49 protein-coding genes, 6 tRNA genes and 1 other RNA gene (2 of these 56 running past the window's edge) are annotated in these 57671 nt (G+C 57.7%); 31 read left to right on the forward strand and 25 right to left on the reverse strand.

Annotated features, from left to right (window positions below; genetic code table 11):
* From NYE85_RS10965 to NYE85_RS10995, 7 genes are all read left to right on the forward strand, one after another.
* A protein-coding gene (locus NYE85_RS10965) for a sulfate ABC transporter substrate-binding protein (RefSeq protein ID WP_259004769.1) crosses the window boundary here: on the forward strand, positions 1–56 show its 3' portion. The gene continues 967 nt to the left of window position 1, outside the view; the window shows 56 of its 1023 coding nt (coding positions 968–1023); its start codon lies off the left edge, out of view; the stop codon is at positions 54–56.
* 2 nt (positions 57–58) lie between these two features.
* Entirely contained in the window at positions 59–892 is an 834-nt protein-coding gene (cysT, locus tag NYE85_RS10970; RefSeq protein WP_259006304.1) for a sulfate/thiosulfate ABC transporter permease CysT, read from the forward strand.
* Complete coding sequence (cysW, locus tag NYE85_RS10975; protein ID WP_259004770.1) at positions 892–1767, forward strand: sulfate/thiosulfate ABC transporter permease CysW; 876 nt, start codon at positions 892–894, stop codon at positions 1765–1767. Before cysT ends, cysW begins: the two co-directional genes overlap by 1 nt.
* Entirely contained in the window at positions 1757–2845 is a 1089-nt protein-coding gene (gene cysA, locus NYE85_RS10980) for a sulfate/thiosulfate ABC transporter ATP-binding protein CysA (RefSeq protein WP_259004771.1), read from the forward strand. Before cysW ends, cysA begins: the two co-directional genes overlap by 11 nt.
* Before the next feature lie 92 nt (positions 2846–2937).
* Positions 2938–3819, forward strand: coding sequence for a cysteine synthase CysM (gene cysM, locus NYE85_RS10985; protein WP_259004772.1), 882 nt, complete (start codon positions 2938–2940; stop codon positions 3817–3819).
* A gap of 254 nt (positions 3820–4073) precedes the next feature.
* Positions 4074–4754, forward strand: a complete 681-nt coding sequence (locus NYE85_RS10990; RefSeq protein WP_259004773.1) for a response regulator transcription factor — start codon at positions 4074–4076, stop codon at positions 4752–4754.
* Positions 4755–4759: 5 nt separating this feature from the next.
* Positions 4760–6076 (forward strand): ATP-binding protein, encoded by a 1317-nt coding sequence (locus NYE85_RS10995; protein ID WP_259006305.1) that lies wholly within the window; start codon positions 4760–4762, stop codon positions 6074–6076.
* Positions 6077–6388: 312 nt separating this feature from the next.
* Here the strand turns inward: NYE85_RS10995 and crr are convergent, their stop codons facing one another.
* From crr to cysZ, 5 genes are all read right to left on the reverse strand, one after another.
* Positions 6389–6898, reverse strand: coding sequence for a PTS glucose transporter subunit IIA (crr, locus tag NYE85_RS11000; protein WP_259004774.1), 510 nt, complete (start codon positions 6896–6898; stop codon positions 6389–6391).
* Positions 6899–6947: 49 nt separating this feature from the next.
* On the reverse strand, positions 6948–8675 hold the full coding sequence (ptsI, locus tag NYE85_RS11005) for a phosphoenolpyruvate-protein phosphotransferase PtsI (protein ID WP_259004775.1): 1728 nt from the start codon (positions 8673–8675) through the stop codon (positions 6948–6950).
* 46 nt (positions 8676–8721) lie between these two features.
* The gene (gene ptsH / locus NYE85_RS11010) at positions 8722–8979 is read right to left on the reverse strand and encodes a phosphocarrier protein Hpr (protein ID WP_004960145.1); all 258 of its coding nucleotides are present in this window, start codon (positions 8977–8979) and stop codon (positions 8722–8724) included.
* A gap of 399 nt (positions 8980–9378) precedes the next feature.
* Positions 9379–10347: a cysteine synthase A gene (gene cysK / locus NYE85_RS11015; protein WP_259004776.1), complete on the reverse strand. Its 969-nt coding sequence runs from the start codon at positions 10345–10347 to the stop codon at positions 9379–9381.
* A 173-nt stretch (positions 10348–10520) separates the two neighbouring features.
* Positions 10521–11282 carry a sulfate transporter CysZ gene (gene cysZ / locus NYE85_RS11020; protein ID WP_259004777.1) on the reverse strand — a complete coding sequence of 254 codons (762 nt, stop codon included), beginning with the start codon at positions 11280–11282 and terminating at the stop codon, positions 10521–10523.
* Between the two features lie 221 nt (positions 11283–11503).
* Here cysZ and zipA point away from each other — a divergent pair, with 221 nt between their 5' ends.
* From zipA to NYE85_RS11035, 3 genes are all read left to right on the forward strand, one after another.
* Positions 11504–12511: a cell division protein ZipA gene (gene zipA, locus NYE85_RS11025; protein WP_259004778.1), complete on the forward strand. Its 1008-nt coding sequence runs from the start codon at positions 11504–11506 to the stop codon at positions 12509–12511.
* A 76-nt stretch (positions 12512–12587) separates the two neighbouring features.
* On the forward strand, positions 12588–14609 hold the full coding sequence (gene ligA, locus NYE85_RS11030) for an NAD-dependent DNA ligase LigA (protein ID WP_259004779.1): 2022 nt from the start codon (positions 12588–12590) through the stop codon (positions 14607–14609).
* Entirely contained in the window at positions 14609–14824 is a 216-nt protein-coding gene (locus NYE85_RS11035; RefSeq protein WP_039992624.1) for a DUF3820 family protein, read from the forward strand. Before ligA ends, NYE85_RS11035 begins: the two co-directional genes overlap by 1 nt.
* A 29-nt stretch (positions 14825–14853) precedes the next feature.
* Here NYE85_RS11035 and NYE85_RS11040 read toward each other — a convergent pair whose 3' ends face one another.
* Complete coding sequence (locus tag NYE85_RS11040) at positions 14854–15831, reverse strand: bile acid:sodium symporter family protein (RefSeq protein ID WP_259004781.1); 978 nt, start codon at positions 15829–15831, stop codon at positions 14854–14856.
* 95 nt (positions 15832–15926) lie between these two features.
* Here NYE85_RS11040 and NYE85_RS11045 point away from each other — a divergent pair, with 95 nt between their 5' ends.
* Positions 15927–16844 (forward strand): LysR family transcriptional regulator, encoded by a 918-nt coding sequence (locus NYE85_RS11045; protein ID WP_259004783.1) that lies wholly within the window; start codon positions 15927–15929, stop codon positions 16842–16844.
* A gap of 34 nt (positions 16845–16878) precedes the next feature.
* Here NYE85_RS11045 and NYE85_RS11050 read toward each other — a convergent pair whose 3' ends face one another.
* Both NYE85_RS11050 and NYE85_RS11055 read right to left on the reverse strand, forming a co-directional pair.
* On the reverse strand, positions 16879–17424 hold the full coding sequence (locus NYE85_RS11050) for a nucleotidyltransferase family protein (protein ID WP_259004784.1): 546 nt from the start codon (positions 17422–17424) through the stop codon (positions 16879–16881).
* A gap of 46 nt (positions 17425–17470) precedes the next feature.
* Complete coding sequence (locus NYE85_RS11055) at positions 17471–18358, reverse strand: LysR family transcriptional regulator (protein ID WP_259004786.1); 888 nt, start codon at positions 18356–18358, stop codon at positions 17471–17473.
* A gap of 392 nt (positions 18359–18750) precedes the next feature.
* On the opposite strand from NYE85_RS11055, the gene budA reads away from it, so the two are divergent.
* The 3 genes from budA to NYE85_RS11070 all read left to right on the forward strand — a co-directional run bounded on the left by budA (position 18751) and on the right by NYE85_RS11070 (position 23015).
* The gene (gene budA, locus NYE85_RS11060; protein WP_259004787.1) at positions 18751–19530 is read left to right on the forward strand and encodes an acetolactate decarboxylase; all 780 of its coding nucleotides are present in this window, start codon (positions 18751–18753) and stop codon (positions 19528–19530) included.
* Between the two features lie 66 nt (positions 19531–19596).
* Positions 19597–21282 carry an acetolactate synthase AlsS gene (gene alsS / locus NYE85_RS11065; protein ID WP_259004788.1) on the forward strand — a complete coding sequence of 562 codons (1686 nt, stop codon included), beginning with the start codon at positions 19597–19599 and terminating at the stop codon, positions 21280–21282.
* A 137-nt stretch (positions 21283–21419) separates the two neighbouring features.
* Positions 21420–23015: an ABC transporter substrate-binding protein gene (locus NYE85_RS11070; RefSeq protein ID WP_259004789.1), complete on the forward strand. Its 1596-nt coding sequence runs from the start codon at positions 21420–21422 to the stop codon at positions 23013–23015.
* A 157-nt stretch (positions 23016–23172) separates the two neighbouring features.
* Here the strand turns inward: NYE85_RS11070 and NYE85_RS11075 are convergent, their stop codons facing one another.
* Positions 23173–25464: a TonB-dependent siderophore receptor gene (locus tag NYE85_RS11075; RefSeq protein WP_259004790.1), complete on the reverse strand. Its 2292-nt coding sequence runs from the start codon at positions 25462–25464 to the stop codon at positions 23173–23175.
* A gap of 319 nt (positions 25465–25783) precedes the next feature.
* Between NYE85_RS11075 and fes the strand changes: the two genes are divergently transcribed.
* The 3 genes from fes to NYE85_RS11090 all read left to right on the forward strand — a co-directional run bounded on the left by fes (position 25784) and on the right by NYE85_RS11090 (position 31437).
* Entirely contained in the window at positions 25784–27169 is a 1386-nt protein-coding gene (gene fes, locus NYE85_RS11080) for an enterochelin esterase (protein ID WP_259004791.1), read from the forward strand.
* The gene (locus NYE85_RS11085) at positions 27144–27350 is read left to right on the forward strand and encodes an MbtH family protein (RefSeq protein WP_259004793.1); all 207 of its coding nucleotides are present in this window, start codon (positions 27144–27146) and stop codon (positions 27348–27350) included. The genes fes and NYE85_RS11085 overlap by 26 nt, the downstream gene beginning before the upstream one ends.
* Before the next feature lie 190 nt (positions 27351–27540).
* Positions 27541–31437 carry an enterobactin synthase subunit F gene (locus NYE85_RS11090; protein ID WP_259006306.1) on the forward strand — a complete coding sequence of 1299 codons (3897 nt, stop codon included), beginning with the start codon at positions 27541–27543 and terminating at the stop codon, positions 31435–31437.
* Between the two features lie 87 nt (positions 31438–31524).
* Here the strand turns inward: NYE85_RS11090 and NYE85_RS11095 are convergent, their stop codons facing one another.
* Genes NYE85_RS11095 through fepD form a run of 3 tightly spaced genes read right to left on the reverse strand, consistent with a single transcriptional unit; the run spans position 31525 to position 34420 of the window.
* Positions 31525–32325: an ATP-binding cassette domain-containing protein gene (locus tag NYE85_RS11095; RefSeq protein WP_259004795.1), complete on the reverse strand. Its 801-nt coding sequence runs from the start codon at positions 32323–32325 to the stop codon at positions 31525–31527.
* Positions 32322–33347, reverse strand: a complete 1026-nt coding sequence (fepG, locus tag NYE85_RS11100; protein WP_259004796.1) for an iron-enterobactin ABC transporter permease — start codon at positions 33345–33347, stop codon at positions 32322–32324. Before fepG ends, NYE85_RS11095 begins: the two co-directional genes overlap by 4 nt.
* On the reverse strand, positions 33347–34420 hold the full coding sequence (fepD, locus tag NYE85_RS11105) for a Fe(3+)-siderophore ABC transporter permease (protein ID WP_259004798.1): 1074 nt from the start codon (positions 34418–34420) through the stop codon (positions 33347–33349). The genes fepG and fepD overlap by 1 nt, the downstream gene beginning before the upstream one ends.
* A 135-nt stretch (positions 34421–34555) precedes the next feature.
* Here fepD and entS point away from each other — a divergent pair, with 135 nt between their 5' ends.
* Positions 34556–35800 carry an enterobactin transporter EntS gene (entS, locus tag NYE85_RS11110; RefSeq protein ID WP_259004800.1) on the forward strand — a complete coding sequence of 415 codons (1245 nt, stop codon included), beginning with the start codon at positions 34556–34558 and terminating at the stop codon, positions 35798–35800.
* An 82-nt stretch (positions 35801–35882) separates the two neighbouring features.
* On the opposite strand, the gene fepB is transcribed toward entS, so the two are convergent.
* Positions 35883–36830: a Fe2+-enterobactin ABC transporter substrate-binding protein gene (gene fepB / locus NYE85_RS11115; protein ID WP_259004802.1), complete on the reverse strand. Its 948-nt coding sequence runs from the start codon at positions 36828–36830 to the stop codon at positions 35883–35885.
* Between the two features lie 202 nt (positions 36831–37032).
* Here fepB and NYE85_RS11120 point away from each other — a divergent pair, with 202 nt between their 5' ends.
* Genes NYE85_RS11120 through dhbA form a run of 4 tightly spaced genes read left to right on the forward strand, consistent with a single transcriptional unit; the run spans position 37033 to position 41482 of the window.
* Positions 37033–38244 carry an isochorismate synthase gene (locus NYE85_RS11120; protein ID WP_405050661.1) on the forward strand — a complete coding sequence of 404 codons (1212 nt, stop codon included), beginning with the start codon at positions 37033–37035 and terminating at the stop codon, positions 38242–38244.
* Complete coding sequence (locus NYE85_RS11125) at positions 38241–39869, forward strand: (2,3-dihydroxybenzoyl)adenylate synthase (RefSeq protein ID WP_259004804.1); 1629 nt, start codon at positions 38241–38243, stop codon at positions 39867–39869. Before NYE85_RS11120 ends, NYE85_RS11125 begins: the two co-directional genes overlap by 4 nt.
* 3 nt (positions 39870–39872) lie before the next feature.
* Entirely contained in the window at positions 39873–40727 is an 855-nt protein-coding gene (locus tag NYE85_RS11130) for an isochorismatase (RefSeq protein WP_259004805.1), read from the forward strand.
* A complete protein-coding gene (gene dhbA / locus NYE85_RS11135) occupies positions 40727–41482 on the forward strand; it encodes a 2,3-dihydro-2,3-dihydroxybenzoate dehydrogenase (RefSeq protein WP_259004806.1) in 756 nt (251 codons plus the stop codon). Before NYE85_RS11130 ends, dhbA begins: the two co-directional genes overlap by 1 nt.
* A gap of 102 nt (positions 41483–41584) precedes the next feature.
* On the opposite strand, the gene NYE85_RS11140 is transcribed toward dhbA, so the two are convergent.
* The 5 genes from NYE85_RS11140 to NYE85_RS11160 all read right to left on the reverse strand — a co-directional run bounded on the left by NYE85_RS11140 (position 41585) and on the right by NYE85_RS11160 (position 42162).
* Positions 41585–41715, reverse strand: a non-coding RNA gene (locus NYE85_RS11140) — RtT sRNA.
* 72 nt (positions 41716–41787) lie between these two features.
* Positions 41788–41863: transfer RNA gene (locus tag NYE85_RS11145), tRNA-Lys, on the reverse strand.
* A gap of 7 nt (positions 41864–41870) precedes the next feature.
* Positions 41871–41946, reverse strand: a tRNA-Val gene (locus NYE85_RS11150).
* 39 nt (positions 41947–41985) lie between these two features.
* Positions 41986–42061 (reverse strand) — tRNA-Val (locus NYE85_RS11155).
* Positions 42062–42086: 25 nt separating this feature from the next.
* Positions 42087–42162: transfer RNA gene (locus tag NYE85_RS11160), tRNA-Val, on the reverse strand.
* A 292-nt stretch (positions 42163–42454) separates the two neighbouring features.
* Between NYE85_RS11160 and gltX the strand changes: the two genes are divergently transcribed.
* The 3 genes from gltX to NYE85_RS11175 all read left to right on the forward strand — a co-directional run bounded on the left by gltX (position 42455) and on the right by NYE85_RS11175 (position 44403).
* A complete protein-coding gene (gltX, locus tag NYE85_RS11165) occupies positions 42455–43870 on the forward strand; it encodes a glutamate--tRNA ligase (RefSeq protein ID WP_259004807.1) in 1416 nt (471 codons plus the stop codon).
* A 320-nt stretch (positions 43871–44190) separates the two neighbouring features.
* A tRNA-Ala gene (locus NYE85_RS11170) sits at positions 44191–44266 on the forward strand.
* A gap of 61 nt (positions 44267–44327) precedes the next feature.
* Positions 44328–44403 (forward strand) — tRNA-Ala (locus tag NYE85_RS11175).
* A 205-nt stretch (positions 44404–44608) separates the two neighbouring features.
* Here the strand turns inward: NYE85_RS11175 and NYE85_RS11180 are convergent.
* Positions 44609–45796, reverse strand: a complete 1188-nt coding sequence (locus NYE85_RS11180; protein ID WP_259004809.1) for a NupC/NupG family nucleoside CNT transporter — start codon at positions 45794–45796, stop codon at positions 44609–44611.
* 380 nt (positions 45797–46176) lie between these two features.
* Here NYE85_RS11180 and NYE85_RS11185 point away from each other — a divergent pair, with 380 nt between their 5' ends.
* Complete coding sequence (locus NYE85_RS11185; protein ID WP_259004810.1) at positions 46177–47415, forward strand: Nramp family divalent metal transporter; 1239 nt, start codon at positions 46177–46179, stop codon at positions 47413–47415.
* 45 nt (positions 47416–47460) lie between these two features.
* On the opposite strand, the gene NYE85_RS11190 is transcribed toward NYE85_RS11185, so the two are convergent.
* Together NYE85_RS11190 and mgrA are read right to left on the reverse strand one after the other, a co-directional pair.
* Positions 47461–47835 carry a DUF2502 domain-containing protein gene (locus NYE85_RS11190; RefSeq protein WP_259004811.1) on the reverse strand — a complete coding sequence of 125 codons (375 nt, stop codon included), beginning with the start codon at positions 47833–47835 and terminating at the stop codon, positions 47461–47463.
* Between the two features lie 242 nt (positions 47836–48077).
* The gene (mgrA, locus tag NYE85_RS11195; RefSeq protein WP_259004812.1) at positions 48078–49067 is read right to left on the reverse strand and encodes an L-glyceraldehyde 3-phosphate reductase; all 990 of its coding nucleotides are present in this window, start codon (positions 49065–49067) and stop codon (positions 48078–48080) included.
* Between the two features lie 246 nt (positions 49068–49313).
* Between mgrA and NYE85_RS11200 the strand changes: the two genes are divergently transcribed.
* On the forward strand, positions 49314–50975 hold the full coding sequence (locus NYE85_RS11200; protein WP_259004813.1) for an alpha-keto acid decarboxylase family protein: 1662 nt from the start codon (positions 49314–49316) through the stop codon (positions 50973–50975).
* Here NYE85_RS11200 and NYE85_RS11205 read toward each other — a convergent pair.
* Positions 50951–51838 (reverse strand): LysR family transcriptional regulator, encoded by an 888-nt coding sequence (locus NYE85_RS11205; RefSeq protein WP_259004814.1) that lies wholly within the window; start codon positions 51836–51838, stop codon positions 50951–50953. The genes NYE85_RS11200 and NYE85_RS11205 overlap by 25 nt on opposite strands.
* A 98-nt stretch (positions 51839–51936) precedes the next feature.
* Here NYE85_RS11205 and NYE85_RS11210 point away from each other — a divergent pair, with 98 nt between their 5' ends.
* Together NYE85_RS11210 and NYE85_RS11215 are read left to right on the forward strand one after the other, a co-directional pair.
* Positions 51937–52377, forward strand: a complete 441-nt coding sequence (locus NYE85_RS11210; RefSeq protein ID WP_259004816.1) for a multidrug/biocide efflux PACE transporter — start codon at positions 51937–51939, stop codon at positions 52375–52377.
* A gap of 68 nt (positions 52378–52445) precedes the next feature.
* Positions 52446–53138, forward strand: a complete 693-nt coding sequence (locus NYE85_RS11215) for an aspartate/glutamate racemase family protein (protein WP_259004817.1) — start codon at positions 52446–52448, stop codon at positions 53136–53138.
* Positions 53139–53144: 6 nt separating this feature from the next.
* Here NYE85_RS11215 and NYE85_RS11220 read toward each other — a convergent pair whose 3' ends face one another.
* Positions 53145–54398 (reverse strand): ion channel protein, encoded by a 1254-nt coding sequence (locus tag NYE85_RS11220; RefSeq protein WP_259004818.1) that lies wholly within the window; start codon positions 54396–54398, stop codon positions 53145–53147.
* Between NYE85_RS11220 and NYE85_RS11225 the strand changes: the two genes are divergently transcribed.
* Positions 54397–54669 (forward strand): hypothetical protein, encoded by a 273-nt coding sequence (locus NYE85_RS11225; protein ID WP_259004819.1) that lies wholly within the window; start codon positions 54397–54399, stop codon positions 54667–54669. The two genes, NYE85_RS11220 and NYE85_RS11225, sit on opposite strands and share 2 nt — an antisense overlap.
* Positions 54670–54749: 80 nt before the next feature.
* Positions 54750–55715, forward strand: a complete 966-nt coding sequence (gene glk, locus NYE85_RS11230) for a glucokinase (RefSeq protein ID WP_259006308.1) — start codon at positions 54750–54752, stop codon at positions 55713–55715.
* A 91-nt stretch (positions 55716–55806) separates the two neighbouring features.
* On the opposite strand, the gene NYE85_RS11235 is transcribed toward glk, so the two are convergent.
* The gene (locus NYE85_RS11235; protein WP_259004820.1) at positions 55807–57036 is read right to left on the reverse strand and encodes an OFA family MFS transporter; all 1230 of its coding nucleotides are present in this window, start codon (positions 57034–57036) and stop codon (positions 55807–55809) included.
* A gap of 320 nt (positions 57037–57356) precedes the next feature.
* Positions 57357–57671 carry the end of a LytTR family DNA-binding domain-containing protein gene (locus tag NYE85_RS11240; protein ID WP_259004821.1) on the reverse strand. It continues 426 nt past the right edge of the window, so 315 of the gene's 741 nt are visible here — the last part of the coding sequence; the start codon falls outside the window, past its right edge — the gene reads right to left on this strand; its stop codon occupies positions 57357–57359.

Consider the following 57671-nt stretch of genomic DNA (forward strand, 5'->3'; position numbering starts at 1 on the left):
CGCATTTCGCCACCGGTGGTGAGCTGGATCGGCTATTAGCAGCAGGGCATAAGTAATGTTGTCGTCGTTGTCCAGTAAACGGGTTCTGCCCGGATTTGGTTTGAGCCTGGGAAGCAGCCTGTTTTATACCTGTCTGATCCTGCTGCTGCCACTGAGCGCGCTGGTGATGCAACTGGCGCAAATGAGTCTGGCGCAATATTGGGAGGTGATCTCCAACCCGCAGGTAGTGGCGGCGTATAAGGTCACACTGCTGGCGGCAGGCGTCGCCAGCGTATTTAACGCGGTGTTCGGCATGCTGATGGCCTGGATCCTGACCCGCTACCGTTTCCCTGGCCGCACGCTGCTGGACGGTCTGATTGACCTGCCATTCGCCTTGCCGACGGCGGTGGCCGGCCTGACGTTGGCCGGGCTGTTTTCAACCACCGGCTGGTACGGTCAGTGGCTGGCACATTTTGATATCAAGGTGACGTTTACCTGGCTTGGTATTGCCGTTGCCATGGCCTTCACCAGCTTGCCGTTCGTGGTGCGCACCGTGCAGCCGGTGCTTGAGGAATTGGGGCCAGAATATGAAGAGGCGGCCGAAACCCTTGGCGCAACCCGTTGGCAGAGTTTTCGCCGTGTGGTGTTGCCGGAAGTGGCGCCGGCGCTGTTGGCCGGTACCGCGATTTCCTTTACCCGCAGTCTGGGGGAGTTCGGTGCGGTGATCTTCATTGCCGGCAATATCGCGTGGAAAACCGAAGTGACCTCGCTGATGATTTTCGTCCGGCTGCAAGAGTTCGATTACCCGGCGGCGAGCGCGATTGCCTCGGTTATTCTGGCGGCGTCGCTGTTGTTGCTGTTTAGCATCAATACCTTGCAAAGCCGCTTTGGCAAACGCATTGGAGGGCACTAATGGCTGACATCCCTGCCTTCAACGGCGTTGAGCGTCCGCGGGTGAACTGGGGCAAGTGGACACTGATCGCCATCGGCGCGCTGTTCTCGCTGCTGCTGTTGGTGATCCCGATGATTTCCATTTTTGCCAATGCCTTTTCCGAGGGCTTTGGCGAAATGTGGCGCAATCTGGTTGAGCCGGACATGCTGCACGCCATTTGGCTGACGGTATTGATTGCGCTGATTACCGTGCCGGTGAATCTGATTTTTGGCACCTTGCTGGCCTGGCTGGTAACGCGCTTTACCTTCCCGGGTCGCCAGCTGTTATTGACGCTGATCGATATTCCGTTTGCCGTGTCGCCGGTGGTGGCGGGGCTGATTTATCTGCTGTTTTACGGCAGTAATGGCCTGCTGGGTGGCTGGCTGGATGCGCACAATATTCAACTGATGTTTTCCTGGCCCGGCATGGTGCTGGTGACGGTGTTCGTGACCTGTCCGTTTGTGGTGCGCGAGCTGGTGCCAATGATGCTTAGCCAGGGCAGCCAGGAGGACGAAGCGGCGATCCTGCTTGGCGCTTCCGGCTGGCAGATGTTCCGCCGGGTGACGCTGCCGAATATTCGCTGGGCGCTGCTGTACGGCGTAGTTTTGACCAACGCTCGCGCCATCGGCGAATTTGGCGCGGTGTCGGTGGTATCCGGTTCGATTCGCGGCGAAACCTACAGCCTGCCGTTACAGGTGGAATTGCTGCAACAGGATTACAACACCGTCGGCTCCTTCACCGCCGCCGCGCTGTTGACCATCATGGCGATAGTGACCCTATTTTTGAAAAGCGCTCTGCAATGGCGTCTGGAACGACAGAACGCACGTCTCGAGCGGGAGGAAAATCATGAGCATTGAGATTAACAATATCAATAAATATTTCGGGCGTACCAAGGTACTGAACGACATCTCGCTCGATATCCCTTCCGGTGAGATGGTGGCGCTGCTGGGGCCGTCCGGCTCCGGAAAAACCACGCTACTGCGCATTATCGCCGGGCTGGAAAGTCAGAGCGGCGGTACGCTGGGCTTCCACGGCACAGACGTCAGCCGGGTACATGCCCGCGATCGTCGCGTAGGTTTTGTCTTCCAGCATTATGCGCTGTTCCGTCATATGACGGTATTCGACAACATCGCCTTTGGTCTGACGGTGCTGCCGCGCCGCGAGCGGCCAAATGCAGCGGCAATCAGGCAAAAAGTGGAACAACTGCTGGAAATGGTGCAGTTGGCACATCTGGCCAATCGCTATCCGTCGCAGCTGTCCGGTGGCCAGAAGCAACGCGTGGCGTTGGCGCGGGCGTTGGCTGTAGAGCCGCAGATTTTATTGTTGGACGAACCGTTCGGCGCGCTGGACGCGCAGGTACGCAAAGAACTGCGCCGCTGGCTACGTCAGTTGCATGAAGAGTTGAAGTTCACCAGCGTGTTCGTGACGCACGATCAGGAAGAGGCGATGGAAGTCGCCGACCGCATCGTGGTAATGAGCCAGGGTAATATCGAACAGGTTGGTTCGCCGGAACAGATCATGCGCGAACCGGCCAGCCGCTTTGTGCTGGAATTTATGGGCGAGGTCAACCGCCTGAATGGCGAGATCCGTGGTTCGCAGCTGTTTGTTGGCGCACACCAGTGGCCGTTGGCGTTCCAGCCGATGCATCAGGGCAGTGTCGATCTGTTCTTGCGTCCGTGGGAAATGGAAGTCGGCAGCGAAAGCAGCACCCGTTGCCCGCTGCCGGTGCAGGTGTTGGAGGTCAGCCCGCGTGGCCACTACTGGCAATTGACGGTACAGCCGATTGGCTGGCATCAGGATCCGATTACCGTGGTGCTGGCAGAAGGCAACGAACCCCCGGTGCGCGGCGGTCGTTACTATGTCGGTAGCCTGAATGCGCGTCTGTATGCTGGCGATCATCTGCTTCAGCCTGTTGCATTAGCCAAAAGCGCCTGATAATTTTTAGCAGCCAATAAATATTATCTTGAGGCAACCCACGGGTTGCCTTTTTACATTACGCAACGCACACCAACACACAGGCAACGATCGTGACAACGCTGGAACATTACATCGGCAATACCCCACTGGTAAAACTGCAACGCCTGGCTGCCGGGCTAGACTGCGAAATCTGGCTGAAGCTGGAAGGCAACAATCCGGCCGGCTCGGTCAAGGATCGCGCTGCGCTGGCGATGATCGAACAGGCAGAGTTACGCGGCGAGATAGCACCGGGTGACACGCTGATTGAAGCGACCAGCGGCAACACCGGCATTGCGCTGGCGATGATCGCCGCCATGAAAGGCTATACGCTGAAGCTGCTGATGCCGGAAAACATGAGCCAGGAGCGTCAGGCGGCGATGCGCGCCTACGGTGCCGAGCTGATCCTGGTCAGCCGCGAGCAGGGTATGGAGGGGGCGCGCGATCTGGCGCTGGCCATGCAACAACAGGGGCAGGGCAAGGTGCTGGATCAGTTCAATAACCTGGATAATCCGTATGCGCACTTTACCACTACCGGGCCGGAAATCTGGCGGCAGAGTGAACAGCGCGTTACGCATTTCGTCTCCAGTATGGGGACTACCGGCACCATCACCGGCGTCGGTGGCTACCTGAAGAGCCAGGATCCGCAGATACAAATCATTGGCCTGCAACCGGCGGAAGGCAGCAGTATTCCTGGTATTCGGCGCTGGTCGCCGGCCTATCTGCCGGGGATCTACCGCCCGGAGCTGGTCGATCAGGTGCTGGATATCAGCCAGAACGAGGCTGAGGACACCATGCGCCAGTTGGCGCAGCGTGAAGGCATTTTCTGCGGCGTCAGTTCCGGTGGTGCGGTTTCCGGGGCGTTGCGCATTGCCGCCGCCAACCCTGGGAGCGTGATCGTGGCAATCATCTGCGATCGCGGCGATCGCTATCTGTCGACTGGCGTATTCAACTAAGCCGTCTCACGGCACCTTATTTGCCATTTCCCCCTCCTGGCGCTGCATTGCGCCGGGAAATCCGTCTATTATCTCCAGTAACCCGTCTCGATTAATCATCAGCCGCTGCGCTAACGCGTGTTGGTGCTGAATCTGTCCGTTGCGCTACCCCGCCCGAGTCCGACGGCGCAACTGTAAGGATTGAGTAAAACCGGCTGCGAAATGGCCAAATAGGCGGGAAAATGGGGCAAATACCTGAAGGGGCGATAAGATAAATGAAGATTTTATTGGTCGATGACGATCTTGAGCTTGGCACTATGCTAAGTGAATACCTGACCGCGGAAGGGTTCAATGCCTCGCTGGTGCTGACCGGCAAAGCCGGGGTAGCAGGCGCGCTGTCTGGCGAATATACCGCGATGATCCTGGATATCATGCTGCCGGATATGAGCGGCATCGACGTGTTGCGCGATGTGCGTAAAAAAAGCCGCCTGCCGATCATCATGCTGACCGCCAAGGGCGACAACATTGACCGGGTGATTGGCCTGGAAATGGGCGCCGACGATTATGTGCCAAAACCGTGCTATCCGCGTGAGCTGGTGGCGCGTTTGCGCGCGGTGCTGCGCCGTTTTGAAGAGCGGCCGGCAGAGGTTGATAACGGTGCCGCGCTGGTGCTCGGTGACCTGACCCTCAACCCGTCGACCCGCAGCAGCGAATGGCAGGGTCAGGGGTTCGATCTTACCGCCTCTGAATTCAATCTGCTGGAGCTGCTGCTGCGCGCGCCGGAACGGGTGGTGTCGAAGGACGAACTGTCGGAAAAAGGCCTGGGTCGTCCACGTGAGGCCTACGATCGCAGCGTAGACGTGCATATCAGCAATATCCGCCAAAAGCTGGCTGCGCTGCCGGGTAATACGCTCAGTATCGAAACGGTGCGCAGCATCGGCTATCGGATCCGCTGATGGTAATGCGTGGCAGGCTATTCTGGAAGATTCTGCTCGGCTATTGGCTGATTTTCATCTTCATGATGCAGGCGCTGTGGGTGTCATTTGCCCTCTACGGCAATCGCGAGCCGCCGGAAAATACCCTGGCGCGGCGGCTGGTTAACATGCAAATCACTTCGGCAGCCAGCCTGCTGCGCAATGGTGGCATTGAGGCATTGGACGCGATGAGCGAAAACTGGCCGGACGAAGACCGACGCTTTATGACGGTCACGCCTGCCGCCACGCCGCCGAGCGGCCAATCGCACGCTGCACCTGGCCCGGGCCGCATGCCGAATAAAATTGTCGAATGGGTGCAGGGCGCCGGTGGGCAGGGGTATGTGCTGACCTATGACGTCGAGGGGTTACGTGCGCAGTACCGCATGGACCGGCGTTGGCATATTTTCCACATTCCGGCACCGATGCTGTGGATTGGCGGGTTGGGGGGATTGCTGTTCAGCGCGCTGCTGGCGTGGAACCTGACGCGGCCGATGCGTCAGCTACGCGCTGGCTTCGACCGCGTGGCACAGGGCGATCTGTCCATTCGCCTGTTTCCGACCATGCGCCGCCGGCATGATGAGCTGTCGGAGGTTGCGCGTGACTTCGATACCATGGCTGAACGGCTCGACCTGCTGGTCAGTGCACGCGAGCAGCTGCTACACGATGTTTCCCACGAACTGCGTTCACCGCTGGCGCGTTTGCAACTGGCGATAGGCCTGGCTCGGCAGAATTCGAATAACGTTGAAAATTCGCTGCAGCGCATCGAGCACGAGGCGGGGCGGCTGGATAAAATGATTGGCGAGCTGCTGGCGCTGTCGCGGGCGGAAAATAACGCCTTGCCGGACGAAGAGTACTTCGATCTGTACGGACTGGTGGAGGCGGTAGTGAATGATGCACGTTATGAAGCGCAGGTGCCCGGCGTCGAGATTGCGTTGCAGGCCAATAGCGAGCTGGAATATACGGTAAAGGGTAATGCCGAGCTGATGCGTCGCGCGGTGGACAATATCGTGCGCAACGCGCTGCGTTTTTCCAGCGCCGGTCAGCGCGTGACGGTCAGTTTGACGCCTATCGACCATCAGTTCCAGATTGTGGTCAGCGATCGGGGGCCGGGGGTGGAAGCGTCAAAACTGTCCAGCATTTTCGATCCGTTCGTGCGGGTGAAATCCCCGCTGTCCGGCAAGGGCTACGGGCTGGGGCTGGCGATCACGCGAAAAGTGGTGCTGGCACACGGTGGCCAGGTTGAGGCGCGTAACGGTGAGCAGGGGGGATTGGTGATTACCCTGCGTATCCCGCGTTGGCAATAATCCCCTTCGCCTTTCGAACCGCAGCGTTGTTGGCTGCTCGTGCTCACCCCAGCCACTTACCTGAGTAAGCTTCTGGGGATCCCGCCGCTTGCCCCCTAGCTGCAATGCGAAATGCGTTGGGTATTCCCAGTAGGGCAATAGGCGGTATCGGCCTTGGCAGTTTTAACATGGACAACGCGCAATCCTCGGCGCGTACAGGCAGCACGTGGCGTGGAGGGGGCGCACGGCTAACAGCGTGCAGTGTGGCAGACGAAAAGGATAAAGAAACGGCGCCGATTGGCGCCGTTTTTGCTCGTTAGCGTGACTTCCGCATTACTTCTTGATGCGAATGATCGGTGTTTCACCGACGGTAACGCTGCCGGACAGTTTGATCAGCTCTTTGATCTCGTCCATGTTGGAGATAACGACCGGCGTCAGGGTAGACTTGGCCTTTTCTTCCAGTAGTGGCAGATTGAATTCGATGACCACATCGCCTTTCTTGACGCGCTGGCCTTCTTCGGCGATACGCTTGAAGCCTTCGCCTTTCAGTTCAACCGTATCGATACCGAAGTGGACGAACAGCTCGATGCCGCTGTCGGATTCGATCGAGAAAGCATGGTTGGTTTCGAAAATTTTACCGATAGTACCGTCAACCGGGGCAACCATTTTGTTGCCGGCAGGTTTGATGGCAATACCGTCGCCAACGATTTTTTCAGCGAACACTACGTCAGGTACATCTTCGATATTGACGATTTCGCCAGAAATCGGGGCAACGATTTCGATGGTGCCCGTGTCTTTCTTGTCATCAGAAACCAGAGATTTCAGTTTATCGAACAAACCCATGATCTTCTCCTAAGCATTAAATTGGGCGGCGTTCCAGTGTCGTGGAAGTTTAGCAGAGCGTTTTCTCTTCGATGAACTTATTAACGCAGTTCATCAGATCTTGTGCCGTTGGCTGAGCCAAGGCCTGCGCTGCCAACGCCTTCACATCTTCGAAATTGGTGTTGCGAATAATTTTCTTGATGCGTGGGATTGAAATCGCACTCATGCTGAACTCATCCAGCCCCATGCCCAATAACAACAGTGTAGCACGTTCATCGCCAGCCAGTTCACCGCACATGCCGGTCCACTTGCCTTCTGCGTGAGATGCATCAATAACCTGTTTAATCAGGCCAAGTACTGATGGGGACATCGGGTTATAGAGATGAGAAATCAGCTCGTTGCCGCGATCTACCGCCAGAGTATACTGGGTTAGATCGTTTGTCCCAATACTAAAGAAGTCGACTTCTTTTGCCAGGTGGTGAGCAATGACTGCCGCAGCCGGTGTTTCCACCATCACGCCCACTTCGATTGTTTCGTCAAACGCCTTGCCTTCTTCACGCAGCTGGGCCTTCAGGGTTTCCAGTTCGCCTTTCAGATCGCGCACTTCTTCTACCGAAATGATCATCGGGAACATGATACGCAGTTTGCCGAAGGCTGAGGCACGCAGGATGGCGCGCAGCTGAGCATGGAGAATTTCACGGCGATCCATCGCGATGCGGATGGCACGCCAGCCGAGGAACGGGTTTTCTTCCTTCGGCAGATTCATGTACGGCAGATCCTTGTCGCCGCCAATGTCCATGGTACGAACGATAACCGCCTGAGAGCCCATGGCCTCGGCCACCGCCTTGTAAGCCTGGAACTGCTCATCTTCGGTTGGCAGCGACTCGCGGTCCATGAACAGGAATTCGGTACGGTACAGACCAACGCCTTCTGCGCCGTTGCGTTCGGCGCCTGCGACGTCGCGCACGGTGCCGATGTTGGCGCAGACTTCAACCTGATGCCCGTCGAGGGTGATCGCCGGCAGGTCTTTCAGTTTGGCCAGATCGTTTTTCTCGGTGATGTACTGGTTCTGGGCGGCTTTCAGTTGATCGATAACGTCAGCGGTCGGGTTAACGTAAATCTTGTTGTTAACCGCGTCCAGAATCAGGTAGTCGTCGTTTTTCACCTGTTTGGTCACGTCGCTAGTGCCAACGATGGCCGGCAGTTCAAGCGAACGCGCCATGATCGAGGTGTGGGAAGTCCGGCCGCCGAGGTCGGTGATAAAGCCCAGCACCTTGTCGAGGTTCAGCTGTGCGGTCTCGGAAGGTGTCAGATCGGAGGCGACCAGGATCACTTCGTCCTGGATCGAGCTCAAATCGACGATGGCCAGGCCCAGAATGTTTTGCAGCAGGCGCTTGCCGATGTCGCGTACGTCGGCCGCACGCTCTTTCAGGTATTCGTCGTCCAGCTCTTCCAGCGCCTTGGCCTGACCTTCAATCACGGTGTAGGCTGCGGCGTCTGCGGATGCCAGATCGTCTTTGATGAGGGCTATGATTTCCTGCTCAAGCTCTTCGTCTTCCAGCAGCATGATGTGGCCTTCGAAGATCGCTTCTTTCTCTTCGCCGAAGGTTTCGCCTGCTTTGGTTTTGATCGCTTCCAGTTGCTCGGACGCTTTGGCGCGACCTTCCAGAAAACGCGAGACTTCCTGCTCTACAAGGTCTGCAGAGATTTTCTTCCGGTTGATGACAATCTCATCTTCTTTCAGTAGGAGAGCCTTACCAAAAGCGATACCCGGTGATACTAAAATGCCTGAAATCATAACCCTACCTTACTCTTGACTGGTGTTAACTAAAAAGACGGGCCGATTACTCAAGCTCTGCCATCAGTTTAACCAAGTGCTCAACGGCTTTCTGCTCGTCTTCACCTTCAGCAGAAATGGTTACTACGGTCCCTTGGGTCAGCCCCAGAGTTTGCAGCTTAAACAGGCTTTTGGCGCTGGCGCTTTTGCCGTTAGAGGTCACGGTGATTTCAGACGCGAAGCCTTTGGCTTCTTTAACGAACTGCGCGGCAGGGCGAGTGTGCAGACCATTCGGAGCGGTAATAGTAACTTCTTGCTGGAACATTGATGTTTCCCCAACTTATTGGATTGTTGTGGAGCTAAAGTTTAGCCTACCGGCGGCACTTTAGCTTGTCTGGTTAGCGCCTGACTATGGTACAGGGGCGAGCATTGATGCAACAGAAAACGACGTTTTAGCCATTTCAGATCAAAAAAACGTAGCCAAATGGCGTCGTTTCAATCAGCTCTCCATTATGCCGTGTTTTATGTCTGAGCGACAAATCAGTAAATCGATTCAGCTCAAACAAGGGGTGGAGGGCGATTAATTTTGCGCATCGAAATAATTGTCCGGTTAAATACTAAAGCCAGCCGCTAAAATCAATCTTTCACTGCTATAAACTTTGATCCAGACCACAAAAAAGCACCTCGCAAGGTGCTTTTTTAGCTTTTTGTGCACTGCCTGAGATTACTGTTGCAGTTCCTGTTCTGTGAACAGATCTGCAAACAGGGCTGTACTTAAATAGCGTTCACCGGAAGAAGGCAGGATAACCACGATCGTTTTGTCGGTAAAGTCGGGTTCCTGCGACAGCTTGACCGCCGCTTCGACCGCGGCACCGGAGGAGATACCGGCCAGAATGCCTTCTTCTTCCATCAGGCGGCGCGCCATGCTGATGGCTTCGTCGTTAGTGATTTGCACCACGCGGTCGACCAGTTCCAGATCCAGGTTGCCGGGTATAAAGCCTGCGCCGATGCCTTGAATCTTGTGCGGACCCGGCTTTAGTTCTTCACCGGCCAATGCCTGGGTGATAACCGGCGAATCGGTAGGCTCAACCGCCACGCTGACGATCGCCTTGCCCTTGGTTTTCTTGATGTAACGGCTGACGCCGGTCAGCGTACCGCCGGTACCGACGCCGGAGACAAACACGTCAACGTCACCATCGGTGTCTTCCCAGATTTCCGGGCCGGTGGTTTTTTCGTGGATTTCCGGGTTGGACGGGTTGCTGAACTGCTGCAGGATAATATAGCGATTCGGATCGGTAGCGACGATTTCTTCCGCCTTGGCGATGGCGCCCTTCATGCCTTTGGCACCTTCGGTCAGTACCAGGTTGGCGCCCAGCGCTTTCAGCAGCTTGCGCCGCTCGATGCTCATGGTTTCCGGCATGGTCAGCGTCAGCTTGTAACCGCGAGCTGCCGCCACGTAGGCTAACGCGATGCCGGTGTTACCGCTGGTCGGTTCAACCAGTTCCTTACCTGCGGTGAGGATGCCGCGTTTTTCTGCGTCCCAAATCATATTGGCACCGATACGGCATTTGACGCTGAAGCTTGGGTTGCGTGATTCAACCTTGGCGAGAATACGTCCGTTGCCGATTCGATTCAGACGAACCAGCGGCGTATGGCCGATTGTTAATGAGTTGTCTTCATATATCTTGCTCATAGCCCGTCCTTTAACTCTATGAAAATGTAGGGAACATCGAAAGCATACGCTAACGGCCCCGGCAGGGAAGTAAGGAATTGGTATATCTATATGTTATTAGGAAATAAGTTTTAAGCACAACGACAAGGGCGCAAAATGCGCGCCCTGTCGAACCATGCGGGGAAGCCAGCGCATCAATGCGCGACAAACTGGCTGCGATAACGATCGACCCACATGGCGGTCGCACCGCACACCGCCACTGGCAAAATCACCAGGTTGAGGATCGGTATCATGGTAAACAGGCTGACCAGCGCCCCGAATTGCAGATTATGGGTTTTGTGCTGACGCAGCGCGCGTCGCATCTCGGCAAAGCTGACCTTGTGGTTGTCGAAAGGGTAGTCGCAATATTGAATCGCCAACATCCAGGCGCTGAACAGGAACCACAGCACTGGCGCGATGGTCTGGCCGAAGCCGGGCACAAAATACAGCAGAAACAGCACCAAAGCCCGTGGCAGGTAATAGGCCAGTTTGCGCCATTCGCGTGCCATGATGCGCGGTACGTCTTTGACCACGCCGAAAATGCCGGTGTCCGGCAGCGGTTTGCCGGTCAGGCTGCCCTCCAGTTGCTCGGCCAGCAGGCCGCAAAACGGCGCCGCGATCAGGTTGGTGAGGGTGCTGAACAGGTAACCGGCCACCAGCACCACGGAAATAACGGTGATTGGCCACAGGATGTAGCTGAGCCACTGCAGCCAGTCCGGTACGTACCCCATCATCAGCGGGATCCAGTCGCCGAGCTTGCTGAACAGCCACCAAAAGGCCGACCCCATCAATAACACGTTTACCAACAACGGCAATACCACGTAACGCTTGATCCCCGGGCGCGAAATCAGTCGCCACCCTTCGGCAAAATAATGCACGCCGCTGGTGGGTCGAGAAGTTTGCTGCGAATAGGACATATCTTAAGTTATCTCTTTGTCAGAACAGGCATCGTTATCATATCGGGATGATTTTCTGCTGGCTAGCGTGCTGTTGGCTGAAAAAACAACAAAAAAAGGCAGTATAATCATCTTTATTGCCATAAAGTTCAGCACGGACTTGCACTTGTCTGCCTGGGCAAATAGAGTTAAAGAGTGAATGTTTGCCGCGGTGGCAATGTATTGGAACAACAGAGATAGCAATGATGCAGGATTTGCGTCTGATATTAATCGTTGTTGGCGCGATCGCCATAATAGCGTTGTTATTACATGGTCTTTGGACCAGCCGTAAAGAACGCTCTTCGCTTTTCCGCGATCGCCCAGCCAAACGTTCTAAAAAAGAACGTGAACCAACCCCGATCGACGATCTCGATGAAGGCGTGGGAGAAGTGCGTGTGCGCTCCGCTCACCCGCAGGACGAACCGTCGTTTGGTCATCTTGATGCCGCTCGCGAAGAACCCGTGGTTGCGCCAAAGCCTGCTCCGGCAGTCGAACCCGCGCCACGAGTCGTTCAACCGGCTGCTCATCAGCCGCCGCCGCTGTCCCAGCGTCCGGACTATGATGACATCCTGTTGGACAACTACGCGCAGGATCGGGAAGAGGAGCAGCCACAGCCACAGACTGCGCCGCGTCGTGAACCGCGCGTTGACGATCTGCCGCCGGTAGAACCGACGTTCCAGCATGCAGAATCAACGTTCCAGCATGCGGAACCGGCGCCCCAGCCGCAGACTACGCCGGAATCTCAGCCAGCCGAGCCTGTGCAGCCTGCTGCCGCCGAACCGGCCAGGTTGAAGGAAACCGTATTGGTATTGCATGTTGCGGCGCACCAGGGTGGCGTGATTGGCGGCGAAGTCCTGCTGCAAAGCGTGCTGCAAGCGGGCTTCCAGTTTGGTGAAATGGGTATTTTCCATCGCCATATCAGTCCTGCGGGCAGTGGCCCGGTGCTGTTCAGTCTGGCGAACATGGTCAAACCAGGGTCGTTCGATCCTGATTCCATGTCCGATTTCTCCACCCCTGGCGTGTCGATGTTCATGATGGTGCCGTCCTATGGCGACGCTAATCAGAACTTCAAACTGATGCTGCAATCGGCTCAGCGTATTGCCGACGACGTGGGCGGTGTGGTGCTGGACGACGAGCGTCGTATGATGACCCCGCAAAAGCTGGAAACCTATAAAGCGCGCATTCGTGAAGTGTTGGAAAACAACGCCTGACGGTAATCGGTAGCGCTGAACGAATAGTCTCTCAAGACCCCCGCTTGCCGGGGGTTTTTCTCTTTGATGGTGAGCCATGGAACCAAACAACAAAAGAATCAATCAACTGCGTACCTCACTGCGCCATCATGAATATCTCTATCATGTGCTCGACGCGCCTGAAATTCCGGATGCCGAATACGATCGTCTGATGCGTGAACTGCGTGAACTCGAAGAAGCGCACCCGGAGCTGATCACCGCCGATTCACCCACTCAGCGGGTAGGGGCAGCGCCACTGACGGCGTTCGACCAGGTACGACATGAAGTGCCGATGCTGTCATTGGACAACGTGTTTGACGAGGACAGCTACCTGGCGTTTTACAAGCGGGTGCAAGATCGGGTGAAAAGCAGCGAACCGCTGACTTTTTGCTGTGAACTGAAGCTGGATGGCCTGGCGGTCAGTCTGTTGTACGAGGAGGGTGAACTGGTGCGTGCGGCTACGCGCGGCGACGGCACCACCGGTGAAAACATCACCTCCAACGTGCGCACTATCCGCGCCATTCCACTGCGCCTGACCGGCGACAACATCCCGCGCCGCGTTGAAGTGCGCGGTGAAGTGTTTATGCCGCAGGCCGGGTTTGAAAAAATGAACGACGAAGCGCGCCGCAAGGATGGCAAGGTATTCGCCAATCCGCGCAATGCCGCCGCCGGCTCACTGCGTCAGCTCGATCCGCGCATTACGGCGAAACGCCCACTGACCTTCTTCTGTTACGGCGTCGGTCTGCTGGAAGGAGGCGAACTGCCGCGCAGCCATTACCAACGACTGATACAGTTCAAAGCCTGGGGGTTACCGGTCAGCGACCGCGTCCGGTTATGTACCGGTAGTGACCAGGTACTGGATTTCTACCGTCAGGTGGAACAGGACCGCGGCCAGCTTGGGTTTGATATCGACGGCGTGGTGGTGAAAATCGACGACATCGATCTGCAGGAGCGTTTGGGCTTTGTAGCACGCGCGCCGCGTTGGGCTACCGCCTTCAAATTCCCGGCGCAAGAGCAAATCACCGTGGTACGGGAAGTGGAGTTTCAGGTCGGCCGTACCGGGGCAATTACCCCGGTAGCACGACTGGAACCGGTGCTGGTGGCTGGCGTAACCGTCAGCAATGCCACCTTGCATAACGCCGACGAGATTGAGCGTCTTGGCCTGCGGATTGGCGACACGGTAATCGTGCGTCGCGCCGGCGATGTGATCCCGCAGGTGGTTGGGGTGGTGGAGGATCGCCGCCCGCCAGAGGCACGCGAAGTGGTATTTCCATTGCACTGCCCGGTATGTGGTTCCGACGTCGAACGGGTGGAAGGCGAAGCGGTAGCACGCTGCACCGGCGGCCTGATCTGCGGCGCCCAGCGCAAAGAGGCATTGAAGCATTTTGTTTCGCGCCGGGCGATGGACGTCGACGGCATGGGCGACAAGATCATCGAACAGCTGGTAGAAAAGGAGTACGTCAAAAATCCTGCGGGCCTGTTCCGTCTGACCGCCGGCATGTTGACCGGACTGGATCGGATGGGGCCGAAGTCGGCGCAGAATCTGGCCAATGCGTTGCAAAAGGCCAAGCAGACGACCTTTGCCCGCTTCTTGTATGCGCTGGGCATCCGCGAAGTGGGCGAGTCCACCGCCGCCAACCTGGCGGCGCATTTCGGTTCGCTGGACAGGCTGCGCGCAGCGGACGTCGAGGCGCTGAAAAAGGTGCCGGACGTGGGGGAAGTGGTCGCCAGGCATGTGGTGAACTTCTTCGCCGAAGAGCTGAATCAGCAGGTGATTGACGAACTGATCGGCGAAGATATCGGTATTCACTGGCCGGCGCCGGTGGTGGTGGCCGCCGAGGAGATCGACAGCCCGTTTGCCGGCAAGACCGTGGTGCTGACCGGTTCCCTGAGCCAGCTGTCGCGCGATGAGGCCAAAGATCGCCTGACGGCGCTGGGGGCAAAAGTCAGCGGCAGCGTATCGAAGAAGACCGACCTGGTGATCGCCGGCGAAGCCGCCGGTTCCAAACTGGTAAAGGCACAAGAGCTGGGCATTGCGGTGATCGATGAGGCGGAAATGATCCGCCTGCTGGGACAATGATGGAAAAGGAAAACCTGATCGAAATTGCCAACACCGTGATGCCGTTTGGCAAATACCAGGGCCGGGTGCTGATCGACTTGCCGGAAGAATATCTGCTGTGGTTCGCCCGTAAGGGCGAATTCCCCAATGGCAAATTGGGAATGCTGATGGAAATGACGCTGGCGATTAAAATCGAAGGGTTGGATTCGCTGGTCAAGCCGCTAAAGCGCAGCTGAGCGCGGCGTGGCTCCCCACCGCCGCCGTCTCAGACGGTTTGTGCCTGTTGTTGACGTTGCTGTTTCTTCTGGTAGCGCCGTGCCAATACCGCGCAGGTCATCAACTGCACCTGATGGAACACCATCAGCGGCAGCACCATAATACCCACCGTAGCCGCCGGAAACAGGATGTTGGCCATTGGGATGCCATTGGCCAGGCTCTTCTTCGAACCACAGAATACGATTGCCACCTCATCTGCCTTGCTGAACCCCAGCCGGCGCGCCATGGTGATATTCATCACCAGCACGATGGTCAGCAGGAGGGTACTGACGGCGACGATAAACGCCAGTGAGCCGATCCCCACCTGCTGCCATATGCCGTGCGTCACCGCTTCGCTGAAGGCGGCATACACCACCAGCAAGATCGAAGTCTGGTCAGTTTTGCCGATCAGCTTACGGTTGCGTTCAATCCACTTGCCAATCAGCGGGCGCGACAGATGGCCGGCAACGAACGGCACCAGCAGTTGCAGTACGATCGTACCGACCTGTTGCAGGCTGCCGGTTTCCCCATGTACGTTCATCAACAGGCCAACCAGCAGCGGCGAAACGAAAATCCCCAGTAGACTGGAGGCCGAGGCGCTGCACACCGCGGCCGCGACGTTGCCACCGGCCAGCGAGGTGAAGGCGATAGCCGACTGCACGGTGGCCGGCAAAATGCACAGATAGATAAAACCGTCGTACAGTTGCGGGCTGACGTCGACCGGCGACCACCATTTGAACAGCACGCCGAGCAGCGGGAAGATGATGAAGGTGCTAAACATCACCCACAGATGCAAACGCCAGTTGCTGCTGCCGGCGAGGATCGCTTCGCGTGACAGCTTGGCGCCATGCATGAAAAACAACAGCGCAATGGCGGCAATCGTCAGGCTATTCAGCCAGCCGACAAACTCGCCGCGTGCCGGCAGAAACGATGCCAGCAACACGGTGACGAGCAGCGTTAGAGTAAAACGATCGGGTAAAAATCTCATTTCGGCGTTCTCGTGATAACTATCATGGGGATATTCTCTCGCGGCGACATATAATAATAAAATTGATTTATTTAATTCATTTATGAATATTACGCATGAATTACTCACTCAAGCAGCTCAAGGTATTTGTCGCCATTGCCCACCACGGCAGTTTTAGCCGTGCCGGGGAGGCGATCGGCCTGACCCAGTCGGCCGTCAGCCACAGCGTAAAAGAGCTGGAGGCGGAAATCGGCGTACGCCTGCTCGATCGTACCACGCGGGAAGTGGTGTTAACCGATGCCGGGCAGCGCTTGGCGAACCGGGTTGAACGCCTATTGGACGATCTGCAGGCGGCGCTGCTGGATGCGCGCAGTTTCGGCGTGCAGCGCAGCGGTACGGTGCGGGTAGCCTCGAGCCAGACCATTTCGGCACATCTGATGCCGCAATGCATCGCCGCCGGTGAACGGCAGTATCCGGACATCCGCATTCTGTTGCGCGATCAGGCACAGCAGTCGGTGTTGCACAGCGTGCGTAATGCCGAAGTGGATTTTGGCATCGTGGTTGATCCGCTACAGGCGGTGGATCTGCAGTGTGAGCCGATTCTGCACGAGCCATTTTTATTGCTGTGCCGCGACGATCACCGCTTTGCCGACTTGGCGTCGGTGCCGTGGGAGGAGTTAAACGGGTGTCGACTGGTGTTGCAGGATTATGCCTCTGGCAGTCGGCCACTGATCGACAGCGCGCTTCGCCAGCAAGGGATCAGCGTTGAGGTGGTGCAGGAAATCGGCCACCCGGCTACGCTGTTCCCGATGGTGGCGGCGGGGATTGGCATCAGTATTTTTCCGGCTCTGGCGTTACCGCTGCCGGAAGGCGGCCAACTGCGGGTCAAGCGGATGCAACCGGAGATCAACCGTGCGCTGATGCTGGTACGGCGTAAAAATCGTTCGCTGTCGCCGGCGGCCGACGCCATCTGGCAGGTAGTACAACAGCAGGCGGCGCTGTTGCAACAGCTGCGCGGGGATCCGGCCGGATAGGACACTGTCGACATCGAGGGCGGGAGAACGAGGCTTAGTCAATCACCCGTAGCCGAGGCCACAGCTGCAGCCAGCGTTTGGCCGCCAGCCGCTGTTGAAACGCCGTGGCATCGCCGCTTTTGGCATTGAAGGTCACGCTGTCGCTGAACAACGCCTGCAGGCCAAAGGGGGCGATCAACATGATGCTGTCATCGGCGTTTAGCCGTGCGCCAACCGCCGTTTCTATTTCGGGCCAGAAGCTGATGGCGTCTTCGCTGTCGCGATATGGCGCGCGGCCGCAGCGTTGATGCATGCGCGCCTGGTTTTTTACCGACCATGGCTGCGGCAGCCATTGCTGCAAGCGGGCCTCCAGCATTCTGTCGCGTTCCGCCTGCGGGCGCGCGGCGTCGAAATGAATCACGTCAATATCGTTCAACGGCGTGGCAGCGGCATGGCCGTGACGCCGGTCCCATACCAGATTGCGTACAAAACCGGCGCCCAGGCACCAGTCGTTGAGGCCGAGACGGCGCACGGTGCGCAGCGCGGCCATACGTTGCGCATCCTGTTGTAACCACTCGATAATCTGTTGTTGCTGGCTCATAGCGTCTCCTTTGCTGGCGCTACTCTACCACGTGACTGGCATCAGGTTACTGTCCGATATTTTTTGGCAATAAAGAAATCAACGCCGCCAGCCTGGCAGAGATTTTCGCCACCGGTCGCATCAGGTAAATGGCCTGTTCTTCGCCTCGCGGATCGTCCATCAGTGCCAGCAGACGGCCGGCCTGTATATCAGCACCAACTACCCAGTTGGGCAGAAAGGTAATACCCATACCGCAGAGCGCCGCCTGCCGCTGGGCGGTAAAGTCATCGCAGCGCAGCACGATGTGGCAACGGTTTAGTAATGGCGCATCGAGAATTTGTGCCCAGCATGCAGGTTGTTGCTTGTGGAAGCGGGCAATCAGCCGATGTTGCGTCAACGCCGACAGGCTATCAGGCTGGCCGAAACGTGCGACATAGTCCGCACTGGCGCACATCACCCAGCGCTGGGTGCCGATGCGGCTGGCGTACAGCGTGCTGTCTTTCTGTTCGCCGATGCGTACGGCGGCGTCCAGCAGTTCCTGCTTCGGATAGGTTTGCCGTTCAGTAAGATCCAGTTCTACCGACAGTTTGGGGTGGCGCCGCGTCAGCGTTGGCAACAGTGGCAACAGCGTGGTTTTGCCAAAGGTCGGCAGACAACTGATGCGCAGCACACCCTGTGGCGCTGCGTTCAGCGCGGTGAGTTCGGCCCGCACGGCAAGAATATCCGCCTGCAGGGCAGCGGCGCGATTTGTCAGCAGATCGCCGGCGTCGGTCAGTATCAGGCCGCGGGTAGAGCGGATAAACAGCACTACGCCGAGCTGCTCCTCCAGCGCATCGATATGCCGTACCAGCGACGAGGGCACCATACCCAGTTTGCGGGCGGCGGCAGAAAAGCTGCCTTGCTGAGCGATCTCAAGAAAAATCGGCAAGTGTTCAACGTATTGGGCATCATTCATCTTTGCATTATATGCAAAAGCGTTTCTTATGAATACCGGGTTCTCAGTTTGGTGCACCGGCGATACTCTTTGCTCTGTCAGCGGTCGCCTTGGCGATTGTTCTGCTGGATGCACTATCCTGAAAATAGATAAACACCTTGTGCATACAGACATTTTTGACCGTGTATTTTTGCACTCGGTTGCGTTTTCTCCAACACCAGATATCGCGTTCGAATAGACGGTAGCGTGATAATAATGATTAGTATTTATAACTAATTGTTTTTTTGCCACTGTCTCGGTCCCGGTGACCGGTTTTTTGTTGCACTTAGCTGAATCGTTACAACACGAAACTTCTACGGCAACATATTTGCATGCGCGAAGGCAGTCCATTCGCGCTGGTGGAGGAGTATTGCATGAACCATATCCATGAGTGTGCCTGTGCGCAGCATCTGGCGCAGGGCTTTGCCAGACAGTCGGCGAGCATCGGTGAAGGGGAAATTTACCAGATCTCACTAATGAGCGCGCTGATTGGCGGGGTGTACGAGGGAGACGTCACCATTGCCGAACTGTTACGCCACGGTGATTTCGGCCTTGGTACCTTCAACCATCTGGACGGTGAACTGATCGCCTTTGATCGAGAGATTCACCAGCTGCGCGCCGACGGCAGCGCTCGTCCAGCCAACCCTGAGCAAAAAACGCCGTTTGCGGTAGTGACCTTTTTCAAACCGAGCGTTACCCAACATTTCGACCGACCGATCACCAAAGACCAATTGCACCAATGCATTGATGAACAGGTGGCATCACCCAACCTGTTCTGCGCACTGCGCGTCGACGGTGAATTCAACCACCTGGAAACCCGCACCGTACCGCGCCAGCAGCGGCCTTACAAACCGATGCTCGAAGCCATTGAAGCGCAGCCAACCTTTGCCTTTCGGCGGCGTCGCGGCACGCTGGTCGGCTTCCGCTCGCCGGACTATATGCAGGGTATTGGCGTAGCCGGTTACCACGAACATTTCGTCACCGACGATCGCAGCGGTGGCGGACACGTGCTTGATTACCAGCTCGACCACGGTCGCCTGCAATTTGGCGTTATTACGCGTCTCAATCTCCAATTGCCGCATGATGCGGATTTTCTGCGCACCAACCTCTGTCCCGAGGATTTGGATCGCGCCATTCGTTCTGCCGAAGGCTAAACGGGCCCGCCGCCGTGCTGGCGGTTGATTCTGCGGTAGGCGTTTTTTTGTTTATGAGGTGGAACCATGAGTAAGCTAAATACGGACGAAAACTGGCAATGCGGTGCCGATCTGGTGGTGAAGAATCTTGAGGCGCAGGGGGTGAAACACGTATTTGGTATCCCGGGTGCCAAAATTGACCGGGTGTTCGACTCGCTGGAAGATACAGCGTCGATTCAGACCGTGGTAGTGCGGCATGAGGCCAACGCTGCGTTTATGGCGGCGGCGGTGGGGCGCCTGACCGGTAAGGCCGGGGTGGCATTGGTGACTTCCGGGCCGGGGAGTTCCAACCTGATCACCGGTCTGGCGACGGCCACTTCGGAAGGCGATGCGGTGGTGGCATTAGGTGGCGCGGTCAAACGCGCCGACAATCTTAAGCAGACTCACCAGAGCATGGACACCGTCAGCATGTTCCGCCCGGTGACCAAATATTGCGCCGAAGTGCACGCCGGTTCGGCGATTTCAGAAGTGATTGCCAACGCGTTTCGTACCGCCGAGTTTGGTCGTCCGGGGGCGGCATTTGTCAGCCTGCCAATGGATATCGTCAACGAACCGGTCAGCGCACCGGTATTGGCCGGCTGCCGGGTACCACACCTGGGGGCGGCAGCCGGCGACGACATTCAGGACGCGGTAACGTTGATTCAGCAGGCCAAATGTCCGGTGCTGTTGCTTGGCCTGCAGGCCAGCCGGCCGGAAAACAGCGACGCGGTGCGTCAGTTGCTGTCCCGTACCCGTATGCCGGTAGTCGGCACCTATCAGGCCGCCGGGGTGATCGACGTCAACCATTTTGCGCGTTTTGCCGGTCGCGTCGGGCTGTTCAACAACCAGCCGGCGGACCAACTGTTGCAGCAGGCGGATTTGGTGGTCAGTGTCGGTTACGGCCCGATTGAATACGATCCCTGCATGTGGAACAGTCAGCGCCGATTGAAACTGGTGCACATCGACGTGCAACCGGCGGATATCGATACCTGTTATCGCCCCGACATTGAGCTGGTTGGCAACATCAGCGCCACCATTAATGCGATGACCGAAAGATTTGCAGGCGCACTGATGATCCCGCCGGCAGTAGAGACCATTCTGGCCGATCTGGGGCGTCAGCGTACCGAGTTGGCGGAGCGTGCGGCGCGACGGGACGGCATGCCGATCCATCCGCTGCGCATCGTCAAGGAACTGCAGGATATCGTCAGCGACGACGTCACGCTGTGCGTCGATATGGGCAGTTTTCACATCTGGATCGCGCGTTATCTTTACAGCTTCCGCGCACGACAGCTGTTGATTTCCAACGGTCAGCAAACCATGGGCGTCGCGCTGCCGTGGGCGATTGGTACCGCACTGGTGCGGCCCGGTGATAAAGTGCTGTCGATTTCCGGCGACGGCGGCTTTATGCAATCGAGCATGGAGCTGGAAACCGCAGTACGGCTTAATGCCAATATCGTGCACGTTATCTGGGTCGACAACGCTTATAACATGGTGGAAATGCAGGAGTTGAATAAATACCGGCGCAAATCCGGCGTGGAATTTGGCCCGATCGATTTCAAAGCCTATGCGGAATCCTGTGGTGCGGTCGGCTTTGCGGTGCAGAAGGTCGAGGAACTGCGGCCAATGTTGCGTAAGGCAATGGAAATCCAGGGGCCGGTGGTGGTGGCGATCCCGGTAGATTATGCTGATAACTACCGGCTGATGGAACAAATGAACTTCAGTCAGCTGATTTAAGCCGCACGATGCCCTCTCCAGCGCCGAGAGGGCATTATCCCGCTTTCCCGTGCAATTTTGCTTGCTCAATATTTATGCTTTACTTCACTAACTCCCTGTTTTATTGGTAACCGTTGGGATACCACTGGGGAAACGAGATGACGAGCATAAAAGTAAGATTTACCTTGGCTCTGTTGGCGCTGGCGACCGCCGGCAGCATACAGGCCAAAACGCTGGTGTTTTGTTCTGAAGGGTCGCCGGAAGGTTTCAATCCGCAGTTGTTTACCTCCGGCACCACGGTAGACGCCAGTTCGGCGGCGATTTACAACCGGCTGGTTGATTTTAAAACCGGCACCGTGGAATTGCAGCCCAGCCTGGCGGAACGCTGGGAGGTCAGTGCTGACGGCAAAAACTACACATTTCACCTACGTCAGGGGGTCAGGTTCCACAGCAATAAGTACTTCACGCCGACCCGCAACTTTAACGCTGACGACGTGATCTTTTCGTTCATGCGGCAAAAAGATCCCCAACATCCTTATCACAAGGTATCCAACGGTGCTTACACCAACTTTGAATCTATGGAGTTTGGCAGTCTGATCAACGCGATAGTCAAGGTTGACGAGCATACGGTGCGCTTTGAGCTTTCGCGCGCCGAAGCGCCGTTCATTGCCGATTTGGGCATGTATTTTGCCACCATTCTCTCCGCCGAATATGCCGATGCGATGCTAAAGGCCGGCACCCCGCAGCGGGTGGATAACGACCCCATTGGCACCGGGCCGTTCCAGTTGCTGCAATATCAGCATGACGCAAAAATCCTCTATAAAGCGTTCGACGGCTACTGGGAAGGCAAGCCGCAGATCGACCGGCTGGTGTTTTCGATCACCCCGGATGCGGCGGTGCGCTATGCCAAATTGCAGAAAAACGAATGCCAGGTGATGCCGTTCCCAAATCCGGCCGATCTGGTGCGCATGCGGGCGGATAACAACATTACGGTGATGGAAAAGTCAGGCTTGAACATCGGTTTTCTGGCGTTTAACACTCAGAAAAAACCGCTGGATAACGTCAAGGTTCGCCAGGCGCTGGCATTGGCGGTGAACAAACCGGCGATCCTCGAGGCGGTATTCCACGGCGCCGGCCAGCCGGCAAAAAACCTGCTGCCGCCGACCCAATGGGGCAGCAATGCGGCGCTTGAGGATTATCCTTATTCGCCGGAAACCGCCCGACGACTGTTACAGGAAGCCGGCTTAGGGCAGGGCTTCGCCATTGATTTATGGGCGATGCCGGTACAGCGCCCCTACAACCCGAACGCCAAGCGCATGGCGGAGATGATCCAGTCCGACTGGGCGAAGATCGGCGTGCGCGCCACGATTGTGACCTTCGAATGGGGGGAATATCTGCAGCGTATCAAGAATGGCGAGCACCAGACCGCGTTGATGGGCTGGACCACGGCCAACGGTGACCCTGACAATTTCTTTGGTCCGCTGTTTACCTGCGTTTCCGCCAACGGCGGTTCAAACTCGGCCAAATGGTGCTACCCGCCGTTTGATCGGTTGATCCTGCAGGCGCGTAAAGAAACCGACCATGCCAAACGGGTAGAGATGTACCAACAGGCGCAGGTAATGATGCATCAGCAGATGCCAGCGTTGATGATTGCACATTCGACCATTTTTGAACCGGTGCGTAACGAGGTGAAAGGGTATGAAATCGATCCGTTCGGCAAGCATATTTTCAAGCAGGTGTCGCTGGAAGAGTGAACCAGCCGCGGGTTGACGGTTGGCGACGCTGGTTGCCAAACCGTTACGCTGCCAGGGTTCGCGCCGTTGCCAGGGATCCTGTTGCTTGCCGCTAGCCAGTAAAAAAGCCGGTCGGTGGCCCGACCGGCTTTTACTATTCCTCTTTTGCAATCAACCGTCAGAAGTGGGTATTGAGGCTTAAATAGTAGGTGCGGCCCGGTTCGTTATAGGTCGCGGCGCCGGCGCCAGCGATATTGATCGCGCCGGTGGTCGGGTTGCCGACGTTTTGCGCGTTGCCAGCACGGAACTGACGTTTGTCGAACAGGTTTTCGATGCCGGCGGTGACGTCAACGTTTTTGCTCAGCGCATAGGTGGCGCTGGCGCCAACGATGGCATACGGACTGACCTCACGGGTTTCCGTGCCGCGGGTCGGTTCCCCTTTATAGTTGTACTTCTTCGGTTTCTGGCGGCCATACCAGGTCAGAGTCGACTGCATCGACAGATCTTCCGTGGCCTGCCAGCTCAGCGTCGAGTTGATGGTGAACTTCGGGATCACCGACAGGTAATCACCGGTGGTTTTGTTCTCGTTCTCGATCATATAGGTGGCGTTGTTGGTCCAGGCAATGGTGTCGCTGACCGGGATGTTCAGCGTACCTTCCAGCCCTTGAACTACCGCCTTGGGCACGTTTTCCCAGCGATAGATATCGGTTTTACCGTTGCTGGTCTGGCCGACCGGCGTGTAACCGGCTTCAATCTTGTTGCGGTAGTCGTTGCGGAAGTAGGTCACGCCGGCCAGCCAGCCGCCGTTATGGAACTCCAGCCCGATCTCTTTGTTAACGCTGTTTTCCGCTTTCAAGCTATCGTTGCCAACCAGGTAACAGCCGATGCCCGATGAACTGTTGGCGCAGCCCTGACCTTTGCTGTACAGCACGTAATTCTCATTGGTCTGGAACAGGTTAGGCGCTTTGTAAGCGCGCGCAATGCCCATTTTCAGCGTGAAGTACTCTCCCAATTCCTGCGACAGGTTGAGTGACGGGCTCCAGTTATCGCCGGAAACCGAGTGTCGATCGTAGCGCATGCCCGGCGTCAGCATGGTGGTATCGGTCAGTTCGATATTGTCTTCGGCAAACAGCGAGAAGATACGCGCAGAAGAGTAGGGGCTACGATCTGCACTGGCGATGCCGTCAATGTCGCCGCCTTGCAGCGCCTGGCTGACCACCGAGCTGCTTTTCATCTTCTGCTGGTTCCATTCGGCACCGAAGGTGGCGGTTTGTGGTACCCACATATCGAAAGGCAGGCTGATTTCACTGTGCAACAGCACATCATCGAGATCGCTGTTGCTGTAACCTTCATCTTTTTCACTGAAGATCCCTTCGGTACCGCCGGCCAGACCTTCGTTCAGGCGCGTATTACGGGTGTTCTCGTACTGTACGTAGTTGTTGGTGCTGACCCCGTTGTCCCAGGCCCCTTGATATTTCACGGAGTAGGTTTCACGGTACATACGGTTGGTTTCTTCGCCGTACATGCTTTTTACCAGATTATTGCTATTGGTGTTCTGGGTATCGCCGGCGTACAGGTTACCTTGACGGCCGTAGCCGTACTCAAACTCCAGCGATTGCAGGTAGGCGAAATCCCAGTGCAGCAGGGCGTCGATATTCTTGTCGATCACCCCTTCGCGCCCGGCCGGCAGGCTGTCGGAATAAATACCGGCGCGCTCCGACTGGTGGCCCTGGTTGATGTCCCAGGCGTCGGCCTGCGTTTTGCTATAGCCGCCGAACAGGCGGAAGCTCAGGGTGTCGCTCAGCGGGCCGGAGAGGCTGAAGTCGGTACGTTTGGTGGCACCTTCCTGCTTGTGCTGCGGCACGTTGAAATAGGCATTCAACGCGCCGTGCAACTCTTGTGCCTGTTTCTTGGTGATGATGTTGACCACGCCACCCGCAGCGCCGTTACCGTAACGCGCTGCCGCAGGGCCGCGCAGCACTTCGATGCGCTCGATCATTTCCGGCGGTACCCAGGCGGTGTCGCCGCGTGTATCACGCTCGCCGCGCCACCCCTGGCGCACCGAGTTGCGACTGGAGGCCGGTTTGCCGTCGATCAGGATCAGGGTGTTTTCCGGCCCCATGCCGCGGATATCGATCTGGCGGTTGTTGCCGCGCTGGCCGCTGGTGGAGTTGCCGGTCAGGTTAACGCCCGGCATGGTGCGAATCAGTTCATTGATGTCACGCGCCGGTGGACGTTTTTTGATTTCGGCGGCGGTGATGGTGGAAACCCCGGGCGCCTGCAGGTTCTGCTTGGCGGCGGTGACCAGAATGGTGTCTTCGGCGGGGTTTTCCTGGTGATTGCTGCTGACGCCGGTGGCTTGCGCCTGGTCGGCGGGCTCGGTTTGCTGTGCGGCATGTCCAATTGCGGACGTGCCTAATCCTAACCCGAGGAGTGTGGCTAGGGAATAACGAGATAACTTGCGAGTCATTTTTTGATTTCCTACCGTGTTGTCGCCCCCGTGCGCCAGCGCTGAAGCCGGCAGGGGGAGCCGGTTGTCGTTTTTATATCGTCGTTTATGGTGTGGATCTGACTACGCCGGAGACGCGACCAGCAGCCGATCCGCTACAAATCCAGGTACCCGTCCCTGTTGAAGAATACCTGCCTTCTTTACGAGCCTTTACACACTATTGCAAATGAAAATAATTATCAATAGTATTCGCCATACCGTTCGTTTGCATACGATAGAGCGTCAGCCGCTATCCGCTGTCACCTAACCCGTTATGCCAACTACCAAGTGAGTAGGTGTCTTGAAAACTGAACAGCAGTCCGCAAGCAGTACGTTATTAGCAAGCAAGCATGCAGGGAGCCATGGCTGGTGGCTGGACATTGCCCGACGCGGTACGCCGCTGGTGGAACCGAGTGACAATGGCCGATGGAAGGTAACGTTTTTGTGGCGCGATCCCCAGGGATGCGAGATCACTTCAGCCCACCAGCGCGTCTGGATCAACATCAATTGCCTGACTGACCACCATCAGCCGAATCCGCCACAGAGCCTGCAACGCCTGAGTGGTAGCGACGTGTGGTACTGGCAAACCGAATTGAGCGCCGACTGGCGCGGTAGCTACTGTTTTATTCCCTGTCTGGACCATCGTCCGTTGCGGGCAGAAGGCGGCGACGCGTACGCCATGATGCACGCGATGCGTCACTGGTGGCATCAGGTGTTTGCCAGCGCCACGCACGATCTGTTGAATCCTTACCGCTCCTGGCGCAGCGCCGGCGGCAACGTGGTTTCCGGGCTGCATATGCCGTCAGCGCCACCGCAGCCGGCCTGGCATGATTTCGACAACTATGAGGTAGCCAGCGCCCGCTGCGTGCCGGCGCCACCGGCGCATCTGCAACGTCATACCTGGCATAGCCAGCGCCTTGGCAATAGCCGCAACGTCTGGGTCTACACCACCGGCGACAACAATCCGGCGCAGCGACCGCTGGCGATATTGCTCGACGGTCAGTTTTGGGCGCAGCAGATGCCGGTGTGGGATCCGCTGATGAAACTGACCCAGCAGGGGCAGTTGCCTGCTGCGGTGTATGTGCTGATCGATATTATCGATCTGCAACACCGCAGTCGCGAGCTTGGTTGTAATTCGGCGTTCTGGCTGGCATTGCAGGAAGAGCTGATGCCGCAGCTGGCCGAATGGGCGCCGCACCGCGCGGATGCTGCCAGCACGGTGGTTGCCGGTCAGAGTTTTGGCGGTCTCGCTGCCCTGTATGCCGGCCTGAACTGGCCACAGCGTTTTGGTGCGGTGATCGGCCAGTCCGGTTCTTTCTGGTGGCCGCGACGCGACATGCTGCAACTGCCTACCCCGCCGGAAGACGCCTGCTGGCTGATACGCCAGGTTGAAAACGGCCTCGGCAATCATGGCGAGTTGAAGGTATTTATGGAAGCCGGGGTGCATGAACCGCTGGTGCATCAGGTCAGCGGCCAGATGGCGACGCTGCTGAGCCAGGCCGGGCACCGGGTGCAGTATCGGGCGGTAGCTGGCGGCCATGACGCGCTGTGCTGGCGCGGTGGCCTGCTCGACGGTTTGCAGGCCCACTGGCGCGAGCCGTTTGTTACCGGCCACCAGGCCACACCTATTGCCACTTCTGGGATGATGCAAGGAGCCCGTGATGGAAACCCTGAACCCGTTCGATGATCCACAACAATGTTGCCTGATTGTGCGTAACGCCGAGCAGCAATACAGCCTATGGCCGGATTTCTGTCCGCTACCGCCCGGCTGGTGCAGCGTATTCGGCCCGGCGCCGCGCGCGCAGTGCGTCAGCTGGCTGGAAGAGAATTGGCAGGATATGCGGCCCGCATCACAGCGTCAGGCGTGACGGGCTGATGCCCGTCGTATCGTAAGCGGCCTGCCGGTTTTGCCCCGTTCGGCGACTGTTTGCACCTTGATGGGATGGCTTTCATTGCCGTCTCGATGCTGTTCCCAGCAGTCAGGGTATATCAACCATAGGAATCAGTACGGTGTCAGAAACATCAACTTTACCGAGCGACCACGCGCTGTGCGTCGACATGCCATTGGTCGCGGCGCAACCGGGTATTTGGGTTGCCGATCAGATTTCACCGCATGGCAATGCCTATGCGGTAGCACATTATATTGAGCTTGACGGCGAGCTGGATCACGCCTGTTTGCTGCGCGCCATCGCATTGGGATTGAACGAAGTGGACACCCTGCGACTGCGTTTTGACGAGCGCGACGGGGTGCCGCTGCAATCGTTTGATGCGGGCATGGCGATTGACGCGCCAGAATGTCTCGATCTGACCACCTCGGCGGATCCCGAGGCCGCCGCCGCCGCGCTGATGCAGCGCGATCTTGCCGGCGAACTGCGCGTCAGCAGCGGAAAACCGCTGTATCGTCATCTTCTGATGCGGGTGGCGGAGCGCCGCTGGTACTGGTATCAGCGCTATCACCACCTGCTGGTGGATGGCTTTAGCTTTACCGCCATTGCCCGGCGAATCGCCAATATCTATAGCCGTTTGCGCCATGACCAACCAATGGAACCTACGCCGTTTACGCCATTTGGCGACGTGGTGGCCGAATATCAGGCTTACCGTCAGTCCGCCGGCTGGCAGCGTGACGCCGACTTCTGGCGCAATAAGGCAGGCCAACTGCCGCCGGCGGCCACGCTGTGCGCGCAACCGCTGGCGGGGCAGGTGCCGACCACCCGTATTCATCGTCTTAGCCAGCACTGTTCGGCGGCGGCGTTCGCGCCGCTGGTGGACGCAGGACGCGAGCAGCGGCTGAATGCGGCGGACATGGCGATCGCCCTGTTGGCGCTGTGGGTGTCGCGCCTCAGCGGCCAGCCGAGCTTCAGCGCCGGATTTATCTTTATGCGCCGTACCGGATCTGCCGCGCTGTGCGCCACCGGGCCGGTGATTAACGTATTACCGATGGAAATGCACCTCGATCCGCAGGCCACCTTGGCCGATGCTGCGGCGAAAATCAGTCGTGAACTGAAAACGCTGCGTCGTCACCAGCGTTATGATGCGGAGCAGGTGCAGCGCGATCTGGGGCACGTGGGCGACGCCCAGCCGCTGTATGGCACGGTGTTCAACTTTAAGATGTTCGATTACCAGCTCGACTTTGACGGTATCGCCGGGATCACCCACGATCTGGCCTCCGGGCCGGTACGCGATCTGGAAATTGCCCTGTTTATCGACCAGAACGGCCAATTGAAAGTGGAGTTGCTGGCGAATGCCGAACGTTATCAGCGCGATGAGTTGGCGGCGCATTTGCAGCGTCTACCGCTGCTGATGCGTCAGTTCGGCGAGCAGCCGCAGTTGCCGGTCGGCGAGGTGGATTTACTGACCGCCGACGATCGTGCGTTGTTGAGCCGCGTCAACGACACCGCACATCCGCTGCCGGCGCAGACGCTGAGCGACCTGCTGGCGCAACAGGCGCGCCAGACGCCGGACGCGCCGGCGCTGTCTGACGCGCATTTCCGCTTCAATTACCGTGAAACCCGCCAACAGGTCAGCGCGCTGGCACGCCAGCTGAGCGCACAGGGCGTGCGGCCGGGCGACATCGTTGCGGTGGCGCTGCCGCGTTCGGTGTTCCTGTCGCTGGCGCTGATGGCGATTGTCGAAGCCGGCGCCGCCTATCTACCGCTGGATACCGGTTATCCGGACGAGCGCCTGCGTATGATGCTGGCAGACGCCGCGCCACGACTGATCGTCACCAGTCCGGCGCAACGGGCGCGCTTTGCCGGCCAGGGCGAGATTCTGTTGTACGATGCGCCATTGGCGGCCGACCATGCTGCCGATGTGACGGTGGAGCAGCCGACGCCGCATCATCCGGCTTATATTATCTTTACCTCGGGGTCTACCGGGCGGCCGAAGGGAGTATTGGTCGGTCATCAGGCTATCGTCAATCGCCTGTTATGGATGCAAAACCACTATCCGTTGACGGCGGACGACGTGGTATTGCAGAAAACGCCGTGCAGTTTCGACGTGTCGGTATGGGAGTTCTTCTGGCCGCTGATGGTGGGGGCGCAGCTGGTGATGGCGCCGCCGGAGGCGCACCGCGATCCACAACGGTTGCAGCAACTGATTGCGCGTCATGGCGTGACTACCCTGCATTTTGTTCCGTCGATGCTGGCGGCGTTCGTCAGCGCACTGGACAGTGACCAGGCGATTGCGCAGTGCGCTCGTCTGCGGCGGGTATTTTGCAGCGGCGAGGCGTTGCCGGCCGAGCTGTGCCGTTTGTGGCAAAGCCGTACCGGCGTGCCGCTGCACAATCTGTATGGTCCGACCGAGGCTGCGGTGGACGTTAGTTGGCACCCGGCCTGGGGCGAGTCCCTGGCGGCGGTGGGCGGTGCCAACGTGCCGATTGGCCTGCCGGTGTGGAATACCGGTTTGCGCATCCTCGATGCGCGTCTGCGGCCGGTGCCGCCAGGCGTGGCTGGCGATCTGTATCTGACCGGCGTGCAGTTGGCGCACGGCTATCTAGGGCGGCCTGAATTGACCGCCAGCCGTTTTGTCGCCGATCCGTTCGGCAACGGCGGTCGCATGTACCGCACCGGCGACGTGGCACGCTGGCTGCCGAATGGCGCAGTGGAATATCTGGGCCGTAGCGACGACCAGTTGAAAATTCGCGGGCAGCGCATCGAACTCAGCGAAATCGACCATGCGTTGCTGTCGTTGCCGGGGGTGCAGCAGGCGGTAGCCCATGCGCTGGTGCTGGACGGCACGCCGACGGATGCCGGCGGTGATGCGCGTCAGTTGGTAGGGTATCTGGTAGCGCAGCCGGGCGTGAGCCTGGCGCTGGACGCGCTGCGCAGCACGCTGACCGAGCTGTTACCACCGCATATGGTACCGGTCGCGCTGGTAGAGATGACCGAACTGCCGCTGAGCGCCAACGGCAAACTGGATCGCAAGGCGTTGCCACAGCCGCAAAGCGGCTCCCGCAGCGCCGGGCGTGCAGCGGAGCCGGGGTTGGAAAGCGCTATTGCTGCGGTCTTCGCCCGTTTGCTGCAACGCGAGCAGGTTTTTGCCGACGATGACTTCTTCGCATTGGGTGGCCACTCGTTGCTGGCGATGCGTTTGGCGGCGGAGTTGCGGCGCGATCTCGGTAAAGCGGTTTCGGTCGGCCAGGTGATGGTGGCGTCGAGAGTGGAACAGTTGGCGCAACTGCTGGCGCAAGAGCGCACGCAGGAGGAGGCTGACCGTTGTGGCTTCGAACGCGTGCTGCCACTGCGCATCACCGATGGCCCGACGCTGTTCTGTCTGCATCCGGCCTCCGGTTTTTCCTGGCAGTTCAGCGTGTTGCCACGCTATATCGACCAGCACTGGTCACTGGTCGGTATTCAATCGCCACGGCCGGACGGTCCGCTGGCAATGAGCGAAGACATGGATCAGGTCTGCGATGCGCATCTGGCCACGGTGTTGGAGGTGCAGCCGCACGGCCCGTATCACTTTATCGGTTATTCGCTGGGGGGCACGCTGGCGCAGGGGATTGCCGCGCGGTTGCAGGCCCGTGGCGAAGAAGTGGCATTCCTCGGCCTGCTGGATACCTATCCGCCGGAAACCCAGAACTGGGATGTGATGCTGGACGACAATGTGCTGAAAGAAGTCCAGCGCGAACGCGAGCAGTTCCTGGCGGTATCGCAAGACACGCTGGATCCGGCGCTGGGGGAAACCCGGGTAGCGATGTTTGACAATATCGAGGCTAACTACGCGGATTCGGTGCGCCTGTTGTCCCATACCCATACCGCCAGTTTCAGCGGGCAGGCCACGCTGTTTGTCGCCAAGCGCACTTTGCAGCAGGGGATGGATGTACAACAAACCTGGGCGCGCTACGTGGATACGTTGCAGGTACACGAGCTGGACTGCGCGCATGTCGATATCGTATCGCCAGCGTCGTTCAAGGTTCTCGGACCATTGCTCAACCGCGTGCTGCGGGCGTTGTAACGCCACTGCGCGCTGAGTGAGCCGTGCGCCTGCCGACAGTAAAAAGGGCTGAAGTCGATTCAGCCCTTTTCTTGTATCTGCGCTGGCTTATTTGCCCAGCGGCACCACCAACGGCGTGTGCGACACCGGATCGTCAATGATCATGCATTTAAGCCCGTACACCTCGTCGATCAGTTCCGGCGTGACAATGTCCTTTGGCGCACCTTCTGCGATCACCTTGCCGCCGCGCATGGCAATCAAGTGCGTTGCATAGCGACAGGCGTGGTTCAAATCATGCAGCACTACCACCAGGGTATGACCATTGTCGCGGTTCAAGCGGCGCATCAATTCCAGCAGATCGATCTGATGCGCAATGTCCAGCCAGGTGGTCGGTTCGTCCAGCAGCAGCAGTGGGGTCTGCTGGGCCAGTACCATGGCGATCCAGACGCGCTGGCGTTGGCCGCCGGACAGGGTATCGACCGCCTGTTCGGCCAGCTCCGCCACGCCGGTTGCCTGCATCGCATCGGTAACTGCCTGTTGATCTTCCACCCGCCAACGGCTGAACAGACGCTGGTGCGGGTAGCGGCCGCGCGCCACCAGATCAAACACCGTGATATCGCCAGGTGCGATGGAGCTTTGCGGCAGCAGTCCCAGCTGGCGTGCTACCTCTTTGGTGGCGTACTCGCCAATCAGTTTGCCGTTTAGCCATACTGCGCCTGCCTGTGGCTGCAACAGACGGCTGAGGGTACGCAGCAGCGTGGATTTTCCGCAGGCGTTCGGGCCGATAATCACCGTCAGCTCACCCTGTGGAATGGACACTGAAAGGTTATGCGCCACGGTTTTTTTGTCATAGCCCAGCGTCAGGTTTTCGGCGCGCAGCGGCGCGGATAAAAGCGTTTCAGCATTCATTTTTTTCGCGACTCACGGATTAATAGCCAAATCAGATAGATGCCACCGATGCTGACGGTCAGTGCGCCGACCGGCAGTTGATACGGCATAAACAGCCGCTGTGCGGTTACGTCGGCCGCCAGCAGCAGCAGTGCGCCGGTCAGCGCGGTTAGCAGCAGCACCTGACGGTTGGCGCACAGGCGGCGGGCAATTTGCGGTGCCACCAGAGCGATAAAGGAGATCGGACCGGCGATGGCGGTGGCCGCTGCGGTCAGCAATACCGCAATCAGCAACAGTAAAATGCGTGAACGTTCTACCGCCACGCCAAGCGCGCAGGCGGCGTCATCGCCCATTTCCAGCAGGCGCATACGGCGTGACAACGCCATCAGCAGTAGCGCACAGACGGCGATCACCATCATCACTGGCTGGCTTTTGGCCCAGGTGACGCCATTAAGCGAACCGGCGCTCCATAACCCGGCGGTCATCGCCGATTCCAGCGACGCGGTGATAATCAACCAGGTATTGGCCCCTACCAGCAGCGCGCGTACCGCAATGCCGACGATAATCAGCCGGAAGGCTTCGATGCCATTGCGCCATGCCAACAAATAAATCAGCGCCGCGGTCAACAGGCCGCCGATCAACGCGCCAGAGGTGATGCCGAGTACGCCGCCGTTGAACAGCACCACCGCTACCAGCACGCCGCTGTAGGCACCGGTATTGAAGCCGATAACGTCCGGGCTGCCGAGCGGATTGCGCAGCAACGACTGGAAGATGGCACCGCTGACGCCGAGCGCGGCGCCCAATATCAACGCCATCGCCACGCGCGGCAAGCGCCATTGGCCGACGATCACCGTTAAATTGGCCGGCCCTTCGCCGCGCAGCGCGTCGATCACCTGCAGCGCGCTGAGCGACAGAGTGCCGGAACCGAGCGCGTAAATGGCCAGGCTGGCGCAGGCGAACAGCAGCGCCAGCAGGGTCAGCGTCGTGCGTGACAGGCGGGCAGGGAGCGACGGGCGCATCAGACGGGTAGTATGCAGCGACATCAGCAACTCCTGCGGAACATGTGGCGCTGGCGAACCAGCGCGATCAATACCGGGGCGCCGAGCAACGCGGTTACGATCGAGACCCGCAGTTCGCCGGCCACCAGGAAGCGGCCGAGCAAATCGGCGCCGAGCAGCAGAATGGGAGTCAGTACCAGCGTCCACGGCAGGATCCAGTGCAGTTCCGAACCGGCCAGACGGCGCGCGACGTGCGGCATCATCAGGCCGACGAAGGCGATTGGCCCGACGGCGGCGGTGGCGCTGCCACACAGCAGGGTGATCGCCAGCAGGCCGAGCAACTGGGTGCGTACGATGCCGGTGCCCAGCGCGGTGGCCAGTTCGCTACCCATGCTCAGGCTGTTGAGCGCCTTGGTCATCCACAGGGCGATCAGCGTACCGAGCACAATGGGCAGGGTGACGGTGCGTACCACCTGCATATTCTGAATATCCAGTGAGCCGGCCTGCCAGAAGCGAAGTTGATCGAACGTTTGCGGGTTGAGCAGCGCAATGCCGGAGGTCATGCCTTCCAGCACCGCGCCGAGCGCAACACCTGCCAGCGTCAGGCGAATCGGGTTCAATGTACTACGCCCCAGCGCGCCGACCAGCGCCACCAGCAGCGCCGCGCCCAGCGCGCCGGCAAAGGCGAACCACAGGTACTGGTCAATGTCGGCGGCGCCAAACAGCGTAATGCCGAGCACCACGGCAAAGCCGGCACCGGCATTGACGCCGAGGATGCCAGGGTCGGCCAGCGGGTTGCGGGTCAGGGTTTGCATTAGCGCACCGGCCAGCCCAAGCGCGATACCGGCCAGCAACCCCACCAGCGTGCGCGGCAGGCGTGCATCGGTGACGATCGCGCAGTCAGCGCCGCTGCATTGGCCGTTGAGGGCGTGTAGCACGGTAGTGAAGGGAATTGGCTTTGCGCCTAGCGACAGGCTGAGCGCCATCATCAGCAATAGCGTCAACAATGCCAGTAACAGACCGTACAGCCTGTAGCGAAAAGCGCGTGTGGTGCCGAAAATCAGGCGCTCCTGCGAGGAATCTGTGGAGTGCGAGCAATTGTGTGTAAGCCGGAACATGGCAGCCCATTATTTTATTGAATATAAATGATATTTATTATCATTATTGATTGTATTCATCTATGGTAGCATGACTCGCTGCCGCAATGCAGCAGCAAGCGCACAAACCCTTTTAAAAGCTGTGGTGATAGACAAATGAGTAAGCCCTCGATTTTGCTTGATTTTGGTCTGCTCAAGACCAATCGGGCGTTCCGTGCCGTGTTCTGCGCACGGTTTATTTCCATTTTGGCGTTGGGTTTGATGGCCATCGCGATACCGGTGCAAATTCAGGCGCTGACCGGTTCAACGCTGTTGGTCGGTCTGGCGGTGACCCTGGCCGGCAGCGGCATGTTTGCCGGGCTGCTGTTGGGCGGTGTGCTGGCGGATCGCTATGAACGCCGTCGCCTGATCCTGTTTGCGCGTTCAACCTGTGGCATCGGGTTTGTCGGCATGTGCATCAATGCCGCATTGCCAACGCCATCGCTGGTGGCGATCTATCTGTTATCGGTGTGGGACGGCTTCTTTGGCGCGGTAGGCGTGACGGCTCTGCTGGCTGCGACGCCGGCGTTGGTCGGCCGGGAGAACATTGTCCAGGCTGGCGCCATCAGTATGCTGACGGTGCGTTTTGGATCGATCCTGTCGCCAGCGGTGGGCGGGTTGGTGATTGCTCATGCGGGCGTGGCGTGGAACTACGGTCTGGCAGCGTTGGGTACCTTGCTGACGCTGATGCCATTGCTGCGTCTGCCACAACTGATGCCGCCGCCACAACCGCGCGAGCACCCACTGAAAGCGCTGGCAGGCGGCTTTGCCTTTCTGTTCCAGAATAAAGTGATCGGTATGGTGGCGCTGATTGGCGCGCTGCTGACCATGGCCAGTGCGGTACGCATCCTCTACCCGGCGCTGGCGGGCGATTGGCTGGTCGGCGCTTCTAGCCTGGGCCTGATGTATGCGGCGGTACCGCTCGGCGCGGCGATTGGCGCCTTTACCAGCGGCCGGGTAGCGCATCTGGCACGGCCTGGCTGGATGATGCTGGTGACGGCGATAGCGGCGTTCATCGCCATTGGTTTGTTTGGTTTGATGCCGTGGTATGGCGCGGCGCTGGCGTGTCTGGTGGCGTTCGGTTATTTGAGCGCGGTGAATTCGCTGCTGCAATACGGGCTGATCCAGAGCCTGACGCCGGACGCCTTCCTCGGTCGCATCAATGGGCTGTGGACTGCGCAGAACGTGGTGGGCGATGCACTCGGCGCGTTGCTGCTGGGGGCGATGGGAGCGTATATGCTGCCGGCGATGACCTCGACCAGCTTTGGCTTTGGTGCCGCGCTGCTCGGGGTGGTGCTGGTGTTCGCCATGCGGGGATTACGGCTGGTGACGCGCGACAAACCGCAGGCGACACAAGCCTGATATCAGTTGCCCAAGCTGAGCCGGGTAGCCCGAGTCGCCTGACGACAAGGCGGATTCGGGCTGCCCTACAGGTTGGCCAACGTTAGTGCACGAACAGTTTTTCTAATTGCGTCAGCAGGTTGCTGGCGCTGTAATAATCCAGACGAAAGGTATCGTTGCCCAGCGCGTAGACTCGCTTGTTCTGCACCGCTGGCAGGTGCGCCAGGAAGGTGTTGCCCATCAGGCGCTCGGCGTCGCCGTCATCGTTGGCGAACAGCAACAGCGTTTGGCCGTTCAGACCGCCCGCCAGATTTTCCCCACTCAGTTGAATAATGTCCTTGCGCACGCCCTGGCTGGTACTGCCGTGGACGTTGGCCGGCGGCTGCGCCAGCGTGAAGCCCAGCTGTTGCAGCATTTCGCCCTGCGATGATTCGGCGGTCCACAGATTGGCGGCCTTGCCGTCGTGGCGAAACACCAGTGCGCTGACCGGCTGCGGCGGCAAGGTCATCCGCCGCTTCAGCGCCTGCTCGCGCGCGGCGAAATCGGCGGTCAGCTTGTCAGCCTCTGCGTCGCGCCCGGTGGCGTACCCCAGGTCTTTGGCCAGTTGCTGCCAGCTTTTGTCATCGTAATTGACCACCAGCACCGGCGCGATGGCCGATAACTGATCGTATAAGCGCAGGGCGGAATCGCCTCCGGTGGCGGACATTACGATCAGATCCGGCGCTTCGCCGGCTATTGCTTCGGCATTGGGTTCGCCGATATACAGGCGCTTGACGCCGCGTTGTGCGGCGATATCGCCCCATTGGCGGAAGAAGCCCTGTTGGTCGGCCAGCTTACCGTTGGGGCTGGTGGCGCCACTGGCAATCACCGGCGCGCCAATGGCCAGCAGGGTACCGGTGACCGTAACGCTGGTCGAGACAATGCGCGTTGGTGCCTGTGGGAGAGTGACAACGCCATGGGCAGTGTCAATGGCGCGTGGCCACTGGGGAGAAGCCGCATGCGCAGCGGTGAAGGCGAATAAGGCCAGTCCCAAAAGCAGGATATTCTTCATGTCGGCGTGTTCCTGTCGATTAAATACTAATGCTTATCATTTATCTGGCTAATGCCACACCGTTTATACCATGATTGCGATGGGAAAGAAGTGTTTACGTTTATTGACATAGTAAAATCCGGAGGGTAATTTAGCGGCCGTAAACATAAATGATAATCATTATTATATTGGTTATTATTAGCAAACAATAGAGGGCGTACCGATGGATACAGCCGTGAATGGTGCCAAAAACATGCAACCGCACAGTAGTGAAGGGGGTTACATACCGCCGGATCTCGCTGCCGGCTTCTTTTTCACTTCTCCTTTCCGCAGCCTGAGCACCCAGGGGTGTTTTGCCAAAGTCGGTTTGCCGGCGGTCGGTGGCGACGACGTGAACGGCGAATTCCAGCAGGCGGTACGCCATGCCTTTGGCGAAGCTCGGCTGGCTGGCATCAAGCAGCCGGTGCTGTGTGGTGCCATCCCGTTCGATACCCGACAACCGTCTTCGTTGTTTATCCCTCGCCAAACCCACTGGTTCGATCGCGATACCTTGATGGCCGCGCAAGGGGGAAAGCACGCCGCGGTGCCGGATATCGCACATAAAACCGCAGTGCCGGCGCAGGCAGCTTTTATGCAGATGGTCAGCGATGCGGTGGCGGCAACCCGTACAGGCAGGCTGGATAAGGTGGTGCTGTCGCGCCTGCTGGAGATCGAAACCTGTCAGCCGGTCGATCGCCACGCGCTGATGACGCGCATCATTGCGCAGAACCCTAACGGTTTTCACTTCCACGTACCGCTGGAAGACGGTGCGCTGCTGGGAGCCAGCCCCGAGCTGCTGCTGCGTAAATCCGGTGCGCAATTTTTTTCCAATCCGCTGGCCGGCTCCGCCCGCCGCGAGGCCGATTCACAGCGCGATCGTGAGGTCAGCCAGCAGTTACTGAACTCCACTAAAGACCATAAAGAGCACCGTTTCGTTACCGAAGGCATGCGCGAAGCGTTACGTGGCCGTTGCCGTTATCTGCATATTCCCAGCGCACCGGAACTGTTGAGTACCACTACGCTTTGGCATCTGTCGACGCCGATTGACGGCGAAGTGGATCCGCGTCAGGAAAACGCGCTGTCGCTGGCCTGTCTGCTGCATCCGACGCCGGCGCTGTGCGGCACGCCGACCCGGGTGGCGCGAGACGTGATTGCCGAACTGGAGCCGTTTGATCGCGGCGTATTTGGCGGCATCGTTGGCTGGTGCGACGCCGACGGCAACGGTGAATGGGTGGTGACCATCCGCTGCGGAACCGTCAGCGGTAACCAGGTACGCCTGTTTGCCGGCGCCGGCATTGTGCAGGACTCATCACCAGAGTCCGAATGGCATGAAACCGGCACCAAGCTCAGCACCATTCTGCGTGCCTTTGGTCTGAATCAAGGACAAGAAATATGAGCATTGCTTTTACGCCCTGGCCGGAGGACTTTGCCCGGCGCTATCGTGAGCGCGGTTATTGGCTTGATCTGCCGCTGACCGATATCCTCGCCCGCCAGGCGGGTAACGACGATATCGCGCTGGTGGATGCGGTCGCCAGCCTCAGCTATCGCCAATTGCACCAGCAGTCGGATCGTCTGGCGGCCGCACTGCTGCGCCGTGGCGTGCAGCCCGGCGAAACCGCGCTGGTGCAGTTGGGCAACGTGGTTGAATTTTATCTCACCTTCTTTGCCCTGCTGAAAATCGGCGTGGCGCCGGTCAATGCGCTGTTCAGCCATCAGCGCAGCGAGCTGCATGCCTACGCGTCGCAGATCAAGCCGGCAGTGCTGATCGCCGATCGCCTGCACGGCCTGTTCGCCAACGATGATTTTCTGGCGGAATTTCGTCAGCAGCATCCTTCGTTACGGGTGGTGGCGTTGCGTAATCAGCCGCATGGCGCGCAGGCGTTGTCCCAGATGCTGACCGAAGACAGCGCGGGCTTTTGTGCCACGCCGTCTGCCGCCGATCGGGTGGCGTTCTTCCAGCTTTCCGGCGGCAGTACCGGCACGCCGAAACTGATCCCGCGTACCCACAACGATTATTACTACAGTATCCGCCGCAGCGTGGAAATCTGCCGTTTTGATCGGCATACGCGCTATCTGTGCGCGCTGCCGGTGGCGCACAACTATCCGATGAGTTCACCCGGCGTGCTGGGGGTGTTCTATGCCGGTGGGTTGACGGTGTTTGCCGCCGATCCGGATGCGGCCCAGTGCTTCAGGCTGATCGAACAGCACCGGATTAACGTGACTGCGCTGGTGCCTCCGGCGGTCACGCTGTGGCTGCAGGCGATCGACGAGTGGGGCAGCAACCAACAGTTGACCAGTTTGGAACTGTTGCAGGTTGGCGGCGCAAAACTGGGGGAAACGCTGGCGGCACGCATTCCCGCAGAAATCGGCTGTCAGTTGCAGCAGGTGTTCGGCATGGCGGAAGGGCTGGTGAACTACACCCGGCTGGATGACGATCGGCAGCATATTCTTACTACCCAGGGCTGCCCGATGTCGCCCGACGACGAAGTCTGGGTGGCGGACGACGACGGCAATCCGTTGCCGGTCGGAGAGACCGGCCGCCTGATGACGCGTGGCCCTTACACCTTCCGCGGCTACTATCAAAGCCCGCAGCACAATGCCGAAGCTTTCGACGAGAACGGTTTTTACTGTTCCGGCGATCTGATTCGCCTGACCGAAGACGGCTATCTTTGCGTCGAAGGTCGGCAGAAGGACCAGATTAATCGCGGCGGCGAGAAAATTGCCGCCGAAGAAATCGAAAACCTGCTGCTGCGTCATCCGGCGGTGATTAACACCGCGCTGGTTTCCATGCCGGACGCGTTGATGGGCGAGAAAAGCTGCGCCTATTTTATTGCCAGCGAAGCGCTCAAGCCGGTGGCGCTGCGGCGCCATCTGCGTGCGCAGGGCGTGGCGGAATTTAAATTGCCAGACCGTTTCGTGCAGGTGGAAAGCCTGCCGCTGACGCCGGTCGGCAAAGTAGACAAAAAACTGCTGCGCCAACGCCTGGAGGCGCAGCAACCGACTCAGGTCCAGGGAGAGTGATCGATGGCCATTCCTAAACTTAATGATTATGCGCTGCCAACGGCAGCCGAAATGCCGGCCAACAAGGTCAACTGGGCGTTTGAACCGCAACGCGCCGCGCTGCTGATCCACGATATGCAGCAGTATTTCCTGAATTTTTGGGGCCAGGATAGTGCGCTGATCAAGCAGGTGGTGGACAACATTGCCAACCTGCGTCGCTATTGCAAGGCACAGGGCATTCCGGTGTTTTATACCGCGCAACCCAATGAGCAGAGCGCCGAAGATCGCGCGTTGCTGAATGACATGTGGGGGCCGGGGCTGAACAAACACCCGGAACAGCAGGCGGTGGTGGCCGCGCTGGCGCCGGACGCTGACGATACCGTATTGGTGAAATGGCGTTATAGCGCCTTCCATCGCTCGCCGCTGCAAGACATTTTGCAGGAGTCAGGCCGCGATCAATTGGTCATTTGCGGCGTATATGCGCATATCGGCTGTCTGACAACGGCGATTGATGCCTTTATGCGCAACATCAAACCATTCATGGTGGCAGATGGGTTGGCGGACTTTTCCCGCGACGAACATCTGATGGCACTGCGCTATACCGCCGGCCGCTGCGGGCGGGTGGTGACTACCGCCGATCTGTTGCCGGGTATCGCCAGCAAGGATGCGCTGCGTCAGCAGATCCTGCCGCTATTGGACGAAGACAGTGACGATATGGCCAATGACGAAAACCTGATCGACTATGGTCTGGATTCGGTGCGCATCATGGAACTGGCGACCCGCTGGCGTAAGATCCGCAGCGATATCGATTTTATCGCGTTGGCGAAAAGCCCGACCATCGACAGCTGGTGGGCGTTGCTTTCCGGGGGAAAGGCGTGATGAGCGGGTGGGATTTTAACGGCAAACGGGTATGGGTAACCGGCGCCGGAGCCGGTATCGGTCTGCAAACGGCGCTGGACTTTGTTGCTGCCGGGGCGGAGGTGATAGGTTTTGATCTGCGGTTTGCGGACCAGGAGTATCCATTCCGCTGCGAAGTGCTGGATATTGCCGACAGCGAAGCGGTGGATGGCGTTTGTACCCGCCTGCTGGCAGAGCAGGGGGAACTGGATGTGTTGGTCAACGGTGCGGGTATTTTGCGTATGGGGCTGACCGATGCAACCAGTTCGGCGGACTGGATGGCATGCCTCAATGTCAACGCTGGCGGGGCGTTTAACATGTTCCGCCATGCATTGCCGGTGTTTCGCCGTCAGCGGCGCGGCGCGATCGTCAGCATTGCTTCCAATGCGGCGCATGTACCGCGCATAGGTATGGCGGCATATTGCGCCTCAAAGGCAGCATTGCGCAGCCTGTGCCAGACCGTGGGCCTGGAAATGGCCGAGTTCGGCGTGCGATCGAATATGGTGTCGCCAGGTTCGACCAATACGCCGATGCAGCGCGGTATGTGGCAGGATGAAACCGGCGAGCTGAAAACCATTCAAGGCTTCCCGCAGCAGTTTAAACTCGGTATTCCGCTGGGAAAAATAGCGCAGCCGCAGGACGTCGCCAACGCGATTTTGTTCCTGGCGTCGGATCTGGCCTGCCATATTACCATGCAGGATATTGTGGTTGACGGTGGCGCAACGCTGGCAGCCTGATACCGGCGTGGTGGCGGAATAATAAAGGCGCTGCTTGCAGCGTCTTATTGTTGTCTGGGGTATAAATGCAAAAAAAGCGCCTAAAGGCGCTTTTTTCTAAATTGGTGGGTCGTGCAGGATTGACTCGGCCGTTGGTCTCGCCCTGCGGGCCAGCGCAGGCGCTGTTCAAAATCGCTCCCGGCGATTTTGTCGAACCTGAATGCAGGTTCTCACCCACACGACATCTTTGCTTATGCTAGGTCGGCGTTCGAGATTACACCGAGTTCAAATGCAAAAAAAGCGCCTAAAGGCGCTTTTTTCTAAATTGGTGGGTCGTGCAGGATTCGAACCTGCGACCAATTGATTAAAAGTCAACTGCTCTACCAACTGAGCTAACGACCCGCAGAAGTGGTGGGTGATGACGGGCTCGAACCGCCGACCCCCTCCGTGTAAAGGAGATGCTCTACCAACTGAGCTAATCACCCACTTCAGGACTTCCGGATACTGCATCAGCGAGAGAATGATGGTGGGTGATGACGGGCTCGAACCGCCGACCCCCTCCGTGTAAAGGAGATGCTCTACCAACTGAGCTAATCACCCTCATTTTTCTCACTGTTCAACAAGATGGTGGGCGATGACGGGCTCGAACCGCCGACCCCCTCCGTGTAAAGGAGATGCTCTACCAACTGAGCTAATCGCCCCGTCTTGTTGGAGTCGCATTATAGGGATAGTTGAAAGTGAGTCAACGATTTTTAAAATGATTTCAATCGTTCGCCGCAAATTTAAACAGGATGCGATATTTCTCGCCAGCGATGCCGTTTCTTTGCACATTGTTATGCGAAAAGCAGCGTAACATTGATGAAATAGCACCGGCTGATGCCGTGTCGGCGTTGAGGAATTAGCGCGTGGTGATACAATGTTGCCCACTTTTTTCAATTCCGAGCAATCGTCGGCACCCGCTGACAGGCGTTGCGTAATAAGGCAGTGATCCCAATGAAAATCAAAACCCGTTTTGCACCGAGCCCAACCGGCTACCTGCACGTCGGCGGCGCGCGTACTGCGCTTTATTCCTGGTTGTTCAGCCGCCACGCCGGCGGTGAGTTCGTTCTGCGCATCGAAGATACCGATCTGGAGCGTTCGACCCAGGATGCCATCGACGCCATTATGGATGGGATGAACTGGCTGAATCTGGATTGGGATGAAGGCCCGTATTACCAGACCAAACGTTTCGATCGCTACAATGGCGTGATTGACGAGATGCTCGAGCAGGGCACGGCTTACCGTTGCTACTGTTCCAAAGAGCGTTTGGAAGCGCTGCGCGAAAAACAGATGGAGAACGGCGAAAAGCCGCGTTACGACGGTCATTGCCGCGACAGCCAGTGCAGCCACACTGCCGATGAACCACACGTGGTGCGTTTCCGTAACCCGCAAGACGGTTCGGTGATCTTTGACGATCAAATCCGCGGGCCGATCGAATTCAGCAACCAGGAACTGGATGATCTGATCATTCGTCGTACCGACGGTTCGCCGACCTACAATTTCTGCGTGGTGGTCGACGACTGGGATATGGAAATCACCCACGTGATCCGTGGCGAAGACCATATCAATAACACGCCGCGCCAGATCAACATCCTGAAGGCGCTGGGTGCGCCGGTGCCGGAATACGCGCACGTATCGATGATCCTTGGCGATGACGGCAAAAAGCTGTCCAAACGCCACGGCGCGGTCGGCGTAATGCAATACCGCGATGATGGCTACCTGCCGGAAGCGTTGCTGAACTACCTGGTGCGTCTGGGCTGGTCCCATGGCGATCAGGAAATCTTCACCATTGAAGAAATGAAGCAGTTCTTCTCGCTGAGTGACATCAGCAAGTCCGCCAGCGCCTTCAACACCGAAAAGCTGCAATGGTTGAACCATCACTACATTAACCATATGCCGGCGGAGCAGGTGGCAGTGCATCTGGCATGGCACGTTGAACAGTTGGGCATTGAAACGCGCAACGGGCCGGAACTGAAGGATATCGTCAAACTGCTGGGTGAGCGTTGCAAGACGCTGAAGGAAATGGCCGCTGCCTGCCGCTATTTCTACCAGGACTTCAGCGAGTTTGACGCCGATGCAGCGAAGAAACACCTGCGTCCGGTGGCCCGCCAGCCGCTGGAAGCGGTGCGTGTCAATCTGGCTGCCATTACCGAATGGACGCCGGAAAATGTGCATAATGCCATTCAGGGCACGGCAGACCAACTGGGTGTCGGCATGGGCAAAGTGGGCATGCCATTGCGCGTTGCCGTTACCGGTGCCGGCCAGTCGCCGGGCATGGACGTTACCGTTCACGCCATCGGCCAGGCGCGCAGCCTGAAGCGTATCGATCAGGCGCTGGCCTATATCGCCGAGCGCGAAGCGCAGGCCTGATAGCCGCATCTTGCGCAGGGCAGCGACCGGGTTGCCTTTCGCTCAGGCCTTTCGGCCGGGTGCGCTGGCAATAATCAGACGCCTGGCCTGCGGTTGATGGTCAATGCCGCTTGTCTGACAGCCCCGCGAGGAGATTCGCGGGGCTTTTTTATGCCGGGTGATTGCCGAGTTTTTCAGCGCTTCAGGGCGTTTTGCAGCGATAAACATGCTGATTTGGCGGCTTTTTCAGCGCTTGATCGAGTAATGCAAATTAGCCGTTGACAGGGTTTGCCGGGTTTCATATTATGCGCCCCGTTCACGGCACAAAGTGTTTGTGGAATGGGGCTATAGCTCAGCTGGGAGAGCGCTTGCATGGCATGCAAGAGGTCGACGGTTCGATCCCGTCTAGCTCCACCAACCTTTATCTCAGTAAGGTTGGTTGATACCGTAACGCCGGTTAATGCGTACCACATTTTGTGGGGCTATAGCTCAGCTGGGAGAGCGCTTGCATGGCATGCAAGAGGTCAGCGGTTCGATCCCGCTTAGCTCCACCACCATTTTAAAAGCCGACCTCAGGGTCGGCTTTTTGCTTTTCTGCTGCCTGACTCACGGCGTTGCCGGAACGCGATAGCATCACGCGGCGTGGCCTGTCGAACGGTTCAGGAATATCCATCCTCTGAAAAAGGCATAAAAAAATGCCGTTCAGCGTCAACTGAACGGCATGGAAGGCTAACGATGCGCTAGCGTGCGGGGCCAGGCTTAGCCCAGAACCAGGCCAGCGATCGATGCGGACAGAATGCTCACCAGCGTAGAGCCGTACACCAGTTTCAGGCCGAAGCGCGAAACCACGTTGCCCTGATGCTCGTTCAAGCCTTTAATCGCACCGGCAACGATACCAATGGAAGAGAAGTTGGCGAAGGAGACCAGGAATACCGACAGAATGCCCAGGCTGCGCGGAGACAGTTCAGCCGAGATTTTCTGCAACTCCATCATCGCCACGAATTCGTTGGAAACCAGCTTGGTCGCCATGATGCTGCCAACCTGCAGTGCTTCGTGTTTAGGAATGCCCATAATCCAGGCAAATGGATAGAAGAAGTAACCGAGGATTTCCTGGAAGCTCAGGCCGAAGATGGCGCTGAACAGCCCGTTGAGTGCGGCGATCAGGGCGATAAAGCCGATCAGCATCGCGGCAACGATTATTGCAACTTTAAACCCTGCCAGAATATATTCACCCAGCATTTCAAAGAAGCTCTGGCCTTCATGCAGATTGCCGAGGTGCAGTTCTTCTTCGCTACTGGTGTCATACGGGTTGACCAACGACAGCACGATAAAGGTACTGAACATGTTGAGCACCAGCGCCGCTACCACGAATTTGGCATCCAGCATGGTCATGTAGGCACCGACGATCGACATGGAGACCGTCGACATCGCGGTAGCCGCCATGGTGTACATGCGCTTTTCCGACATCTTGCCCAGAATGTCTTTATAGGCAATGAAGTTTTCCGACTGACCGAGAATCAGCGAGCTGACGGCGTTGAAGGACTCCAGCTTGCCCATACCGTTTACCTTGGACAGTACGGTACCGATGATGCGGATCACAAATGGCAACACCTTGATGTATTGCAATATGCCGATCAGTGCAGAAATGAACACGATAGGGCACAGTACCTTCAGGAAGAAGAATGCCAACCCCTTGTCGCCCATACCGCCGAAGACAAAATCAGTCCCTTGACCTGCAAATCCGAGGAGTTTATCAAACAGGGCGGCGAACCCTTTGACGAAGCCCAGGCCCGCTTCCGAATGCAGGAAAAAGTAGGCCAATAATACTTCGATAACCAATAATTGAATAACATAGCGAATGCGGATGCTTTTGCGATCGCGGCATACCAGTAATGCCAAAATCGTTACGACCACTAACGCCAACGCAAAGTGCGCAATATGGGACATGTTTGCTCCAAATTTGAGGCAGGCTAAATTTCGGTTGTCATTCTATGTAACGCTACGTTTAAAAACGAGACATCGATTGCAAATATAGAAACTGATAGTGGGATTCTTCTTAAAGTAGTCCAGTAAAGCACTCCAAATCAAGATGTTAATAATTATGCCCATTGGTAGCATTTTTGTGCTAATTTGATTATCAGGCGTACTTCGTTCTGTTTCTGGCCAACGCCAGCGGCAAGAAACTTGTTGAAATAGCTGCGATATGTTCGTAAGGCCTTCGTCGCCGTCTATCACAGGGATAAGCATCACCTCTCTAAATGCAATTGATAATTATTATCACTTTGCTATGATTACGGTAAGCTTAATATTAGTAAGGGCTAAACGATATGTTGAACAGCCGTGCGGTTACTTCATCCTCCACCAACCGCCCGTCCAGGAAGATCAAACTTTCTTTGATGGGTCCGGCGTTTATCGCCGCCATCGGCTATATCGATCCCGGTAACTTTGCCACCAACATCCAATCCGGCGCTTCCTTTGGCTACAAACTGCTTTGGGTGGTGGTGTGGGCCAACATCATGGCGATGTTAATCCAGCTATTGTCTGCCAAGCTAGGCATCGCCACTGGCAAGAACCTTGCCGAACATATCCGCGACCGTTTTCCACGGCCGGCGGTATGGGCCTATTGGGTTCAGGCGGAAATCATCGCCATGGCCACGGATTTGGCCGAATTTATCGGTGCGGCGATAGGCTTTAAACTGCTGCTCGGCGTTACCCTGCTAGAAGGGGCAGTGCTGACCGGTATCGCCACCTTCCTGATCCTGATGTTGCAAAAACGCGGGCAGAAACCGCTTGAACTGGTGATCGGTGGCCTGCTGCTGTTCGTTGCCGCTGCTTACATTGTCGAGCTGGTATTCTCGCAGCCGCAGTTGAGCGGTCTGATCAAAGGCATGGCCATTCCCGATCTGCCTAACGGCGATGCGGTGTTTCTGGCAGCCGGCGTGCTTGGTGCCACCATTATGCCGCACGTGATCTATCTGCACTCTTCGCTGACGCAAACCGCGGGTAAAAATTCGAAGGCGGAACGTTACGCATCAACCAAGGTAGACGTGGCGATTGCCATGACCATCGCCGGTTTTGTCAACCTGGCGATGATGGCCACTGCCGCTGCGGCCTTCCATTTTAGCGGCCATAGCGGCATCGCCGATCTCGATCAAGCCTACCTGACCTTGCAACCGCTGCTGGGGCACGCCGCTGCAACGGTATTCGGTCTAAGCCTGGTGGCGGCAGGGCTGTCTTCCACCGTGGTCGGCACGTTGGCGGGGCAGGTGGTAATGCAGGGGTTCGTGCGTTTTTATATTCCGCTGTGGGTGCGGCGCGTGGTGACCATGCTGCCGTCATTTATCGTGATCCTGATGGGAATGGACGCGACGCGCATCCTGGTGCTCAGCCAGGTATTGCTGAGCTTTGGTATCGCGTTGGCGTTGGTGCCACTGCTGCGTTTCACCGGCAACCGGGAACTGATGGGCGATATGGTTAACAGTAGATCCATACAGAATATCGGCTGGCTGATTGTATTAATCGTAGTGGGGCTGAATGGCTATCTGCTGATCAGCAGTTTGTTCTAACCGCTTCCGGCAGCAGAAAGGGCGCGTAATTGCGCCCTTTTGCATTTAATCGTCGTCGTGGTCGTGATGATGATGCTTGTGTTTATGATGCTTTTTATAATGGTGCTTATCATATTTGTGATAGCGACCATCATGGTAATAGTAGTTTTTGCGCCAGTAGTCGCCATCACGCCAGCGATAGCCGTCCCAGTAATATCCCCGGCGGCTGCGTTCTCCCTGATAACGCCCACGGTGGTTTTCCCACCAGTCACGATCGCGCCAGTCATGGCCATCCCAATAATTGCCGCGCCGATCCTGATCGCCAATACGTAATGAAACGCCGGGCATCAAATCAATGTTGAGGCCTTCAGCCTGTGCCTGTTGTGCCAGAGGGGCTGTGGTTGCCACTAAGATAGCGGCCAGTAGCAGAGGTTTAAACATGCTTTCTCCTGTTGGCGGCTCACCGTGATAAAGATTCCCGTATGCCAGTCACGCGTAGCCTGTGCTCGCTTGATGCCCTGCGGGGAGGTAACCCGGCCTTATAGTTAATCTGTCTGCATATTATCGCTATCGACGAATAAAGAATCTGAGGGAGAATCTGAAAACCGTGCTGTGGCAACGAATTAAGATTTATCTAAAGTAACCACACCCCGACATCGGTTACAACGGCGGGGTGTAATCGTTTACAGAAGAATGGCGTCGATTGCCTCGATCTCCTGTGGGCTAAAGCTGCGATTGGCCAGCATGCCGACCGCATCTTCTATTTGGCCGGTTTTACTGGCGCCGATCAGCACCGAGGTCACACGATCGTTGCGTAGCACCCAGGCCAGTGCCATCTGAGACAGTTTTTGCCCACGCTGCTCGGCCAACGCATTGAGGCGGCGTACTTTTGCCAGCTTTTCTTCGGTCAGTTGCTCCGGCTGCAGGAACTTGCTGTCGCCGGCAGCTCGCGAATCTTGCGGTATGCCATGCAAATAGCGATCGGTCAGCACGCCGCCTGCCAGCGGGGAGAAGGCGATGGAACCGACGCCATGGTCAGCCAGCGTGTCCAACAGCTCCGCTTCAATACCGCGCTCGAACATTGAGTATCTGGGCTGGTGGATCACACAGGGTGTGCCAAGCTGTTGCAGCAGGGCGAACGCCTCACGTGCCCGTTCAGCCGGATAATTCGACAGGCCGACATACAGCGCCTTGCCTTGCCGCACCAGTAAATCCAGCGCCGCCATGGTTTCTTCCAACGGCGTATCCGGATCCGGTCGGTGATGATAAAAGATATCCACATAATCCAGCCCCAGTCGTTGCAGACTTTGATCGAGGCTGGCGACCAGGTATTTTTTTGAGCCCCAGTCGCCATAAGGGCCTGGCCACATGGTGTAGCCGGCTTTTGACGACACGATCAGTTCATCGCGATAGGCGCGCAGATCGGCATGCAGAAAGCGGCCAAAAACCGCTTCGGCGGAGCCGGGAGGCGGGCCATAGTTATTGGCCAGATCAAAATGGGTGATGCCCAGATCGAACGCCCGGCGCACCAGGTTGCGTGCATTGTCATACAGCGAGTTATCGCCAAAGTTATGCCATAAGCCCAGTGAGATCGCCGGCAATTTCAGCCCGCTGCGTCCGCAGCGTCGGTATTCCATGGTGTGATAACGGGAAGCATCTGCCTGATAAACCATATCAATTTCTGCCTTGCAGGAGGGGGAAATACTTTAGTGTATGCGTTTTCACAACGATTGCCTGCGGTCCGGATCACGTTAACTTGCGTGGAGATAACGTTGATTAATGGTTACATCTGGCTGCCTGCTGCCGGTGCAACCATGTAAAGTAGGGTTTCCAAGAGGTTATTTGCCATAAAGCTCGAAATTTCGCCGGGATATTCAATACTAAATACTAATATTCCTATCATCGGGCAGGTAAATATCATGATCAAGAATTATACGGTGGCTAACTATCTTCTCGACCGACTTGCACAGATGGGTATTGGTCACTTGTTTGGCGTGCCCGGTGATTACAATTTGCAGTTTCTCGATTACGTGATCGATCATCCGCAGGTAACCTGGGTTGGCTGCGCCAACGAGCTTAATGCGGCATACGCGGCGGATGGCTATGCCCGCTGCAAACCCGCAGCCGCAATGCTGACCACCTTTGGCGTAGGGGAACTCAGCGCCATCAATGGGGTTGCCGGCAGTTACGCGGAATATCTGCCGGTGATCCACATTGTTGGCGCGCCAACGTTGCGTTGCCAGCGCAGTGGGGAGCTGTTGCACCATTCGCTGGGTGACGGCGACTTCGGCCATTTTGCCCGCATGGCCAAAGAGGTCACTATTGCGCAGGCCAGCCTGACGGCGGCCAACGCTGAAGCAGAAATCGATCGACTGCTGACTACCGCGCTGTTTGAACGTCGGCCGGTGTATCTGCTATTGCCAAGCGACGTGGCGCAGGCGCCGCTGGCTTCACGCCCGGCACCGCTGATGCTGCGGCAGCCCAACCTGTCTGCCGCGTCATTACAGGCCTTTGTCGAGGCAGCGCGCGTACGGTTGCAAGCTGCACAGCGAGTGTCGCTGCTGGCGGATTTTCTCGCCGAGCGTTTTGGCGCGCAGCAAGCCTTGGGTCAATGGATGCAGGAAGTTTCCATCCCCCATGCCACGCTGTTGATGGGAAAAGGCGTGCTGGATGAAACCCACCCCGCTTTTACCGGCACCTATGCCGGTGCAGCCAGTGCCCCGCCGGTCAAGCAGTTGATCGAAGGCGCTGATGCGATCATCAATATCGGCGTGCGCTTAACTGACACCATTACCGCCGGATTTAGCCACAGTTTGCCAGCGGACAAATGCATTGATATCCAACCGTTTGAAGCACGCGTCGGCCAGCAGGTATTCAGCCAGATCCCGATGCGCGATGCAGTGATCGCGCTGCATCAGTTAACGTTGTCGCTGTGCCGGCAATGGACATTACCCGCCATCGCGCGTACGCCATTGCCGCAGTCGCGCGGCGGCGGGCTCGATCAGCATGGTTTCTGGCAGCAGGTACAGGATTTTCTGCGTCCCGGCGATATCGTGCTGGCGGAACAGGGCACCGCCAGTTTTGGCGCAGCGGCGCTGACGCTGCCGCAAGGGTGCCATTTTATCGTGCAGCCGCTGTGGGGCTCGATCGGCTATACCCTGCCGGCGGCGTTTGGTGCGCAGACCGCAGAGCCGGAACGTCGAGTGATATTGCTGATAGGTGACGGTTCAGCCCAGTTGACGGCTCAGGAACTGGGGTCGATGTTGCGTGATGGGCAAAAGCCGATCATCTTCCTGCTGAATAATGACGGTTATACCGTCGAGCGTGCCATTCATGGGCCAGAGCAGCGTTATAACGATATCGCCGCCTGGAACTGGACGCTGTTACCGCAGGCGATGGGCGATGGACAGCGAGTGAAGGCGCTGCGCGTTAGCGAGCCGGCGTCGTTACGCGCCGCGCTGAGTGAGGTGAACGACTGCGATCGGCTGGCATTCATCGAGGTGATATTGCCGAAGATGGACATCCCGGAACTGCTCGACAGCGTGTCACGCGCCATTCAGGTGCGTAATGCTGCCGCCTGATCCTCGGCGCTTTCCTGCAGGCGCTCCAATAGCCAAAACCCCGCCGGTCCTGGTGGGGTAAGGCGTGACCACACCGCGTCGACCGAAATGCGCATTGGCCAGCCGCGCAACGGCAACGGCTGCAAACGCTCCTGGCCGTATTGCCTGACCAGCCAGTGCGGCAAAATCGCCCAGCCGAAGCCTTGCTCCGCCATTTCCAACAGCATCAGATAACTTGGCGCCGACCACACGCGCCCCTGCGGTTTGTTGGCATTGGCAGAATAGGTGTTGAGATACAGCTGGCGGTCGCTGGCCAATTGTTCCTGCGATACCGTCTCAAGCCGTGCCAATGGGTGATCCCGGGCGACAAAAATCCCCATTTCGGTTTGCTCCGGCAGACGGGCCACCGCGATATCCGGGGGATAGGACGCCTGTACCGCCAGCATGCCAAGATGTGCCCGGCCGCTCTGTAACAGCTCCAGCACGTCACTGCCTTCGGCAATCATGCACTCCAGCTCAATGTCCTGATAACGCCGCTCAAAATGCCGCATCAAGCTGTCGTGATGATTGGGTTGATATGTGTCGGAAAAGACGATCGTCAAGCGGGGTTCGATGCGATCGGCCAGACGGATACTTAACGCATCCAGCCGTTCGCTGGCGGCGAGGATCTCTTGCACATGACCCAGTACCTTGCGCCCGGCGGCGGTAAGCACCGGCTGACGGCTCTGCCTGTCGAACAGCGTCAGGCCCAGGTCCGCTTCCAGGTTAGCGATCGCGGTGCTGATGGTGGACTGGCTTTTGCGCAGTTTGCGCGCCGCGGCGGAAAATGACCCCAGCGCGGCTGCCTCGACAAAAGCGTGTAATGCTTCCGGTGAATAATGCATAAAGTATCTATTTTCTAGATGGAACCTATTTTTAATCTACGGTAAAAACCGATGATAATCACCTGACTTTTCCAAAAACAATCTATGTCAGGTGATATATGCAATTGCAAAACAAGTCTTTCGCTGAACGTGTGGTCCATGCGGTAGGGTTTGAGGCGATCGCGGTGTTGATCTGTGCGCCGATCGGTGCATGGTTGATGAACCGTTCGATGATGCAGGTGGGGGCGCTGGCGGTGATGCTGTCCAGCGTCGCCATGCTGTGGAATATGATTTATAACACGGCGTTTGACCGTCTGTGGCCGGTAAACCGGGTGGTGCGCACCCTCAAGGTGCGTGCGCTGCATGCGTTCGGTTTTGAAGCCGGTTTTGTGCTGATTGGCGTGCCGATTGCCGCGTTTATGCTAAACCTGACGCTGGTACAGGCATTTATGCTGGAACTGGGCTTTTTCCTGTTCTTCCTGCCGTATACCATGGCCTATAACTGGTTGTACGATACGCTGCGTCAGCGTTGGGTCGAGGCGCGTCTGGCGGTGAAATAAGCTATCGTCAACGTGCAGCCGCATGGGTAAGGTCGGTCACAGCTACCGCGTAGCATGAGGAGAAGGCAATGAAGGTACTGGGTTTATTGGGAGGGATGAGCTGGGAATCCACCATTCCGTACTACCGGATGATCAACGAGCAGGTCAAACGGCAACTGGGTGGCCTGCATTCAGCCAGGCTGGTGCTGTACAGCGTCGATTTCCATCAGATTGAACGTCTGCAACATCAGGGAGACTGGCAAGGCGCCGGGCAACTGTTGGCGGCGGCGGCTGTCTCGCTGCGTGCTGCTGGCGCAGAAGCCATTGTCATCTGCACCAATACCATGCATAAGGTGGCGGATGTTATTGAGCAGGCCAGTGGTTTACCGCTGATCCATATCGCCGATGCCACCGCAGCGCAGGTACGTCAACAAGGCATTCGTCGCGTCGGGCTGTTGGGTACGCGCTTTACCATGGAGCAGGATTTTTATCGCGGGCGCCTGCAGGCGCGTTTTGGCATCGAGGTTGTCACGCCGGTGTCCGCCGATCGCGATATTATCCACCGTATTATTTACGACGAACTGTGTCTGGGGAAAATCAACGCCTCTTCGCGTGATGAATATCGGCGCATTATCGGCAATCTGGAACTTCAGGGCGCACAGGGCATTATCTTCGGCTGTACCGAAATTGGTCTGCTGGTTGGCGCACAGGACGCCTCGGTGCCGGTGTTCGACACCACGGCGATTCATGCCCGCGCGGCGGCACAATACGCGCTGGCCTGAACGCGTTTATTCATCATGCTCGCGCGGCGGGCGGGGCTGCGAGATAAGCATCAGCGGCTTGCCCGCCAGTATCAGCCAGGCCGGCAACATAACGATACACAACACCGGCAGCAGGTGCAGATCCGGTACCACCGCCGCCGCCATAAACAGGCTGAGCCATCCGTCGCGTGAAACCACCAGCACCAGCCCCAAAATAGCGCAGGAAACGGTGATGGCCGCCGGCACCGCCGGTACGTGCTGATGCAGCATCAGGCCAAGCGCAACGCCGATAAACACCGCCGGGAAGATCCGGCCGCCGCGAAAACCGCTGGCTGCGGCAATCACCAACGCCGCCAGCTTGGTCAGAGTGACAATCAACAGCGCGCTGACGGTAAAATCGTCGCCGGTCGCCAGGCGCTTCATTTCGTCTACCCCTTTGAACAGCGTGACGTCGCCGCCGATCAACCCCAACATGCCCAGTAGAAAGCCTGCCAACCCCAGCGCCAACACCGGGTGCTTCAACGAATGGAACATCCGATGCAGATGTGGGAAGCACCATAGGGCCGCCATACCGAGCGCAATGGCGATCAGCGCCACCACCGCACCGCTGAAGATATCCGCCAGGCGCGTGACGTCATAGGGGGCCAGTTGCAAAGAGAAATCGGGCGTGAAGAATAGCTGCGTAGTCACTGCGCCGGCCGCTGCCGCCATTAGCGGAGCGAACAGCCGATCCCACAACGGAACATTGCCGTTACTGGCCAGCATTTGCGAGAAAACCAGCGCCGCCGCCACCGGCGTGCCAAACAGGGCGCCGATAGTGCCGGCCGCCGCCAGGATAATCCAGTCCACCTGTGGGACTTTCGGCAGCAGGCGAGCACCGATTGCCGTTGCCAACGCGATATTGATGGCAGTAATCGGATTTTCCGGCCCCAGACTGACGCCGCCGGCCAAGCCTGCCAGCAACGCCAATAACAGCCCGGGAATGGCGGACAGCGGGATCGGCAAACCGATCAGCGATTCGGTGGCCGGATCCGGGCCGGCATGGCCGGGCATATAGCGAATAATCAACCCGACGGCGATGCCGGTAAGCGTCAGTACGCCAATGGTCCACCATGGCGAGTGCACATCCAGGTTGAGCAGGGCAGGCAGCCGTGACCACAGGAGGTTTTGCAGCGCGGCGGCCACTCTCATCACCAGAATCAGCACCAGGCTGGCGGCAGAGCCGATAATAATGGCAGGCAGAGCAAAGGTCAGCATTGTCGTGGCGCGCGGATGCAGCATGCAGGGATCCCTTGTCAATAATCCCTGCGTCGCAGGGGGAGCTGATTGGGTGATGACTTGGTGCATCAGCCTTCGCTGGGTGCGCGCAACAAGCGGCGTCAGCGGAGTGTTATATAGGCTGTTTGAGGCATTTTGCCAACCCCGGACGCAGCTGAACAGCACAGAAGAGGCATTTTTTGCCGCAATTTGTTTCAACCCGCAGGAAAACCGGTCAAACGGCTCGGCTGAAACGTTTTTTGTGATCAAGATCGCTATTGACCAGTTAGCGTAACGATGACGATTGTTGTTTTCTCTGCGGAATTTTACAGTGAGTGCAGTTTGTATTTGCCTTTAAATATTGCGGAGAAAACACTGATGACCTATGCCCTCGTAGGTGATGTTGGCGGCACTAATGCCCGCCTGGCGCTGTGCACTGTCGCGACGGGTGAAATTACCCAGGCGAAAACCTATTCCGGCTTGGAGTTCGACAGCCTCGAAGCGGTGATTCACCACTATCTGGCCGAACACCAGGCCGAAGTACAAGATGCCTGCATCGCCATTGCCTGCCCGGTGACCGACGATTGGGTGGCGATGACCAACCATAGCTGGGCGTTTTCAATCAAAGAGATGAAGACCAGCCTGAGGCTGAACCACCTGGAAGTGATCAACGATTTTACCGCGGTCTCCATGGCGATCCCGATGCTGACTGCCGCCGACGTGATGCAGTTTGGCGGCGGCCAGGCGCAACAGGATAAACCGATTGCGGTGTACGGCGCCGGTACCGGTCTGGGCGTGTCGCACCTGGTACAGGTTGACGGTCGTTGGGTGAGCCTGCCGGGTGAGGGCGGCCATGTGGACTTTGCGCCCAACAGCGAAGAGGAAGACATCATTCTGGAGGTATTGCGTGCCGAGGTGGGCCACGTTTCTGCCGAACGGGTGCTGTCTGGCCCAGGTTTGGTCAATCTGTATCGCGCGATCGTCAAGGCCGACGATCGTATGCCGGAAAACCTGGCACCGAAGGACGTGACCGAGCGTGCACTTGCTGACAGCTGTACGGATTGCCGCCGCGCGCTGTCACTGTTTTGCGTGATCCTTGGGCGCTTTGGCGGCAACCTGGCGTTGAATCTAGGTACCTTTGGCGGCGTGTATATCGCTGGCGGTATCGTGCCGCGCTTTATGGAGTTTTTCAAAGCGTCCGGCTTCCGCGCGGCGTTTGAGGATAAGGGGCGCTTTAAGGACTATGTGCACGACATCCCGGTATTTATGATCACCCATGCGCAGCCGGGGCTGCTGGGGGCCGGCGCTCATCTGCGGCAAACGCTGGGTATGCGTCTGTAGTCACGGGGCCTGGCGGGTCTTCGCACCGATTATCTTCTACCAGCAAAAAGCCGGTCAGTGACGCTGACCGGCTTTTTAATCATGCTGCTTGTCAGGCGTGTTCTGCTTTTGCCAGCGCTGGCGTTGCGGTGTCGTCGGTTGTTTGTGCTGCCGCCTGCGGTGCGCTGATAAACAGCGTAATCAGCAGTGACACCAGTGACAGCACACCTATCACCATAAAGGTGGCGTGGAAACCGCCGAAGTATTTGGCGATAAACGAGCCGGCCAGCGCACCCAGACCGAAACCCTGATAGATGATGCCATAGTTTTTGCTGTGGTTTTTCAGGCCAAAGAAATCACCGACAATCGCAGGGAAGACGGTAATGTTGCCGCCGAAACAGAAGGCAACCGCGCCGACGCACAGGAAGAACAGGGTATGGCTCAGGGTGAAGAAGCTCAGCGCGACAATCGCCAGCATGGTAACCAGCATGGTGAAACTGATAACGCGCATGCGACCCACTTTATCCGACAGGGTGCCCAGAATAATACGGCCTGCGGTATTAAAGATAGCCACGGCGGAAACGGTGTTGGCGGCGGTAGCCAAATCCATTCCCGCCAATTGCACCCCCATATCCTTGACGATGCCAATCAGATACAGGCCGCTCATGCAGGCAGAGAAGAAAATCGCGAACAGCAGATAGGCTTCTTTGGTGGCCAGCATCTGGCGCACGCTGTAGTCGTTCCCCAGGCCGGCGGCGGTATTGGTCGATGCGCTGGCAGCGGGTTCTTTGAGCAACATTGAGCCAAACACGATCAGCGCCATAACGATCGTACCCCAGTAGAAGAAGGCGGCAGACACGCCAACCTCAGCGATCAACGTGGCGTTGACGTATTTGAACAGCAGGCTGCCGCTGCCGAAAGCACCGACCGAAATACCGGAAATCAGCCCTTTGTTGGCCGGGAACCATTTGATCAGATTAGACAGCGTGGAAATGTAGGCGATACCGACCGCGAAGCCCACAACCACCCCGGCCAGCAGATAAATCATGTCCAGCGAGCTGACGTGAGCGCTGGCAATCAGGCCCAGTCCTACCAGGATACCGGACGCCAGCGTCAGGTTGCGAATGCCGAAGCGTTCCTGCAATTTACCGGCGAACAGCGTGGCGAACGCCAGAAAGAAACTGGTTATGGAGAAGGTGGTGGCGACGTCGGCCAGACCCCAGTGGAACTTATCGACCAGCGGCTGGTTGAATAAACTCCAGGTGTAGATGGTGCCGAGTCCCATTTGGCAAACGATGGTGCCAAAAACGATAAAGCTGCGATTTACCGGTTTGCTGGTCATGGCCGGTTTCTCCTGTGTGCATAGCCCATAAATTTGCGGGTAGGCTGTCCTCCCGCGGAATGGGCTTAGTATAAGTCTGGCAATATCCTGGCTTGGCGGATCGGGAATGAGTTGCACCAACAAGGGAATGAAATGCATCAGGAGATGCTTGAGTTGCCGATTTAGCGCTAAAAAGGGGGTGAAATGCCGGGTTTACCATGTGATCTACATCAAACATCGTAACGATTTTTGCTTTTTGCACACTGTTGGCAGGGGGAACAGGGAGAGGATTGGCAACGAGGGAGCCAGCGCAGCGCTGAGACGGTCTGCGCCGGCAAACATCATAGACGCATCAGTTTGCGGAATTCCTTGACCTTGCTGCGGCTGACCGGAACTTCAAATTCCAGATCGCTTAGCCGCAAAATATAGGTGTTGTTAAACCACGGCACGATTTCGCGGATCTTCGACAGATTGACGCAGTAGGAACGATGACAACGGAAGAAGTGCTCTTCCGGCAACCGGCTGTAAAATTCGGTAATATTCATCGGCATCACGAACTGTTCGCGGCGCGTGTAGACGCGCGTCACCTTCTCGTCGGCGGCGGCGTAATAGATTTCGTTAATGTCGGTGACGATAATCCGTTCGTCTTTGATCAG

Source organism: Serratia sp. AKBS12, from assembly GCF_024793895.1.
Lineage (GTDB): Bacteria > Pseudomonadota > Gammaproteobacteria > Enterobacterales > Enterobacteriaceae > Serratia_F.

Coding starts and splice junctions, on each gene's coding strand:
- cysW (WP_259004770.1), top strand. CDS start 892: ATGGCTGACATCCCTGCCTTCAACGGCGTTGAGCGTCCGCGGGTGAAC.
- cysA (WP_259004771.1), top strand. CDS start 1,757: ATGAGCATTGAGATTAACAATATCAATAAATATTTCGGGCGTACCAAG.
- NYE85_RS10990 (WP_259004773.1), top strand. CDS start 4,074: ATGAAGATTTTATTGGTCGATGACGATCTTGAGCTTGGCACTATGCTA.
- NYE85_RS10995 (WP_259006305.1), top strand. CDS start 4,760: ATGCGTGGCAGGCTATTCTGGAAGATTCTGCTCGGCTATTGGCTGATT.
- crr (WP_259004774.1), bottom strand. CDS start 6,898: ATGGGTTTGTTCGATAAACTGAAATCTCTGGTTTCTGATGACAAGAAA.
- ptsI (WP_259004775.1), bottom strand. CDS start 8,675: ATGATTTCAGGCATTTTAGTATCACCGGGTATCGCTTTTGGTAAGGCT.
- ptsH (WP_004960145.1), bottom strand. CDS start 8,979: ATGTTCCAGCAAGAAGTTACTATTACCGCTCCGAATGGTCTGCACACT.
- cysK (WP_259004776.1), bottom strand. CDS start 10,347: ATGAGCAAGATATATGAAGACAACTCATTAACAATCGGCCATACGCCG.
- cysZ (WP_259004777.1), bottom strand. CDS start 11,282: ATGTCCTATTCGCAGCAAACTTCTCGACCCACCAGCGGCGTGCATTAT.
- zipA (WP_259004778.1), top strand. CDS start 11,504: ATGATGCAGGATTTGCGTCTGATATTAATCGTTGTTGGCGCGATCGCC.
- ligA (WP_259004779.1), top strand. CDS start 12,588: ATGGAACCAAACAACAAAAGAATCAATCAACTGCGTACCTCACTGCGC.
- NYE85_RS11035 (WP_039992624.1), top strand. CDS start 14,609: ATGGAAAAGGAAAACCTGATCGAAATTGCCAACACCGTGATGCCGTTT.
- NYE85_RS11040 (WP_259004781.1), bottom strand. CDS start 15,831: ATGAGATTTTTACCCGATCGTTTTACTCTAACGCTGCTCGTCACCGTG.
- NYE85_RS11045 (WP_259004783.1), top strand. CDS start 15,927: ATGAATTACTCACTCAAGCAGCTCAAGGTATTTGTCGCCATTGCCCAC.
- NYE85_RS11050 (WP_259004784.1), bottom strand. CDS start 17,424: ATGAGCCAGCAACAACAGATTATCGAGTGGTTACAACAGGATGCGCAA.
- NYE85_RS11055 (WP_259004786.1), bottom strand. CDS start 18,358: ATGAATGATGCCCAATACGTTGAACACTTGCCGATTTTTCTTGAGATC.
- budA (WP_259004787.1), top strand. CDS start 18,751: ATGAACCATATCCATGAGTGTGCCTGTGCGCAGCATCTGGCGCAGGGC.
- alsS (WP_259004788.1), top strand. CDS start 19,597: ATGAGTAAGCTAAATACGGACGAAAACTGGCAATGCGGTGCCGATCTG.
- NYE85_RS11070 (WP_259004789.1), top strand. CDS start 21,420: ATGACGAGCATAAAAGTAAGATTTACCTTGGCTCTGTTGGCGCTGGCG.
- NYE85_RS11075 (WP_259004790.1), bottom strand. CDS start 25,464: ATGACTCGCAAGTTATCTCGTTATTCCCTAGCCACACTCCTCGGGTTA.
- NYE85_RS11085 (WP_259004793.1), top strand. CDS start 27,144: ATGGAAACCCTGAACCCGTTCGATGATCCACAACAATGTTGCCTGATT.
- NYE85_RS11090 (WP_259006306.1), top strand. CDS start 27,541: ATGCCATTGGTCGCGGCGCAACCGGGTATTTGGGTTGCCGATCAGATT.
- NYE85_RS11095 (WP_259004795.1), bottom strand. CDS start 32,325: ATGAATGCTGAAACGCTTTTATCCGCGCCGCTGCGCGCCGAAAACCTG.
- fepG (WP_259004796.1), bottom strand. CDS start 33,347: ATGTCGCTGCATACTACCCGTCTGATGCGCCCGTCGCTCCCTGCCCGC.
- fepD (WP_259004798.1), bottom strand. CDS start 34,420: ATGTTCCGGCTTACACACAATTGCTCGCACTCCACAGATTCCTCGCAG.
- entS (WP_259004800.1), top strand. CDS start 34,556: ATGAGTAAGCCCTCGATTTTGCTTGATTTTGGTCTGCTCAAGACCAAT.
- fepB (WP_259004802.1), bottom strand. CDS start 36,830: ATGAAGAATATCCTGCTTTTGGGACTGGCCTTATTCGCCTTCACCGCT.
- NYE85_RS11120 (WP_405050661.1), top strand. CDS start 37,033: ATGGATACAGCCGTGAATGGTGCCAAAAACATGCAACCGCACAGTAGT.
- NYE85_RS11125 (WP_259004804.1), top strand. CDS start 38,241: ATGAGCATTGCTTTTACGCCCTGGCCGGAGGACTTTGCCCGGCGCTAT.
- NYE85_RS11130 (WP_259004805.1), top strand. CDS start 39,873: ATGGCCATTCCTAAACTTAATGATTATGCGCTGCCAACGGCAGCCGAA.
- dhbA (WP_259004806.1), top strand. CDS start 40,727: ATGAGCGGGTGGGATTTTAACGGCAAACGGGTATGGGTAACCGGCGCC.
- gltX (WP_259004807.1), top strand. CDS start 42,455: ATGAAAATCAAAACCCGTTTTGCACCGAGCCCAACCGGCTACCTGCAC.
- NYE85_RS11180 (WP_259004809.1), bottom strand. CDS start 45,796: ATGTCCCATATTGCGCACTTTGCGTTGGCGTTAGTGGTCGTAACGATT.
- NYE85_RS11185 (WP_259004810.1), top strand. CDS start 46,177: ATGTTGAACAGCCGTGCGGTTACTTCATCCTCCACCAACCGCCCGTCC.
- NYE85_RS11190 (WP_259004811.1), bottom strand. CDS start 47,835: ATGTTTAAACCTCTGCTACTGGCCGCTATCTTAGTGGCAACCACAGCC.
- mgrA (WP_259004812.1), bottom strand. CDS start 49,067: ATGGTTTATCAGGCAGATGCTTCCCGTTATCACACCATGGAATACCGA.
- NYE85_RS11200 (WP_259004813.1), top strand. CDS start 49,314: ATGATCAAGAATTATACGGTGGCTAACTATCTTCTCGACCGACTTGCA.
- NYE85_RS11205 (WP_259004814.1), bottom strand. CDS start 51,838: ATGCATTATTCACCGGAAGCATTACACGCTTTTGTCGAGGCAGCCGCG.
- NYE85_RS11210 (WP_259004816.1), top strand. CDS start 51,937: ATGCAATTGCAAAACAAGTCTTTCGCTGAACGTGTGGTCCATGCGGTA.
- NYE85_RS11215 (WP_259004817.1), top strand. CDS start 52,446: ATGAAGGTACTGGGTTTATTGGGAGGGATGAGCTGGGAATCCACCATT.
- NYE85_RS11225 (WP_259004819.1), top strand. CDS start 54,397: ATGCAGGGATCCCTTGTCAATAATCCCTGCGTCGCAGGGGGAGCTGAT.
- NYE85_RS11220 (WP_259004818.1), bottom strand. CDS start 54,398: ATGCTGCATCCGCGCGCCACGACAATGCTGACCTTTGCTCTGCCTGCC.
- NYE85_RS11235 (WP_259004820.1), bottom strand. CDS start 57,036: ATGACCAGCAAACCGGTAAATCGCAGCTTTATCGTTTTTGGCACCATC.